General features: G+C 67.4%; 44 protein-coding genes (1 of these 44 running past the window's edge). 20 read left to right on the top strand and 24 right to left on the bottom strand.

The genetic code is table 11. The annotated features are described in order from the left end of the window. Positions 1-618: 618 nt before the first annotated feature. From rpsN to rpmB, 3 genes are read right to left on the bottom strand one after another with little or no spacing between them, the layout of a single operon-like run. Positions 619-924: a 30S ribosomal protein S14 gene (gene rpsN, locus ACFRAH_RS13940; protein WP_003798555.1), complete on the bottom strand. Its 306-nt coding sequence runs from the start codon at positions 922-924 to the stop codon at positions 619-621. A gap of 4 nt (positions 925-928) precedes the next feature. Then, the gene (rpmG, locus tag ACFRAH_RS13935; protein ID WP_003798558.1) at positions 929-1,096 is read right to left on the bottom strand and encodes a 50S ribosomal protein L33; all 168 of its coding nucleotides are present in this window, start codon (positions 1,094-1,096) and stop codon (positions 929-931) included. Beyond that, positions 1,096-1,332, bottom strand: coding sequence for a 50S ribosomal protein L28 (rpmB, locus tag ACFRAH_RS13930; protein ID WP_003798559.1), 237 nt, complete (start codon positions 1,330-1,332; stop codon positions 1,096-1,098). The genes rpmG and rpmB overlap by 1 nt, the downstream gene beginning before the upstream one ends. A 458-nt stretch (positions 1,333-1,790) precedes the next feature. Between rpmB and ACFRAH_RS13925 the strand changes: the two genes are divergently transcribed. Genes ACFRAH_RS13925 through ACFRAH_RS13915 form a run of 3 tightly spaced genes read left to right on the top strand, consistent with a single transcriptional unit; the run spans position 1,791 to position 4,631 of the window. Beyond that, positions 1,791-3,281, top strand: coding sequence for a ferric reductase-like transmembrane domain-containing protein (locus ACFRAH_RS13925; RefSeq protein ID WP_377991475.1), 1,491 nt, complete (start codon positions 1,791-1,793; stop codon positions 3,279-3,281). Then, positions 3,278-3,802 carry an FMN-binding protein gene (locus tag ACFRAH_RS13920; RefSeq protein WP_377991474.1) on the top strand — a complete coding sequence of 175 codons (525 nt, stop codon included), beginning with the start codon at positions 3,278-3,280 and terminating at the stop codon, positions 3,800-3,802. The genes ACFRAH_RS13925 and ACFRAH_RS13920 overlap by 4 nt, the downstream gene beginning before the upstream one ends. Then, positions 3,786-4,631, top strand: a complete 846-nt coding sequence (locus ACFRAH_RS13915) for an FAD:protein FMN transferase (RefSeq protein ID WP_377991473.1) — start codon at positions 3,786-3,788, stop codon at positions 4,629-4,631. The genes ACFRAH_RS13920 and ACFRAH_RS13915 overlap by 17 nt, the downstream gene beginning before the upstream one ends. 37 nt (positions 4,632-4,668) lie before the next feature. On the opposite strand, the gene ACFRAH_RS13910 is transcribed toward ACFRAH_RS13915, so the two are convergent. Next, on the bottom strand, positions 4,669-5,430 hold the full coding sequence (locus tag ACFRAH_RS13910) for an SGNH/GDSL hydrolase family protein (RefSeq protein ID WP_377991472.1): 762 nt from the start codon (positions 5,428-5,430) through the stop codon (positions 4,669-4,671). Between the two features lie 79 nt (positions 5,431-5,509). Beyond that, positions 5,510-5,995, bottom strand: coding sequence for a MarR family winged helix-turn-helix transcriptional regulator (locus ACFRAH_RS13905; protein WP_377991471.1), 486 nt, complete (start codon positions 5,993-5,995; stop codon positions 5,510-5,512). A gap of 97 nt (positions 5,996-6,092) precedes the next feature. On the opposite strand from ACFRAH_RS13905, the gene ACFRAH_RS13900 reads away from it, so the two are divergent. Then, complete coding sequence (locus ACFRAH_RS13900) at positions 6,093-6,377, top strand: YciI family protein (RefSeq protein ID WP_377991470.1); 285 nt, start codon at positions 6,093-6,095, stop codon at positions 6,375-6,377. A gap of 23 nt (positions 6,378-6,400) precedes the next feature. On the opposite strand, the gene ACFRAH_RS13895 is transcribed toward ACFRAH_RS13900, so the two are convergent. From ACFRAH_RS13895 to ACFRAH_RS13870, 6 genes are all read right to left on the bottom strand, one after another. Further along, complete coding sequence (locus ACFRAH_RS13895; RefSeq protein ID WP_377991469.1) at positions 6,401-7,234, bottom strand: SGNH/GDSL hydrolase family protein; 834 nt, start codon at positions 7,232-7,234, stop codon at positions 6,401-6,403. A gap of 161 nt (positions 7,235-7,395) precedes the next feature. Continuing rightward, positions 7,396-8,400 carry a siderophore-interacting protein gene (locus ACFRAH_RS13890; protein WP_377991482.1) on the bottom strand — a complete coding sequence of 335 codons (1,005 nt, stop codon included), beginning with the start codon at positions 8,398-8,400 and terminating at the stop codon, positions 7,396-7,398. An 83-nt stretch (positions 8,401-8,483) separates the two neighbouring features. After that, a complete protein-coding gene (locus ACFRAH_RS13885; protein WP_377991468.1) occupies positions 8,484-9,311 on the bottom strand; it encodes an ABC transporter ATP-binding protein in 828 nt (275 codons plus the stop codon). Continuing rightward, positions 9,311-10,429: a FecCD family ABC transporter permease gene (locus ACFRAH_RS13880; RefSeq protein ID WP_377991481.1), complete on the bottom strand. Its 1,119-nt coding sequence runs from the start codon at positions 10,427-10,429 to the stop codon at positions 9,311-9,313. Before ACFRAH_RS13880 ends, ACFRAH_RS13885 begins: the two co-directional genes overlap by 1 nt. Positions 10,430-10,449: 20 nt before the next feature. Continuing rightward, entirely contained in the window at positions 10,450-11,556 is a 1,107-nt protein-coding gene (locus ACFRAH_RS13875; protein ID WP_377991467.1) for a FecCD family ABC transporter permease, read from the bottom strand. Between the two features lie 9 nt (positions 11,557-11,565). After that, entirely contained in the window at positions 11,566-12,690 is a 1,125-nt protein-coding gene (locus ACFRAH_RS13870; protein ID WP_377991466.1) for an iron-siderophore ABC transporter substrate-binding protein, read from the bottom strand. Between the two features lie 208 nt (positions 12,691-12,898). Between ACFRAH_RS13870 and ACFRAH_RS13865 the strand changes: the two genes are divergently transcribed. Next, the gene (locus ACFRAH_RS13865; protein WP_377991465.1) at positions 12,899-14,890 is read left to right on the top strand and encodes an MFS transporter; all 1,992 of its coding nucleotides are present in this window, start codon (positions 12,899-12,901) and stop codon (positions 14,888-14,890) included. After that, positions 14,887-15,435 carry a TetR family transcriptional regulator gene (locus tag ACFRAH_RS13860; protein ID WP_377991464.1) on the top strand — a complete coding sequence of 183 codons (549 nt, stop codon included), beginning with the start codon at positions 14,887-14,889 and terminating at the stop codon, positions 15,433-15,435. The genes ACFRAH_RS13865 and ACFRAH_RS13860 overlap by 4 nt, the downstream gene beginning before the upstream one ends. Positions 15,436-15,534: 99 nt before the next feature. Here the strand turns inward: ACFRAH_RS13860 and ACFRAH_RS13855 are convergent, their stop codons facing one another. The 4 genes from ACFRAH_RS13855 to ACFRAH_RS13840 all read right to left on the bottom strand — a co-directional run bounded on the left by ACFRAH_RS13855 (position 15,535) and on the right by ACFRAH_RS13840 (position 22,254). Beyond that, entirely contained in the window at positions 15,535-16,284 is a 750-nt protein-coding gene (locus tag ACFRAH_RS13855; protein WP_377991463.1) for a hypothetical protein, read from the bottom strand. A 195-nt stretch (positions 16,285-16,479) separates the two neighbouring features. Then, on the bottom strand, positions 16,480-19,935 hold the full coding sequence (locus ACFRAH_RS13850) for an ATP-binding protein (protein WP_377991462.1): 3,456 nt from the start codon (positions 19,933-19,935) through the stop codon (positions 16,480-16,482). Next, positions 19,932-20,804, bottom strand: coding sequence for a DUF4194 domain-containing protein (locus ACFRAH_RS13845; RefSeq protein WP_377991461.1), 873 nt, complete (start codon positions 20,802-20,804; stop codon positions 19,932-19,934). The genes ACFRAH_RS13850 and ACFRAH_RS13845 overlap by 4 nt, the downstream gene beginning before the upstream one ends. Beyond that, on the bottom strand, positions 20,797-22,254 hold the full coding sequence (locus tag ACFRAH_RS13840) for a DUF3375 family protein (RefSeq protein WP_377991460.1): 1,458 nt from the start codon (positions 22,252-22,254) through the stop codon (positions 20,797-20,799). Before ACFRAH_RS13840 ends, ACFRAH_RS13845 begins: the two co-directional genes overlap by 8 nt. A 314-nt stretch (positions 22,255-22,568) precedes the next feature. Between ACFRAH_RS13840 and ACFRAH_RS13835 the strand changes: the two genes are divergently transcribed. The 3 genes from ACFRAH_RS13835 to ACFRAH_RS13825 all read left to right on the top strand — a co-directional run bounded on the left by ACFRAH_RS13835 (position 22,569) and on the right by ACFRAH_RS13825 (position 26,096). After that, entirely contained in the window at positions 22,569-22,871 is a 303-nt protein-coding gene (locus tag ACFRAH_RS13835) for a hypothetical protein (protein ID WP_377991459.1), read from the top strand. A gap of 64 nt (positions 22,872-22,935) precedes the next feature. After that, entirely contained in the window at positions 22,936-24,963 is a 2,028-nt protein-coding gene (locus tag ACFRAH_RS13830) for an acyl-CoA dehydrogenase family protein (protein WP_377991458.1), read from the top strand. A gap of 191 nt (positions 24,964-25,154) precedes the next feature. Continuing rightward, positions 25,155-26,096 (top strand): YrzE family protein, encoded by a 942-nt coding sequence (locus ACFRAH_RS13825; protein WP_377991457.1) that lies wholly within the window; start codon positions 25,155-25,157, stop codon positions 26,094-26,096. 60 nt (positions 26,097-26,156) lie between these two features. Here the strand turns inward: ACFRAH_RS13825 and ACFRAH_RS13820 are convergent, their stop codons facing one another. Beyond that, positions 26,157-26,561: a YchJ family protein gene (locus tag ACFRAH_RS13820; RefSeq protein ID WP_377991456.1), complete on the bottom strand. Its 405-nt coding sequence runs from the start codon at positions 26,559-26,561 to the stop codon at positions 26,157-26,159. Between the two features lie 201 nt (positions 26,562-26,762). On the opposite strand from ACFRAH_RS13820, the gene ACFRAH_RS13815 reads away from it, so the two are divergent. From ACFRAH_RS13815 to ACFRAH_RS13800, 4 genes are all read left to right on the top strand, one after another. Continuing rightward, positions 26,763-27,542, top strand: a complete 780-nt coding sequence (locus ACFRAH_RS13815) for a hypothetical protein (protein WP_377991455.1) — start codon at positions 26,763-26,765, stop codon at positions 27,540-27,542. A 39-nt stretch (positions 27,543-27,581) separates the two neighbouring features. Then, entirely contained in the window at positions 27,582-28,586 is a 1,005-nt protein-coding gene (locus tag ACFRAH_RS13810; RefSeq protein ID WP_377991454.1) for an aldo/keto reductase family protein, read from the top strand. A gap of 8 nt (positions 28,587-28,594) precedes the next feature. Continuing rightward, positions 28,595-29,446, top strand: a complete 852-nt coding sequence (locus ACFRAH_RS13805) for an SDR family oxidoreductase (RefSeq protein WP_377991453.1) — start codon at positions 28,595-28,597, stop codon at positions 29,444-29,446. Between the two features lie 113 nt (positions 29,447-29,559). Continuing rightward, positions 29,560-30,687, top strand: a complete 1,128-nt coding sequence (locus ACFRAH_RS13800; RefSeq protein ID WP_377991452.1) for a sulfite oxidase — start codon at positions 29,560-29,562, stop codon at positions 30,685-30,687. Positions 30,688-30,693: 6 nt separating this feature from the next. Here the strand turns inward: ACFRAH_RS13800 and ACFRAH_RS13795 are convergent, their stop codons facing one another. The 4 genes from ACFRAH_RS13795 to ACFRAH_RS13780 form a co-directional block, all read right to left on the bottom strand. Next, positions 30,694-31,185 carry a ribose-5-phosphate isomerase gene (locus ACFRAH_RS13795; RefSeq protein WP_377991451.1) on the bottom strand — a complete coding sequence of 164 codons (492 nt, stop codon included), beginning with the start codon at positions 31,183-31,185 and terminating at the stop codon, positions 30,694-30,696. Further along, positions 31,182-32,933, bottom strand: coding sequence for a dihydroxyacetone kinase family protein (locus ACFRAH_RS13790; protein WP_377991450.1), 1,752 nt, complete (start codon positions 32,931-32,933; stop codon positions 31,182-31,184). The genes ACFRAH_RS13795 and ACFRAH_RS13790 overlap by 4 nt, the downstream gene beginning before the upstream one ends. A gap of 69 nt (positions 32,934-33,002) precedes the next feature. Continuing rightward, the gene (locus tag ACFRAH_RS13785; protein ID WP_377991449.1) at positions 33,003-33,776 is read right to left on the bottom strand and encodes an SDR family NAD(P)-dependent oxidoreductase; all 774 of its coding nucleotides are present in this window, start codon (positions 33,774-33,776) and stop codon (positions 33,003-33,005) included. Between the two features lie 34 nt (positions 33,777-33,810). Next, positions 33,811-34,635: a sugar phosphate isomerase/epimerase family protein gene (locus ACFRAH_RS13780; RefSeq protein ID WP_377991448.1), complete on the bottom strand. Its 825-nt coding sequence runs from the start codon at positions 34,633-34,635 to the stop codon at positions 33,811-33,813. 189 nt (positions 34,636-34,824) lie between these two features. Between ACFRAH_RS13780 and ACFRAH_RS13775 the strand changes: the two genes are divergently transcribed. The 5 genes from ACFRAH_RS13775 to ACFRAH_RS13755 all read left to right on the top strand — a co-directional run bounded on the left by ACFRAH_RS13775 (position 34,825) and on the right by ACFRAH_RS13755 (position 39,292). Next, the gene (locus tag ACFRAH_RS13775) at positions 34,825-36,162 is read left to right on the top strand and encodes an MFS transporter (protein WP_377991447.1); all 1,338 of its coding nucleotides are present in this window, start codon (positions 34,825-34,827) and stop codon (positions 36,160-36,162) included. Between the two features lie 65 nt (positions 36,163-36,227). Then, entirely contained in the window at positions 36,228-37,094 is an 867-nt protein-coding gene (locus ACFRAH_RS13770; protein ID WP_377991480.1) for a transketolase, read from the top strand. Next, positions 37,091-38,104, top strand: coding sequence for a transketolase family protein (locus ACFRAH_RS13765; protein ID WP_377991446.1), 1,014 nt, complete (start codon positions 37,091-37,093; stop codon positions 38,102-38,104). Before ACFRAH_RS13770 ends, ACFRAH_RS13765 begins: the two co-directional genes overlap by 4 nt. A gap of 122 nt (positions 38,105-38,226) precedes the next feature. Next, positions 38,227-38,880, top strand: a complete 654-nt coding sequence (locus ACFRAH_RS13760) for a GntR family transcriptional regulator (protein WP_377991445.1) — start codon at positions 38,227-38,229, stop codon at positions 38,878-38,880. 25 nt (positions 38,881-38,905) lie between these two features. After that, positions 38,906-39,292, top strand: a complete 387-nt coding sequence (locus tag ACFRAH_RS13755; protein WP_377991444.1) for an RNA-binding S4 domain-containing protein — start codon at positions 38,906-38,908, stop codon at positions 39,290-39,292. Positions 39,293-39,308: 16 nt separating this feature from the next. Here the strand turns inward: ACFRAH_RS13755 and ACFRAH_RS13750 are convergent, their stop codons facing one another. The 4 genes from ACFRAH_RS13750 to ACFRAH_RS13735 all read right to left on the bottom strand — a co-directional run bounded on the left by ACFRAH_RS13750 (position 39,309) and on the right by ACFRAH_RS13735 (position 43,584). Next, a complete protein-coding gene (locus ACFRAH_RS13750; RefSeq protein ID WP_377991443.1) occupies positions 39,309-39,959 on the bottom strand; it encodes a dihydrofolate reductase family protein in 651 nt (216 codons plus the stop codon). Beyond that, complete coding sequence (locus ACFRAH_RS13745) at positions 39,956-41,728, bottom strand: DUF4389 domain-containing protein (RefSeq protein ID WP_377991442.1); 1,773 nt, start codon at positions 41,726-41,728, stop codon at positions 39,956-39,958. Before ACFRAH_RS13745 ends, ACFRAH_RS13750 begins: the two co-directional genes overlap by 4 nt. Further along, positions 41,725-42,141, bottom strand: a complete 417-nt coding sequence (locus ACFRAH_RS13740; RefSeq protein WP_377991441.1) for a hypothetical protein — start codon at positions 42,139-42,141, stop codon at positions 41,725-41,727. The genes ACFRAH_RS13745 and ACFRAH_RS13740 overlap by 4 nt, the downstream gene beginning before the upstream one ends. A gap of 213 nt (positions 42,142-42,354) precedes the next feature. Next, a complete protein-coding gene (locus tag ACFRAH_RS13735; protein ID WP_377991440.1) occupies positions 42,355-43,584 on the bottom strand; it encodes a styrene monooxygenase/indole monooxygenase family protein in 1,230 nt (409 codons plus the stop codon). A 165-nt stretch (positions 43,585-43,749) separates the two neighbouring features. On the opposite strand from ACFRAH_RS13735, the gene ACFRAH_RS13730 reads away from it, so the two are divergent. Together ACFRAH_RS13730 and ACFRAH_RS13725 are read left to right on the top strand one after the other, a co-directional pair. Then, positions 43,750-44,073 (top strand): hypothetical protein, encoded by a 324-nt coding sequence (locus tag ACFRAH_RS13730; protein ID WP_377991439.1) that lies wholly within the window; start codon positions 43,750-43,752, stop codon positions 44,071-44,073. A 150-nt stretch (positions 44,074-44,223) separates the two neighbouring features. Then, positions 44,224-44,754, top strand: the 5' portion of a protein-coding gene (locus ACFRAH_RS13725; RefSeq protein ID WP_377991438.1) for a uracil-DNA glycosylase. 87 nt of this gene lie beyond the right edge of the window; the window shows 531 of its 618 coding nt (coding positions 1-531); the start codon lies at positions 44,224-44,226; the stop codon falls past the right edge of the window.

Below are 44,754 nucleotides of genomic sequence, written 5' to 3'. Positions count from 1 at the left end.
ACAGACACAACCCAACACGACGGAAATAACGCCGCACCAGGCTGCACAAAATTCGAAACCAGCTAAAAACACCAGACCACACCACGGAGGCGGCACGGCCCGGCAATTCAACCAATTCAACAAAAAATCGGTATCAATAAACTTGGCACACTATTGAGTTCTCAAACAACAGACACACCCGGCACCACCCAAACCAAACATTCAGGATCGCTCCGGAGCAACTTTTCAAACTTACCCGACCCCGCAAAGCTTTGCAAATCAGCGTTTCCGCGATCACCGCTTTCAGGAAGGCCCCCGCCCCGTCCACAGCACACCGCTAAGCGCACCATTTTCCAGGCCATTTGAAAGGGGGTCGGTCGCTATCTTTCCGCATCAGCGGCGGCGACTCGAAAGACTCTACACGCCCCGGAACGCCCACGCAAATTGGCCGCGGAACGGGTTAAAACCGCGGCATTTCGCGGCCAATGGCGGGCGATGGGCCGAAAGCCGGCCGATCGCCGTCGTAAGTCCATTCTGTGTGGTGCATCACGTGGGCAGAAAGGCCGTTAAACGCAAAGGAGGGCCGGCAACCATGTGGTTGCCGGCCCTCCTCAAGCAGCTGGAATCAGCGGTGCTGGATTACCAGGAAGACTTGGTGATGCCCGGGAGCTCACCGCGGTGAGCCATGTCGCGGAAGCGAACACGGGAGATACCGAACTTCTGGAAGGTACCGCGCGGACGGCCGTCGATGATGTCGCGGTTACGCAGACGGATCGGGGAGGCGTTGCGGGGCAGCTTCTGCAGGCCGAGGCGTGCAGCTTCGCGTGCTTCGTCAGTCGCGTTCGGGTCAACCAGGGTCTTCTTCAGCTCGAGGCGCTTTGCAGCGTAACGCTCAACGATGACCTTGCGCTGCTCGTTGCGAGCAATCTTGGACTTCTTAGCCATGTGTTTAGCGCTCCTCTCGGAATTCGACGTGCTGGCGGATCTTGGGGTCGTACTTCTTCAGGACCAGGCGGTCCGGATCGTTACGACGGTTCTTACGGGTTACGTAGGTGTAACCCGTGCCCGCGGTCGACTTGAGCTTGATGATCGGACGTACGTCCTTGTCCTTTGCCACTAGAGCTTCACTCCTCGCGCCAGGATGTCGGCGACGACAACGTCGATGCCGCGTACGTCGATGGTCTTGATGCCCTTTGCAGAGACCTGCAGAGTGACATTACGGCGCAGGGACGGAACCCAGTAGCGCTTCTTCTGGATGTTCGGGTCGAACCGGCGCTTGTTGCGGCGGTGCGAGTGCGAAATGCTGTGTCCAAAGCCCGGCTCGGCTCCGGTCACCTGGCAGTGTGCTGCCATGACGACTCTCCTCTGAAAAATGAATGAAACGGCGGGCAGACTTCTGCCCGTGCGGCAGGCGGCGTCCGGATCCAGCCTCACCCATCCCGCAGGTGACAAACACCGGCGAACCGGGCTACTGCTGCGGAATTACGATGAGCCACGGACACCTGGCAATGGAAACCACTGCGAAGTGCCGGGATACTGGGCGAATACAGGAATGCACGCAACTTGAGCCCCTAACTGCCGGCCTCCGGAACTGTAAATACTGCCTACAGCCGCCGCAAACCGGAGCAATTGCACACGCTCCGCGCCACCTAGCGCCAACCAAGTCTACGAGACACGCGAATTAAAGACCAATCGGGCGGGAAAGGGTGTATAAAGCCCCCGCGCCCCCGGCTGCAGAAGTTTCTTCAAGTCATATCCGGAAAGAAGGCTCTTCACAGCAAAGCCATAGGCTCGGAGCGGAATCTTGAGCCATGAACACACAGCTCCTGCCCTCCCCTAGGACCGACACCGGGACCGGGACCGGGACCGGGACCACAGTGCCTCCGGTCCACGGGCCTGCTCCGGTCCGGGACACCGGACGCTTCGCCGGCCGGCACCGGCGCAGGCTCCTCCGCGCCGACGCCCTGACGGTAGCGGCATGGTCCTCACTGGCCGCTTCGGTTGCGCTCTGGCTTGCCGACGGCGGCCTGACGGCGGCTTCCTCGCCTGCCGGCCTGCTCACCGCACTAGGCATTGTCGCCGGCCTTGCCGGCATGGACCTGGTGCTGCTCATGCTTTTGCTGGCGGCCCGGATTCCTTTCATCGACGGCGCTGTGGGGCACGACCGGGCGCTCGAATTCCACCGGAAGCTGGGGAAACCCTCGCTGTACTTGCTGCTTGCCCACGGCCTGCTTATCGCGGTGGGCTACGGCATGGCAGAGGGGCTCGACCCTGTCAGCGAAGCCGTGGCGCTCTGGGTGCTGGTGCCCGACATGTGGCTCGCGTTCGTCTCCCTGGCCCTCTTTATTGCGGTGGTGGTCACGTCCCTGGTGGCGGTCCGACGGCGCTTCCCTTACGAATTCTGGTACGCCGTGCACCTGCTCACCTATGCCGCCGTGCTCACCTCGCTGCCGCACCAGTTCAGCGTGGGCGGTCTCTTCGCGGAAGGGACCTGGCAGCGTTGGTACTGGCTCGCCATCTGCATCGCCACCGGCGCCGCCTTGCTGTACTACCGCGTCATCCAGCCCGTACGGGCAACCTTCAGGCACCAGCTCACGGTTGAACGAGTCACGTCTGTAGCCCCCGGGGTGGTCAACATCGAAATGAGCGGCCTGCAGCTCGGATCGCTGGCCGGCAACGGTGGGCGGTTCTTCATCTGGCGCTTCCTCGCCCCTGGACTGTGGTGGCATCCGCATCCGTTCAGCCTGTCGGCCGAGCCGGTACGGACCGGGCCTGATGGGCACGGCAGGCTGAGGATCACGGTCCGCGACCTTGGTCGCGGCTCGGCCCAGCTTCTCAGGCTGCGGCGCGGAACGAAGGTGGCCGTCGAGGGGCCCTATGGACTCTTCAGCTCCGCAGCACGCAGCAAGGACCGCGTGGTCATGATCGGCGCCGGAATCGGCATCACGCCTTTGCGGGCCCTCCTGGAAACCACCCCCTTCGCTCCCGGCCAGGCGACGGTCCTGCTCCGCGGGCACAGCAACCAGGAGCTCTACCTGGGCGAGGAAATCCTCGAACTGTGCCGGCAGCGCGGCGCGACACTCTTCCATCTGACCGGCGGACGGGACCCGGGCTCACCTGACAGCTGGCTTCCGGCCGCCGAGCACCGGGCCGGCTACAGCCTGGCGGACTACGTCCCGGAAATCGGTTCCGCCGATGTTTACGTGTGCGGGCCCTCGAGGTGGGCAGGCAATGTCCTGAACGCCGCCCGTGCCGCGGGCGTCCATGAAGATCAGCTCCATCACGAAAGGTTCGACTGGTGAGAATCAGAGCAGCAGTTTCAGCCGCCTTGGCTTCGGCCGGCATCCTCCTGGTCGGCTGGCAATCAGGCGTCCACGTGGCCGATACTCGCAGCGCGCTGGCGGCCGCCGCGACGGGAAACCAGGCCGCGGGAACCACGGACGGCACAACGTCGTCGGGATCATCAGCGGCGTCCGGGGCGACGGGCAGCGCGGGAGCGACGGGCACATCCGGCGCGGCGGGAGCCGCCGGTGCGGCGGCCAAGGCCGGCGGCACGTACGACGGCGACGTGGTCCAGACCCGCTTCGGTACCGTGCAGGTGCAGATCACCGTCAAGTCCGGGCAGATCACCGACGTCGCGGCCCTGAAACTCACCGACGCCGAGGGCCGGTCCGTGCAGATCAGCAATTACGCCGCCCCGATTCTCCGCAGCGAGGTACTGCAGGCGCAGTCCGCCGACGTGCAGACCGTGGGCGGCGCCACCGTGACCAGCGACGCGTACCTCACCTCCCTCCAGGCAGCCCTCGATGCAGCAAACCTCTGAAACCACGCACCGGCTCCGGGCCCGGACGTTCACCTGCATGGGGACGGTCATCAGCCTGACAGTTCCGACGGAGGCCCATAAAGCACCCCAGGCAGCGGCGGATGAACTGGCAGCGGCGACCGCCGTCGTCGAACGCCTGTTCACTGAACTGGACAGCATCTTCAGCCTTTACCGCGCCGATTCGGAAGCGAGCCGGCTGATGCGCGGAGAACTCTCGCTGCCGGCGGCATCGGCGGAAATGCGGGCGCGGTACGAGGAGGCGGCCGGATGGAGGCTCCTCACCGAGGGTGCATTCACGCCGGAGCGCCCGGACGGGGCGCTGGACCTCTCCGGGATCGTCAAGGGGCACGCGATCAGGGAAGCCGGCATGTCGCTGCTGGCGCTCGGCATGGCCAACTGGTGCCTGAACGCCGGCGGGGACGTGCTGGTCAGCGGCTCCCCCCATCCCGGCAGCGATGCGCCCTGGCGGGCGGGAATCGTTGACCCGGCGGACCGCAGGACCCTGCTGGCGGGATTCCCGCTGGGCGGGCTCCCGCTTGGCGGGTATCCGTCGGGTGAAAAGACGGCCGACGGCGGGACCCCGGCCGCGCTGGCGACCTCCGGTTCCGCTGAGCGCGGGGACCATATCTGGAGCGCCACGGCCCGGGCAGCGGAATTCCTGCAGGTCTCCGTCGCGGCAGCGGATGTAGTGACGGCTGATGTGCTCGCGACCGCGATCGTGGCCGGCGGGATTCCCATGCTCAACCGGGCCACTGCCATGTGGGACATCGAGGCGCTGGCCGTCCGTGCAAATGGTGAGCTGCTGGCGACGGGCGGGTTCCGGCGATAACTCGGGACCAGCCGCCTCTGATCCGGCGGAGCGCGCGCTAGAGCCGGGTGAGCCGGGCGTACCTGGGCTGGAGGCTGTCGCCGGAAGACTTGCCCGTGACCCGCCGGACCACCCACGGCGCCGCGAATTCCCGGACCCATTGGGCGTTGGCACGTAACGCCTCAGCCTTGCTGAGCTCGGGCACGGGGGTCATCGGCGGCACCTCGATGGAATGCTCATGTTCGAGGACCGTCAGGACGCGCCTGGCCATGTTGGCGTGGCCGGCGGCGGACATGTGCATCCGGTCCCTGGCCCACATGCCCCAGTCGTAGTATTCGTTGAAGCGCCAGTAGTCCACCAGCAGGGCGCCGTGGTCCCCGGCAATGCCCCGCACCAGCTCGTTGTAGATGGCCGTACGCCCCCGCATGGTTCCGAAGACCTTGGAGCCCCGCGCGTCGAAGCCCGTGAACAGCACCACCGTGGCGCCGGTGGCGGTGAGCTTTCCGACGGCTTTCTCGTAGTCTGCGAGCAGGTCGTCGATGTCGATCCTGGGCCGGAGAATGTCGTTGGCGCCGGCGTAGAGGGACACCAAGGTGGGATTGAGGGCGATGGCGGCGTCCACCTGCTCGGCCAGGATCTGGCGCAGCTTGCGGCCGCGGATGGCCAGGTTGGCGTAGCCGAAGCCGGGGTCCGCGGCGGCCAGTTGCTCAGCGACCCGGTCAGCCCAGCCGCGGACCCCGTTGGGCCGTGTCGGGTCGTCGTCGCCCACGCCCTCTGTGAAGGAGTCTCCGAGGGCAACGTAGCGGGCCGTGAAATCCATGGGAGCAAGTCTGCCACCCGTTGCCGGGAGCAACCAAGACATGCAAGTGCGGTCCTGCTGCCGGGGGCTGCTTCTGCCGTTAGTGCTGCCGCTCGCGGAGGATCCAGTGATTGCTGTCCAGACGGGCCACAATCTTTTCGCCGATGCGTGCAAGGTCCCCAACATCCCGCTCGCTCAGGGCGTCGAGGAACAGCGAGCGCACGGATTCGACGTGGCCCGGCGCCAGTTCCACGATGGTGGCCATGCCCTCTTCGGTGAGGTGCGCCGTGGTGACGCGGGCGTCGCCGGGATGCGGCCGGCGTTCCACCCAGCCGCGGTTCTGGAGTTTGGTGACCACATGGGAGAGCCGCGAGAGTGAGGCGCTGGTCCGTGCGGCCAGCTCGCTCATCGGCAGGAAGCGCCCTTCCGCCTCGGAGAGCATCGCCAGCACGTTGTAGTCGAACAGCGACACCTTGCCTGCGGCATGCAGCTGGGTATCGAGCGACGCGGGCAGCATGGTGTTGATGCTCAGCAGGGCAAGCCATGCCCGGCGTTCATTGTCGTTGAGCCAGCGCGGTTCAGTCATTACTCCATCCTAGGAGAACTGACGCTTGACGGTTCAAGGCCGGTTCCGGCCACGGCGAGTCGCCGGGCGGCAACGCACTGGCGGTAGGCTGGCGGTCATGTACGTAGTTTCCCTGACCTACAAAGTTGCCCAGGAGATCGTGGACCAACACGTGGATGCCCACATGGACTGGCTGAACGATGCCTTTGACCAGGGCATCTTCATTGTCTCCGGCCGCAAGGTTCCGCGCACAGGCGGAGTGCTGCTCTCCAGGTCCGACCGGCCCACACTCGACGAGTCCTTGGCCAAGGATCCGTTCAACGTGCACGGCATTGCCGACTTCGACGTCGTGGAATTCGCTGCCGCCCGCACGGCGCCGGGGTTCGAGAACCTGCTGGACTAGATCCCTACTGACCAGGCGCGCGGTTAACGTGCCGGTGGCTCCATCAGCTTTTTCAGTCCGCCTTTCCGCGGCACCTTCACCGGCTGGGGCCAGCGGGGACTAAGGTTGTCGCCCAGTGTGACGCCCCGAAGCTTGCGTCCAAACAGCGGCAGCACCCAGTCATTTACCCAGCGCCGCTGTCGCCGTTCCCAGTCGCGGAGCGTCACCCTGGCCGGCGGCTCCCACTCCTTCAGGCTGATCTTGTGCGGCACCCCCAGGTGGTCCAGGACCTGGGCCGCGAGGTATTTGTGGCCGGTCTTGGACATGTGCAGCCGGTCGGTGTCCCACATCCGGCGGTCATGGAATGCCTCGAAGCACCAGTAGTCCACGAGGACGGCCCCGTACTTGGCGGCCAGCTCCCGGACTCGCCGGTTATACAGGGTGTTCCGCTTCTTCAGCGGTTCAAGCACCGCGGACACTTTGACGTCGAACCCGGTGAACAGGACCAGGGTGGCGCCGGTGGCCGCCAGCCGGGCCACTAATTCCTCGTACTGGGCCAGGAGCGCGTCCATGTCGGTGCCGAAGTCAAGGATGTCGTTGCCGCCGGCGTAGAGGGTGATCAGCGTGGGCTCCATAGCGAGTGCCTGCTCCAGCTGTTCATCCACGATGTGGCGCAGGCGCTTGCTCCTGATTGCGAGGTTGGCGTAGTGCCAGCCGGGTTCTGCCTTGGCGAGTTTCTCCGCCACCCGGTCAGCCCAGCCGCGTACACCGTTGGGCAGCTTGGAACTCCGGTCGCCGACGCCTTCCGTAAAAGAGTCCCCCAAGGCAACGAAGACGAGCCGCCTGCCCCGGTCCGGAAGCGATGGAGAGACACCCACCCGGACAAGGTACACAGGCAGGGCAACAGCCAGGGAAACCGAAGATGAACGACGGCGGGTCCTTCCCCCGGGTGGTCGGCCTGAGGAAGCGTCGGGGTACAGGCGACAGGACCTGAGGAAGCGTCGGGGTACAGGCGGCAGGACCTGAGGAAGCGTCGGGGTCAGAGCTCGGCTTTGCCCTGGCGCCAGTACCCCATGAACGCCACCTGCTTCCGGTCGATCCCGACGTCGCGCACCAGGTAGCGGCGCATCTCCTTGATGACCCCGGCCTCCCCGGCGATCCACGCGTAGAACGGCAGGGCGCCGGCGGGCTTGTCCGGGTTCTTCGTGGCGCTGACGGCGGCAGCATCGAGCCGGGCCGGGGTTTCCCAGAGAATCTCCTGGTCCACGTTCACGTCATCGGGCTCCGGGCCGGCGGCTTCGGCGGACTTGATGCCCACCCAGCCCGGCACGGGGACGGCCGACCGCACCGCTTCCCGGAGGAGTTCGCCGTGCGGCCGGGACCTGCCGATCGAGGCGCCGCGTGCCAGCCAGGTGATTTCGATGTCTGCCGCTGTCTCCAGGTCCAGGAAGTCCCCGGCCTCCGGCACTTCCAGGAAGGCATGCCCGGTCATGTAGCCGGGCAGGCTTTCGAGAATGGCGCTGATCGCGGGGACGGCCGTCTCGTCGCCGGCCAGGAGCACCCGCCCGGCCAGGCCGGGCCGCCATTCGATGCCCGAGTACGTCTCCGCCGTGACGCAGTGCGCGGCGCGGTTGTTGGGCCCGATCAGGGTGAGGGTGTCGCCCGGCCTGGCCGTCAGCGCCCAGTTCGCCGCCGGGCCGCCGTTGCCGTCGGCGTCGAAGTGCATCACGAAGTCGACGTCGATCTCCGGGTACACAGCGTCCAGCCGGGCCTGCCGGACAGTGTACGTGCGCATGGAGCCGCGGGTGGCCGGGTCCATGGCCAGCCACTCCTGGTACCACCCGCTCTCCTCCATGCGGAACTTCGGCAGCGGAAGCCGGCTGCCGTCCGGCGCCAGTGAGGGGATCATGAGCTTGATGCGGAGGTCCAGGCTGTCGCCGTGGACGCCGAAGTCGCGGAGTGAATACCCGCCGAACGTCACGCGCCGGAAGTTCGGGCTGAGCTCCTGCACGGCGGAGACGGTGACATCGAACGCGAGCGTCATCGGCTCGGTGGCCAGGCCGCGGCGGTCCGGCACAGAGGTGGTGCGGGCGGGACCGTTCTGTACTGCGCTGCTGTGTACTGCACTCATGAGGCCCTCTCCAGGGTCGTCGTCGGAACTTTTGGGTCTGCGTGGTGCCTGCCGAGCGGGATGATCAGCGGGGTGCCGGTGACCGGATCCGGCACCACCCGGGATTCCAGTCCGAAAACGTGCCGGACCAGTTCCTCGGTAATCACGCCGGACGACGAGCCCTCGGCCACGATGCGCCCGCCCTTCATGGCGATGACATGGTCCGCGTACCTCGCGGCGAGGTTGAGGTCGTGCAGCACGATCGCCACGGTGCTGCCACGCTGCCGGTTCAGGTCGGTGACCAGGTCCAGCACCTCGACCTGGTGGGCAAGGTCCAGGTAGGTGGTGGGCTCGTCGAGCAGCAGCACCTCCGTTTCCTGGGCGAGCGCCATGGCAATCCACACCCGCTGGCGCTGGCCGCCGGAGAGTTCGTCGACGTTCCGCCCGGCGAGCTCCAGCGTTTCGGTCGCTTCCAGCGCACGCTGCACCGCGGCGTCGTCCTTCTCCGACCAGCTGCGGAAGAAGCCCTGGTGCGGGTACCGCCCGCGGCCCACCAGGTCACGGACGGTGATGCCGTCCGGCGCCGTCGGGTGCTGCGGAAGCAGGCCGAGGGTGCGGGCCAGCTCACGCGCCGGGCGCAAGTGGATGTCCTTGCCGTCAAGCGTGACCGTGCCGCCGGCAGGCTTCAGGAGCCGGGACAGGCCGCGCAACAGCGTGGATTTACCGCAGGCGTTGGCACCCACGATCATGGTCACCCTGCCTTCGGGGATCTCCGCCGTCAGGTTTTCCACGACCCGCCGCTGGTCGTACTGCAGAGTGAGGTCCCGGGCGTGCAGAACAGCCATCAGGCATCCTTTCGGTTGGACGTGACCAGAAGCCACAGCAGGAACGGGGCACCGAGGGCGCCGGTGACGACGCCGACCGGCAGGACGGTGCCGCCCAGCAGCAGCGGGGCGATATTGGCGGCGAAGTAATCCGCCGCCAGGACAATCAGGGCGCCCACCAGGGCCGACGCCGGGAGGCTGGGGCGGCCGGTGAACCGGCGCGCGATGGGGCCGGCGAGGAAGGCGACGAACGCTACTGGCCCGGCAGCCGCCGTCGCCACTGCGGCGAGCGCGACGGCGGTGAGCACCAGACCCAGCCGGGTGGCACCGACCCGGACGCCAAGCCCGGCAGCGGCGTCGTCCCCCAGTTCGAGGATGCGCAGCGGTCCGGCCAGCACAGCGGCAGCCGGAACCAGGAGCAGCAGCGCCAGGGCCAGCACCCCCGCACGCTCCCAGCTGGCGGAGTTCAGCGACCCGTTCATCCAGATCAGCGCCTCGGCGGCAGTGCGGATGTCTGCCCGGGTCATGAGGAAGCTGACCATGGCATGCAGCGCGGCGGCGATGCCGACGCCGGAGAGAATAAGCCGGCTGCCGGCGGCGTTCCCGCGGCTGCCGCCTCCGGAGCCCAGGGAACCGCCGCGGGAGATGCCGTAAATCAGCGCTGCCACGGCCATGGCGCCGCCGAGGGCAGCGCCGGACACCACAGCTCCGGAGGCACCGAATACCACGATGGCCAGGACAGCCGCGGCGCTGGCTCCGTAGCTGATGCCGATCACGTCAGGACTGGCCAGCGGGTTGCGGAGCATGGTCTGGAACAGCGCGCCCGAAAGTCCGAACGCCAGGCCGACCAGCGTGCCGATGACGGCCCGCGGCAGCTTGGCTTCCATCACGATGAAGCTGGCGCCGGGGATCTTTTCGCCGCCGGTGAAGTGGGCGGCGAGGATTTTGAAGAAGTCGGGGATGGTCACGGTGTAGCTGCCCAGCAGGATGCTGGCGGCCAACAGAAGCACGACGCCGGCGGCCAGTACCGCTGTCCGGTTCAGTGGGCGCGGGCTCAGCAGGCGCCGGTTCGAAGCGCGAACGGACACTTGTGGCCCCGGATCGGGCTCATTGAGGGCCTTATCTGTACGTTCGCGCATCGTGGTGCTCACGTCGGAGGTCACAGGCCTGCCCCCTTGCCGCGGCGGACCAGCCAGACGAAGACCGGCGCCCCGATCAGGGCGGTCATGATGCCGGCCGGGACCTCGCCGGGAAGCAGGATGACCCGGCCAACGACGTCGGACACCAGCAGCAGCGCCGGTGCGAGCACGGCGGAGAACGGCAGGATCCAGCGGTAGTCGGGCCCGGTCAGGGAGCGGACGGCGTGCGGCACGACGAGGCCGACGAACCCGATGGGTCCGGCCAGCGCCGTCGCCGATCCGCACAGCAGGACGATGCCCAGCGCCGTGACGGCCCGGGCCAGGCCGACGTTCTGGCCCAGCCCGCGGGCCACGTCGTCGCCGAGCGCCAGGCTGTTGAGGACCCGACCGGCCAGGAGCACGATCAGCGCCCCCGCGGCGAGGAACGGCAGGCCGGGCAGCACCACGGACCAGTCGCGCCCCGCAATGCCGCCCACCTGCCAGAAGCGGAAGCGGTCCAGGGTGTCCTGGCTGGAGACCAGGATGACGTTCATCAGGGAAAACAGCCCGGCGCTGAGAGCGGCACCCGCGAGGGCGAGCTTGACCGGCGTCGCGCCGTCCCGGCCCATGGAGGCAATGAGGTAAACGACGACGGCGGCAGCAGCCGCGCCGATGAAGGCAAACCAGATGTAGCCGGTCAGCGAGGAGATGCCGAAGACGTAGATGCCGGTGACGACTGCCAGCGCGGCGCCGGCGTTGACGCCGATGATGCCCGGGTCGGCCAGCGGGTTGCGCGCCACGCCCTGCATCGCGGCGCCGGCCAGTCCCAGCGCCGCACCTGCGAGCAGGCCCAGCACGGTCCTCGGGATCCGGGCGTGCACCACGGCGTGGTCGCCGTCCGCAGGGTTGAACTGGGTCAGGGCCTGCCACACGGTTTCGAGGGACAGTCCGCGGGCCCCCACGGCCAGCGACGCACCGCAGACAACAGCAAGCACGACGACGGCGGCGAGCAGCCAGGCGGGCTGATTGCCTTTTCCTGTGCGGGTCCCGGCGCGAACGTACAGTTGTGGCCCTTTAGCCGCGGCCTCAGGGGCCGCAAGTGTACGTTCGCGCTCCCCGGAGGAGGCCGTCGTCGTGCTTGGTGTCATGGCTGGTAGTTACTTGGCGGCTGCGTCAGCGCCGGCTGCGAGCTGCGGCAGGAACGTGTTCAGGGCCCACGGCAGGCTCAGCGGGGACGACGCGGAAATCGCCAGTGTCAGGGTGTTGTCCGAGTCTGCAACCAGGGCGCCCTTCTTGACGGCCGGGATCTGGCTCAGCAGGGGATCCTTGATGATCTGGTCCTTGGTCTTGGCATCCGGAACCCAGGTCACGAAGACGTCGGAGTCCAGCTCGTTGGCCTTCTCGGCGGACCATGCGGTGAAGAACTCCTTGGAGCCCTTGGACTTCTCCTCCACAACGGCGGCCGGCTTCATGCCGATTTCGCTCAGGAAGCGCGGGCGGTTGTCGGCGGCGAGGTAGACGTTCACGCCGTCGCCCTTGGCCGGCTCCAGGTTGCCGTAGATGAAGGTCTTGCCCGTGATCTGCGGGTACTTGGCTGCCTCGGCCTTGATGGTGGCCTCGGTGTCGGCAACGAGCTTCTCCGCTTCGGCGGTCTTGCCGAGGGCCTTGCCGATCAGGGTAGTGGCTTCCTGCCACGGAGTGCCGTAGGCGAGCTCGGGCTGGGCCACGACAGGCGCGATTTCGCTGAGCTTCTTGTAGTCGGCGGCTTCGAGGCCGGAGTAGGCCGCCAGGATGACGTCCGGGTTGAGCTTGGCGATCTCGGTGAAGTTGACGCCGTCGGCCTCGGAAAACTGGACCGGGGCCTTGTCGCTGCCGAACGAGGCACCCAGCTTCTCGAGGGCGGCGTCCTTCCATGGTGTGGAGCCCTTGCCGTTGTTGCCCCACTCGTTCTTCGGGACGCCAACGGGAACCACGCCGAGCGCGAGGGCGATGTCGTCATTGACCCACGAGATGGTGACAACGCGCTTGGGCTGTTCCTTGATGGTGGTTTCGCCGAAGACGTTCTTGATGGCTACCGGGAACTGGGCGCTCGCGGAAGCCGAAGTGCCGGTGTCCGCGGACGACGAGGCCGGGCCGGTGGAGCAGGCGGCCAGGGAAAGCGCCGCGGCGGCGAGAACGGCGGTGGCCTTGGCGGCGGTCTTGAGCAGGGAGCGGCGCGTTGTGCCGGCGGCAGCAGGGCCGGCGATGACAGCCTGCCGGCCGGGGAAGAGGGGGGAAGTCACGGAACTCCTTAGGTGAATGAAGCAAACCTAAGTAAGGCTAGCCTATCCTTCTCCAGATTACGAAAGGTTTGCGTCACGTAATTGCCCGGAGTGGCCAGACTAACGCCGTTTCCCCTTGCCAGCCAAGGGTGAACAATGGTTCACTCGATGGAGTAAACGCCCGTTCACCCCCTGTCCGGGCAACCCTCCCTCCAAAGGCCTGCCGCACATGACAGCACCCCCCGCCCCGAAACCAGTCCGCAGTCCGTCAGCCATCATCGCGGTCCTGGCACTCAGCGGCACGCTCGTGGCCCTCATGCAGACGCTGGTGGTGCCGCTGCTGCCTGATTTCCCGCGGATCCTCGCGGTTACTCCCGACGATGCATCCTGGCTCGTGACCGCTACGCTCCTCGCGAGTGCCGTCGCCACCCCGATCGTCTCCCGCAGCGCCGACATGTATGGCAAGCGGAAGATGATGGTCATCTGCCTGGCCATCATGGTGGCGGGATCGGTCATGGCCGCGCTGGGCGGGACGTTCCTGTGGCTCATCATCGGGCGGGCACTTCAAGGGTTTTCCGCGTCACTGATCCCGGTGGGCATCAGCATCATGCGCGACGAACTGCCCAAGGAAAAGATGGGCTCCGCAGTCGCACTCATGAGCGCAACCCTGGGCATCGGCAGCGCCATGGGCCTTCCACTCGCCGGCCTGCTCTACGAAAGCCTCGGCTGGACATCGATCTTCTGGGTCTCCGCGGCCGCCGGCACGCTGCTGCTGCTCGCCGTCGTCCTGGTAGTTCCGGAATCCAAGGTGCGCACTCCCGGCCGTTTCGACTACGCGGGCGCGCTGGTGCTCTCCGCGGCGCTGGGATCGCTGCTGCTGGCCATTTCCAAGGGCGGCGCCTGGGGCTGGGGCTCGGAACCCGTGCTGCTGCTGTTCCTCGCGGCCGCACTGCTGCTGGCCGTCTGGATTCCGTATGAGCTCAGGGTGGGCCAGCCCATGGTGGATCTTCGCACCACGGCGCGGCGGCCTGTCCTGATGACCAACCTGGCATCGCTGCTCATCGGCTTCGCGATGTTCGCCAACATGCTCCTCACCACACAGCAGCTGCAGCTTCCCCACGCCACCGGCTACGGCTTTGAACTGAACGTCATCACGGCCGGCCTCTGCATGGTGCCGTCCGGCCTGGCCATGGTGGTGTTCGCCCCGGTGTCCGGCGGCATCATCCGGCGCTTCGGCGGCAGGTCAGCACTGATGGCGGGCGCGGGCGTAATGATCGTCGGGTACGTGGGCCGGGTGTTCTTCTACGACTCCATCACCTGGGTGATCATCGGCTCCACGGTAGTGAGCGTGGGCACTGCCATCGCTTATGCCGCCATGCCAACGCTGATCATGGGTGCCGTCCCGATCACGGAGACCGCCTCCGCCAACGGCCTGAACAGCCTGGTCCGCTCCATCGGCACGTCCACCTCCAGCGCAGCCGTCGCCGCTGTACTCACCTCGGTCACCATCCCGCTCGGCGCCGCCCGGCTGCCCTCCTTTGACGCCTTCAGGGACGTGTTCTGGATGGCCGCGCTGGCGTCAGTTGCCTCCGTTATCGCCACCATCTTCATTCCCCGCGTCACCACCCACCGCCCGGCCGCGCCGGCTGCAGCGGAACTCGTGGTGCAGGGGCGCGTCCTGGCACCCGACCACCGCCCCCTCACTCCCGCCGTCGTCACCGTCCTCCAGACGGAGGGCGAGCCGGTGGACTGGAGCCGCGTCGACACCGAAGGCAACTATTCGGTGGCCCTGCCGGGCGCAGGGAAGTACCTCGTGGTGGCCAACGCCGCGGGCTGGGCACCGATGGCTGAGGTCTTCGACTTCGACGGCCGAACGCTGAAGCAGAACTTCCTCCTCCACGAGCGGCTGGACATCACCGGCCGGGCGGCCGTCGGCGGCGAACCCGTGGCCGGCGCCGTGGTGACGCTGCTGCACGCCACCGGCGAGCACGTGGATACCGCCAGGACGGACGACGACGGCGTGTACACACTTCCGCTGCCCGCCGCCGGACGCTACATAGTGACTATGCTTCATCCCGTGACTCATCAAGCCGTGGCGCGCAAGCTCGCCGTCGACAACCGGTCCGTGACCGTGGATCTTTCAGCCGAACAGCCCGCGGAAGGGAGCAGGACGGGACGAAGAAGCGCAGCCCACACCGGCGGCGAACCGGTGCGGACATGAGCAGCCCCAGCCAGGAGTCCATCCTCACCGCGGCGGGCCGGCTGTTCGGCGAGCGGGGCTACCGGGCCGTGACGGTCCGGGACATCGCCGCCGAGGCCGGGGTGTCGGCGGCGCTGGTGATGAAACTGTTCATCACCAAGGCGAAGCTGTTCGCCGCGGTGCAGCCGGACGAGTCGCTGCTCACCGAGCTGAGCGTTCCGGCCTCGGAGCTCGGCGGCGCCCTCGTCTTCCGCGTCCTGATGCGCCGGGAACGCGGCATGCAGGAACCCTGGGCCATTATTCCGATCAACGTCCACGATGCCCCGGATCCCGAGGCGGCGCGGAACGAGCTGCGGGAACGCTATGTCAGCAGCATTGCAAAGCTCATCGGGGACGCGACGCCGGACCGCCGCTATGCATCGACGGTCACCGCGCTGATGACCGGCTTCGGCGAAACCGTGCGGACGCTGGGACTTTTCGACGGCTGGGACTTTGACGAGCTGGTGGCCTATTACGGGGGGATCGTGCAGGCCCAGATCGACGCCTGCACGGCCGCACACTCCTAACTCACGACGCTCCCCCACCTCCCGTCGCCCAGACATCAACGCTCCCGCACATGAATGTGCAGGAGCGTTGGTGAATTTGCTGCGGGAACTGAGAGAGGGTCAGTTGTAGGAGATGCTCAGCAGCAGCGCCTTGAGGGCCTGCCCCTCGGCGCCTGCCAGCCAGGACTTGGCCGCGGCGTCGCTGGCGAAGGGCTTCTCGATGAACTGCACGTCGGCCAGGATGACGCCGTTCCCGGTGCGGATGATGCCGTCGAGCGCGGATCCCGGCCCTGGCTTGGGGGCTCCGGCCGCCAGGTGCATGCGGTAGGTCGCGTTGCTGTCCATCCGGTCCACGTAGAACGCGTAGTGCGCGGCCGGCGCAGGCTGTCCCGCGAGGCCGGGAACCGGTGCGGATTCGAAGACGGTGCGGGTCACCGGGTGGGAGACGCCGTCGGCGATCTTTCCGGCGTACACCGTGGCCTGCCTGGTTCCGCTGGCGTCGATGACCGTCGCCGTGGCGGACTCCGACGGTGATCCGCCGCCGGTGAAGAGCTCAACCTTCCAGTCGGCCGGGTACTTGAAGGACACGTGCCCGTTCGGGAAGGTGTACGCCTTCAGCCCGGCAGGTGCCGGAGCGGACGACGGCGTGGTCCCCGGCGAGGCTGCACCGCCGGCGCCGCCCCCGGCAGAAGCTGAAGGGCCCGGCGAAGCCGATGACGGTGCAGTAGCGGATGCCGTCGCAGAGGATGACGGCGAGGCGGCCGGCGAGGACGTCGAGGGATTTGCCGACACCATGGCCCCGCAGCCGGCCAGCGAGAGGGCGGCGGCGGCAAGGGCAGTGACGACGGGGGCGCGGAACGCAGGGCGCATGATGGTGCCTTTCGAAAATGACGCCGTCAAGCTCGCAGGGGCTGCTCTGCCCGCCGCATGGGAGTGTCCGTGACCCTGCGGAGCGTTTGGCGAAGACTGGTGGAGTCACCACAGTGGCATGCCGAAACAGCCCGCCACTAGGGCCAGCGCAATAAATCCATCGATTTGTTATAAACCGGACCGAAGCGTTAGAGACTAACGCAACACGATATCTACCGGATTCGCCTCGGACCGCCACTGCCCCGCCGTCCCCGGTTTCGGGGTGATAACGGGGGCGGTGAGCACGCCGGACCGGTTGGTCCGCCTGTCCCGCAGGATCTCCGTGACAGAGCCCAGGTGCCGGGACAGGTCGATGACGTTCTCGGGTGCTGCCAGCAGCAGCTGGAAACCGAACTCGTGCAGCGCCTTGATCCCCGCGCCGGCGAATTCCTCGGAAGCCAGCACGAACGCCTCGTCCATCATGACCGTGCCGTAGGTGGTGAAGCCCTGCTCGGCGATGCCCAGCTGGTAGCTGAGCGCCGCAGCCATAATGAACGCGGTGAACCGCTGGCGCTCACCGCCCGACATCGAGCCGGTATCGGCATGCATGAACACTTCCGTCCGCTTGCCGCCCTTCTTCCCGGCCGGCGCGTCCACTTCCCGGTGCTCCTTGCACTGGATGAAAAGGTGTCCGCGGACGTCCAGCACCTCGGCCCGCCAGCGCCGGTCCTCGGGAGTCTGCGATCCCAGCCGCTTCACCAGCGTCTCCAGTGACTTGTAGCGGGCGGTCAGTTCGGCGTCGTCGTTCTGGCCCGCGTGCGGGGTTTCGGCCTTGGCGTGCCGGGTGTGCCGGGTCTTCAGCGCGGCCTGGATGGCGTCCTTGAACTGCTTGGCCGTGGCGGGCAGGGTCTGCTTGATGTCGAGTTCCAGGTAACTGCCCTCGTGGAAATTCACCTCGGACAGGATCCCGTTCAGCGGCAGGATCCTGCTGGTGATGGAGCGGCGCTCCTCGTCCAGCAGGTGGAGCAGGGTGCTGAACGACTCGTGCGTGCGCTGGTTGAAGAACTGCCGGAACTCGGCCTCCTGCGCGGGCAGCCCGTCATTGATGATCGCGTGGTAGCGGGCCTCGAACTCGCCGACGGCGCCGATGGAGGTGCCGTGGTCGGCCGAAATGGCGGTGCCCCAGTCGCGGACGAAGCCTTCGAAGATCCGCGTGAGCCGCTCCGACGTGGCCTGCGCACGGGACTCTGCACCGTGCAGGTCGCCGAGCAGCTGGGTCCGCACCCGGCCGGCGAGGTTGTCCAGCTCGTGCATTTCCGTGACGTCGCCGAATTCGGCGAAGTACGGCGCCAGCGCCGCGGCGGTGGAGTCCGACGGCGGAGCCTGGCTCAGGCGGGTGCGTGCGGCTTCCAGCAGTGTATCGGAGGCCGTCAGCTGCTGGTCCAGCGCCTTGTATTCGCTCTGCAGCACCGCGGCGGCCTCGGTGCTGGACTGGTGCCTCTGGCGTGCCGCCTCGATGTTGGCGCGGAGCGGTTCGAGGTCAGCCTGGGCGGCAAGGGCGTCCTTGAGCCGCTGTTCAATCCTGCCAAGCTCATCCGCCGCGACCGAAGCCGAGACCTGTTCCCAGGGGCGGTCGTCCTCGGCCACCCTGCGCAGTGCCTCCAGCTGCCGGGACATCCCCTGGTGTGATTCCTCGCGGCTTTGGGCCAGTTCCGCTGCCTTGGCCAGTTCCTGGCGCAGGTCCTCCGCCTGCCCTGCCACGAGCTCCAGCTTGGAGGCGTTGTCGAACCCGAGGACGTAGTCCTGCCGGCTGGTGAACCGGTCGTCCTTCTCCACGGTGTGCCGGTTGCGTTTGACCACGCCGCCGAGGCTCAGGCCCTTGTCCAGCGCGGCCAGCTCGTCGGGGTCCTCCACGCACGGGTACGCGAAGTCGAGCGCGATCCGCTCACGGATCCAGACCCCGTGATCGGCGTTTGTCCCGGTGGTGAGGATGTCCAGCTTGGTGAGCAGGTCGCCGTCGGCCACGTCCTCCACGGCGAGCGCCGCGCCGGCGAGCGGCTTGGACACGTCCACCGCGCGCAAAGCGCCGCGGATGGTGTTGCCGTTGAGGTAGCGGGTGACTGCTGCGAAGTGCTCGCCCGGCACCAGCAGCGTGGTGGCCAGGTTTCGCAGGGCGCGCTCAGCCGCGGGGCGCCACTGCTCCTGCCCCTCGGCCAGGTCGATCAGCTCGCCGCCGAACGGCATCTGTTCCTCGGGAATGCCCGTGGCCGCCGCAATTGCGGCACGGTTCTCGATGCTCGACGGCGGCAGCAGCGACTTGCGCGTTTTCAGCGACACAAGCTCCTGCTCGGCCGCGGCAAGCTCACGCTTCTTTGTGGCGTGGGCATCGAAGGCCTCAAAGCGCAGCTCCTGCAGGGCCGCCGAATCGTCCTTCAGCTCCGCCGAGCGGGCAGCGGCCTGTTCGTGGGCCTGCTCCCAGCCCTCGGCGGTCCAGTCCAGGTCAAGGCCGGCGTCCGCGAGCGCCTGCCGGGCCGCTTCCTCCACCTGCTGGCGGAGCTTCAGGCCCACCCGGGCGTTTTCCAGTGACTGCTCGATCGAGGAGATGGCGTTGCCGCCCTGGTTGTTGTAGTCCGCCTCCAGCTGCCGGAGCTCCTTGGCCAGGCCGTCGCGCACCCCGCGTTCCGCTGCGAGCTCCTTGGCTTTGGCCTGGGCGAGCGCCTTGAAGCGGGCGAGCGTCTTCTCGTGCACCGTGACAGCCAGCTGTTGCCGGTAGGCCTCGAACTCCTCGCCCGCGAGCTCACGGAGCCGGTTCGCATCCAGCAGTGACTGCGCGTACTCCCTGTTCAGGCCCGGTACCGGGGCCAGCTGGTCGCGCTGCTGCCGGACGTCCTCCAGGCGCTGCCGGATGGACATGAGGTTGCTGAACTCCTCGACCACATCGTCCGCCGCGGCCAGCGTCGCCGGGGAGTCCAGCACCTGGTCGCGGAAGAAGGTGTTCACGCTGCCGCCGAGGCCCTTGCCGGCCTGGATGACGCGGAGCAGGGGCAGCGCCTGGTCCGAGTTGATGCCCAGGAGCCGGCGGAAGCGCTCCGCGAACGCCTTGTGCACGTCAAAGACCTGGGCATCCGGGAAGATGTTTTCCAGCCCCGCCCTGGTGAAGCGCTTCTCGGCGATGTCCTCGATGGCGGACAGGTCCAGCGGGCTGTTGTCGATCACATAGTACCGGCCGACGCTCGACTCCGTGCCGTTCTTGGGCAGGTCAAACAGCGCCGACACCGTCACCCGGGCGCCCGCCGCGTTGTCGAACGTCAGGGCGACGGCGGACCAGGTGGCGCCGGGGCGCTGGAACGCACTGGCCGAGCCCTCGCCAACGGCCTTGTCCCCTACCTTGCCGCGCATGTACGTGAACGTGGTCCGCTTGTCCTCCACGGCCCCCGAGCGCTGTGCCGCGGCCTCGTTCGAGCGCGGCCGGGCGTCGAACACCCGGAGTATGGCGTCGAACAGCGTCGACTTGCCCACGCCCGAGTTGCCGGTCAGCAGCGTGCCGTTGCGGTCCACATGCATGGTGTGGGCGCCGTGGAACGTCCCCCAGTTGACCACCTGCACCAGGGCCAGGCGCATCTGCCCCGGGTTGACGACGTCGCCCAGCGGAAGCATGCTCGCAATACTCACTTGGCCATACCTTCTTCGTTAGCCGTGGTCACCTTCGACTCCGCAGCCGCTACGTCGGCAGGCACGTCACCTTCCGATTCATCCTCAGGCTCATCATCCGAACGAACCGGACCGTCGCCGTCGCCGTCGAGCTCCAGCATTGCTTCGGTGCCTGTGGGGTCTGCCGTGGCGGCTACTAGGGCTTCGATTTGGGCGGGGATGTCGCCTATGTTGTCGAAGGGGAGGGCCAGGGGCAGGGCGTTGGAGATGGTGTAGACGTCGTCCAGGCCGGTGGTGAGCAGGAGCTGGCGGGCGAGGAGCTTGGTGATTGCCCGGTTTACCACGTCCGAGTCGCGCAGGGCGTCCTGCTGGCCGGCCGGCTGGTAGTGGGCCACGAGTTCGGCGATTTCCTCGCGGGTGATGGTGGGGTCCGTCTGCGCCGTGACGTGGCGGTCAAGCAGGAGCCGCAGGCGCAGCAGCACGATCGTCTCCACCCGGCTCAGGGCACGCTGCTGGCGCAGGATGCTGGACCGGGCACTGCCGCCGATCGCGTCGGGGTCCACGGGGCGCAGCACCGCGATCTTACGCTCGTGGTCCAGCTGCAGCGTGAGGAACAGTTCGGACAGGCGGCTGCGCAGGATCAGCTGGTTGTCCAGCAGCGTTGTCCAGAGCTTTTCGTCCCGGCCGCCGTCGACATAAGGCCCCTTCAGCAGCTTTACGAGCGCCTGGCGCACCTTCATAGGAAGCACGCCGGTGTCACCGGGGAAGAGCGCGGCACCGTCCACAAAGGTGTCGCGGGGGCTGACGCCTGCTGTGAATGAGTTTGTGTGGGTTTCGGCAGGCTCAGCCGGCGGCGTCGTGGCGTCCGCCGTCGTAATCTCTTCAGTCATCGCTATCCTTCTTGAGCGTTACCACCGGCAGGTACGCCTTGCGGGTGGTGCCGTCTATCTGTTCGAAGTCGAGGGCCTCCCACGCCAGCTGGTCAAAGTCGGCGCCGGTGTGGAGTGCGTGTGAGAGGAGCGCCCGGATGGAGTTGATGTGCTGCTCCTCCGGCGGGAGCTGCTCCCACGCCTCGGCGAGGGTGGCGGCGCCGGCCGCCGCGGTGCGGATCGACTCCGGCCTGGCCTTGGCGGTCCGGGGCGAGCGGACCCGGTCCGAGTCGCTGAAGGCGATGGGGTCGGCGAGTTTGGGCGGGGCAGCGAACTCGTCCGGGTCGAACAGCTTGACCATGGAGAGCGATTCGAACCCGGCGTTGAACAGCACCGGACCGCGGACCAAACCCGGGCGTTCGCGCTCGTAGGGCATGGACCGGATCGCCTGCTCCGCCTCCCGCAACACCTTGCGGAGCCGCACCGACTGGCGGAAATCGTCGCTTTGGACGTAGGTGTTCAGGCTTTCGCTGAGCTTGCCGTAAATGCGCTGGATCTGGCTGTGCTGCTGCCGGAGCTCCGCCACCAGGTTTTTCAGTGTCTCCCGGTCTTCCGGCGAAAGGTCGTCCGCGAACTGGCGGCTGAGCACCTCGCCGATAGCGGAGCGGAAGCGCAGCTGCTGCTGCGGGTCCTCAAGGAAGGCGGTGAAGGAACGGAAGGTCCTGCCCTCCGGGCTCTGGCGCAGGCGCTTGTCCGCCTCGAGAACATGGGCCATGGTGGCACCCTTGGTCAGGGATTCCTCGATGATCTGGTTGCGGAGCCCACCCACCAGCTCCTCGATCCGGTCACGCATTTTCTTGTAGTCCGCGGGCAGGCTGGCCGCGAGGTCCAGGATGTTGCCGGCCGCCTCCACTGCCTGTTCGTCGTCGAGCAGGCCGTCGAAGTCGCCGGAGCTGATGTCCTGGATCAGCTGCTGCCGTTCCCCGATCTCCTCCTCCAGCGCCTCCAGCCGGGCGCTCTGATCCGGGTTGGTCTCGTTGGCAAGCTTCTCCACGTCGCCCAGGAGTGTGCCCAGCCGGGAACCGTTGAGCGTGGACCTGTCGCTGGAAAGGCTGTCCAGGAAGGCCAGCACGCGGGCCGCCGGCTCGGTGACCTCGTACACGATCTGCCCCGACTGGTTCCGGCGCGTCAGGAACTGCTTGCGGGTCCACTCATCGCCGAAGGACTTCCCGTTGGCGTGGCCGCCCAGCCCCGGGTCCTGGCGCCGCAGCTGCTCAAGGAAGGAGTCGACGTCGGCATGGAACTCTTCCAGCGGAAGCTGCGGCCGGGTGCGGGTAAAGGATGCCTGCAGGACGGCGATCACCCACGGGGCGGAACGGGTGAGAGCCCATGCCGGCCCCTTGGTGAGGAGCTCAAGGTCCCGGAGCCTGGCGTTGATCGCGTCCGCAGAGGACGTGGCGGACCGGGGCACACACTCTCCTTAGCGGCTGGGGGATGGTCTGGGCAGCGGAAACCCGAAAACTGCCAACTACAAGGTTAACGCAGAGCCGCGGGCGGGCCCGCGCCGGGGTTGCCTGCGGCCCGGCCAACGGCCCGGTTGCTTGCCAGGCAACGTTACGGGTGTGACAGATGAGGTTTTCGCAATCACTCCGTGACCTACGCCGGAGTATTGTCTCGATCCCGTATCAACGCGGCCACAGCACGGCTGGGAGGCTGGAGGAAGCTCCGCACCTGGCCCTAGTCTCGAGCTACTGATCCATCCGCAGCAACGGCGCAGGGGGAAGCATGCAGTTCGACTTGAGTGCAGTGGAGACAGCCACCTTGGTGTTCATTGGAACGCTGATGTTTGCCTTGGTGCTTGTCTTGTTCGTGGCGGCGGCGGCATTTGCCGCGCTCGTCCTGGTGGGCGTGGGAAGGCTGGCCTGGCTGGTCATTGCCGCCGCGCTGCTCAGGACCGTCCACGGGATCAACCGCGCCTGGGACAGCCTGGTGCACCACGCCTCTGCAGTCGAGTTTCCGGCGGATTTTCAGGGGCAGCCATCCCCTAGCACCGGAACCTACCCGCGGGTAGCATTGAGGGACAGCTGAAGGGTTCTCCACCCGCGGCGGACCCAGGGCTCTGAGCCGGTGATCCGGTTAGAGGAGATGCCCCGTGAGCTCCGCCACTGACAGCACGGTTGCGGACGGCACTGGCGCCGTTCCGCCCGTGGACAGTCCCGCGTCCGAAACTCCCGTCACCCCCGAGAAGATCGGCGCGGGTGCGTCCGCAGAGGACGCCCGCGCCATTACCGAGGCAGCACGCGAAAAAGAGTGGGCCAGGCCCAGCTTCGCCAAGGGCCTGTACCTCGGCAGCTTTGACCTGGGCCTCATCCATCCCTGGCCCGCCGCCAAACCCGATGACGTGGAACGCGGCGAGGCCTTCATGGCACGGCTGACAGAGTACTGCCACACCATGTCCGGGCGGACGATCGAACGCGACGCGAAGATTCCCGACGAATACCTGCGCGGCCTGGCCGGACTGGGCGTGTTCGGCATGAAAATTCCGCAGGAGTACGGCGGCCTGGGCCTGTCCCTGGTGTACTACGGCCGGGCGCTGGCATTGCTGGGATCCGTGCATCCCAGCCTCGGTGCCCTACTTTCGGCCCACCAGTCCATCGGCGTCCCGGAACCGGTCAAGGTGTTCGGCACTCCCGAGCAGAAGCGCAAGTACCTGCCGCGCTGCGCGGAGGGGGCGGTCACCGCCTTCCTGCTGACCGAGCCCGACGTCGGCAGCGACCCCGCGCGGATGGGCAGCACCGCAGTTCCCAGCGCCGACGGCGGGTCGTACGTTCTGGACGGCGTCAAACTCTGGACCACCAATGGCGTGATCGCCGAGCTCGTGGTGGTGATGGCCGTGGTGCCGCAGCACACCGACTCCGACGGCGCCGCCCACAAGGGCGGCATCACAGCCTTCGTGGTGGAAATGGACTCCCCCGGAATCACCGTGGAGAACCGCAACACCTTCATGGGCCTGCGGGGCATCGAGAACGGGGTGACCCGCTTCCACCAGGTCCGGGTGCCGGCCGCCAACAGGCTGGGACGTGAAGGCCAGGGCCTGAAGATTGCGCTCACCACCCTGAACACCGGCAGGCTCTCGCTGCCCGCGCTGTGCGTGGCGACAGGCCGCTGGAGCCTCAAGATCGCCCGCGAATGGTCCAACGCCCGCACCCAGTGGGGCCGCCCGGTGGGCAAGCACGAAGCGGTAGGCAAGAAGATCGCCTTCATCGCCGCCACGGCGTTCGCCCTCGACGCCGTGTTCGAGCTGTCCGCGGAGATGGCCGACGCCGGGCAGAAGGACGTCCGCATCGAGGCCGCCCTGGCCAAGCTGTGGTCCACCGAGATCAGCTACCGGATCGCCGACGAACTTGTGCAGATCCGGGGCGGCCGCGGCTTCGAGACGGCCGAATCCCTCGAGGCGCGCGGTGAGCGGGCCGTCCCCGCCGAACAGCAGCTGCGCGACCTGAGGATCAACCGCATCTTCGAGGGCTCGTCGGAAATCATGCGGTTGCTGATAGCCCGCGAGGCCGTGGACGCTCACCTCGCCGCGGCCGGGGACCTCGCCTCAGCCGAGGCGAGCCTTTCGGACAAGGCGCGGGCCGCCGTCGGGGCGTCGGGCTTCTACGCCAAATGGCTGCCCAAACTGGTGGCCGGCGCCGGCATGGATCCGAGGTCGTACGGTGAGTTCGGGCGGCTGGCCAGGCACCTGCGCTTCGTGGAACGTGCTTCGCGCCGGCTCGCCCGGCAGACCTTCTACGGGATGGGCCGCTGGCAGGCCCGCCTGGAGCACAAGCAGGCGTTCCTGGGCCGGATCGTCGATATCGGAGCCGAATTGTTCGCGATGGCGGCCTCCTGCTCGCGCGCGGAAATGCTGCTCCGGACCGCGCCAGAACGGGGGGCCACAGCCTTCGAACTGGCCGACGCCTTCTGCGAGCAGGCACGCGTCCGGGTGGACGAATACTTCGACCAACTGTGGCGGAACACCGACGACGGCGACCGCGACCTCGCGCGCAAGGTTCTGGCCGGCGACTACCGGTGGCTGGAGGCCGGCGTGCTGGACCAGTCCGAAGGGACCGGCCCGTGGATCGCCGACGCCTCCGCGCGGAAGTCGACCCGGGAGAACCTGCACCGGGCCTACCGCTGACCGGGCACGGTCCCCAACCGCCCACTCCGCCTCTGACAAGGGAAGACGCGCCACACCAGGATACTAAGCATCCTTGCTAATACCCATTGAACGGAGTTAGCTAGAAACTGAGGCCAGTGCCTTGGCCTCAGCATTGCGTTGCCCGGCTTAGGCCCCTGAGTCCGGGTCCGTTCAATGAAAGCGAGTCGCTGATGAGCAGCCCTACCGGCTCCGGGGACAGACGCCCCCGGCGCACTTCCCCTCAATCAGGCACCTCCGACCCCAGCGGGCCCGATCTCAACAGGTCCGATCTCAACAGGCCTGATGCCGACAGGCCCCAACACAGCACGGCAGACGCCCCCACGGAAGCCACTCCGGTCTACGATGCCACCCAGTCCCGGCGTTCGCCCGCCGGCCCCGGCGGCACCGGCACCGGCGCCACGACGGACACGCACACCCGCGCCCTCAACACCACGGACGCGGAAACCCCGTACGCCGAACGTGACTACACACCGGACAACGAACCGTACGCCAACGCGGACACCGCGCGCGCCGACGACCCCGCCTTTGCCACCCGGGAAATGGCTGCGGCCCGCGAAAGAGAAGCGTTTGGCGGCATCAAAATTGGTTCGGCGTTCTTTGGCTGGCTGGCCGCCACAGGCATGGCCGTGTTGCTGACCGCCCTGGTCGCCGCGGCCGGTACCGCCGTGGGACTTGCCACGAACACCGACGTGAACGCCGCCGTGGGCCGGGCCACCTCGAACCAGACAGTGGGGATCGTGGGCATCATCGTCCTGCTGGTCATCCTCTTTGCCTCCTATTACAGCGGCGGCTACGTCGCCGGCAGGATGGCCAGGTTCAATGGCGCGAAGCAGGGTTTCATGGTGTGGATCTGGGCCCTGATTGCCGCTGTGCTGGTGGCTGTGCTTGGCATGATCGCCGGCGAGCAGTTCAATATCCTGGCGCAGCTGAACAGCTTCCCGCGGATTCCGGTCAACGAAGGCCAGGTGACCACCACCGGCATCATCGCCGCCGTCGTGGTCGCCTTGGTGGCACTGGTGGGTGCCGTCCTGGGGGGCATGGCCGGGATGCACTTCCACCGCAAGGTGGACCGTGCCGGGTTCACGCCTACCGCCGATTACGAGGAGCACTGAGCCGCGAGAACAACCGAACCGCAAGCAGCACTGACCCGTTGCCGGCGGCCGCAGGTTCGGCTACCGGTGAAGTGCGACGGCGTCCACGTAGTACCAGCGCCGGTCCACTCTCAGGAAGCGGCTCGTTTCGTGGTGGACGCCGCGCTCGCCGTCGTGCCTGAAGTGCGCCTTGAACTCCACGACGCCCTCGCTGTCCAGCGGCCCGCCCCGATCGAGGGAAACGATATCCAGCCGCCGCCACTGCAGGCCCGGATCGAATTCCAGCTCCGCGGGCCGGGTGCTGGGGTGCCATGTTTTCAGGAGATAGCCGGCATCCAGCAGGACGAAGGCGCAGTAGCGGGAACGCATCAGCTGCTCGGCCGTGGCCGCCTCTGCCGAACCGCTGTGGAACCGGCCGCAGCAGTCCGCGTACCGGTCGCCGGACAGGCACGGGCAGTTTCCGGAAAAGGGTTCTGGCTCGGTCATGGCATCCCTCGGGAACGTGGCGGTGGCTTGCTGGATCAGCCTATCCGCGCCTGCGGAGGGCCGCGTCTATAACAGCTTCGAAACAACAGTTGCCGGCGCTTGTCATGCAGGCATGTCGGCAGTAAATAGTCCGTATGGTGGTTAGGGGCTGTTTTCCGGCGCAATCATTGTGGGTTGGGCGCCGATGGCAAGGAGGGTGAAGTGGAAGATCCGACAACGATTGCGCTGAACCTGACCTTTTTCGGCACGCTGGGCGTCGCCTTCCTCATGTTCATCGGCCTCTGCATCAGCGTCATGCTCACCCTGGTGATTGCCGGGCTGGGACGCCTTGCTGCACTGATCGTGATGGCGCTGTTTGGTCACCTTCCCAAGAACGAGACCGTCGAGATTGTGCGGCTCGCCGCAGACGGCAGCCCGCTGCCCGCCGACGCAGAAACGGTGCCGGCAAAGGCCAAAAAGGCCGCCAAGGCCCCACGCCCGGTCCGCGAGCCCCGAACACCGATCGACTGGAAGAAACTGCGGACCCGCGCCGGCCTGCAGGAGGCGCTCCGCCGCGCCGTCGTCCACCATCCTCTGGTGACCGCCGCCCGGCCGGTGCCGCCCGTCCTCGCGAAAGACTGGGCCGACGCCGTCGCAGCCGCGGACGCCCGCGCGGTGGCGCGTGCGCGGGCCGCCGCGCCGGAAGTCAAGGTGACTGTGCGGGACCTGCCGCCGCCTGATGTCGCCGCCGCCAGCGTGACCGAGGTGGCACCGCTGGTGGAATCGGCCCTGCGCCACGACGCCGCGCCGGCCGAAACCGCCGACAGGAGTGCCGGCAAGGGCACCGCCAGCAAGGGGGAAACGGTGCGGTCCGCCCTGGCACTGTCCGCCCAGCCGCCACGGCCTGCCCGGAAACCGGCCGTTGCCGGACATGTCACCGTCCTGGATACCGGTTCCATGACGTCGCTCGCGCAGCACCCGGACGCCCGCACCCGCGCCTGACCCTTACCCTGAGCAACCATCTCGGCTAGCGTGAAGCCCATGGAATTCAGATACCTCGGAAACAGCGGCTTCAAGATTTCAGAAATCACGTTCGGCAACTGGCTGACGCACGGCTCCCAGGTGGAGAACGACGTCGCCACCCAGTGCGTGCGGGCGGCACTGGACGCCGGCATCAGCACCTTCGACACCGCAGACGTGTACGCCAACACCGCGGCAGAAACCGTTCTGGGCGAAGCGCTCAAGGGCGAACGCCGGCAGTCGGTGGAGATCTTCACCAAGGTGTTCGGTCCCACCGGCCCCAAGGGCAAGAACGACCTCGGCCTGTCGCGCAAGCACATCATGGAATCCATCGACGGGTCGCTCAGCCGGCTGCAGACGGACTACGTGGACCTGTACCAGGCCCACCGCTACGACTTTGAAACGCCGCTCGAGGAAACCATGCAGGCGTTCGCGGACATCGTCCGGCAGGGGAAGGCCCTGTACATCGGGGTCAGCGAGTGGACCGCCGGCCAGCTCCGCAACGGCCATGCCCTGGCCAGGGAACTGGGCTTCCAGCTGATCTCCAACCAGCCGCAGTACTCCATGCTGTGGCGGGTCATCGAGGAGGAGGTGGTTCCGGCGTCGGAGGAACTCGGCGTTTCCCAGATCGTCTGGTCCCCCATGGCGCAGGGTGTGCTGAGCGGCAAGTACCTGCCCGGCCAGCCCCTGCCGGAGGGCAGCCGGGCCACCGACGACAAGGGCGGCGCCAAGATGATCCAGCGCTGGATGCGCGACGACGTCCTTGCCGCCGTGCAGGAGCTCCGGCCGGTGGCCGAGGAAGCCGGCCTGACCATGCCGCAGCTGGCGGTGGCCTGGGTGCTGCAGAACCCGAACGTCGCTTCGGCGATCGTGGGTGCCTCCCGGCCGGAACAGGTGGCCGACAGCGCCGCGGCCGCCGGCGTCCGCCTTGAAGCGGACGTCCTGAAGAAGATCGATGCCGCCGTCGGTTCCCTCGCCGAGCGCGACCCGGCCCAGACCAAATCCCCCGCAACCCGCGAGGCCTAGGAGCGTTCATGACTGATCTTCCAGACCTTGCCATCACCGGCTCCACCGGGGTCCTGGGCGGGATGGTGGCCCGCCAGCTGGCCGACGCCGGGTTCGCCCAGCGCCTGCTGGTGCGCGATCCCCGGCGGGCACCGGTTCTGTTGGACGCCCCGGCGGCACCGGTCAGCTACGGGGACCCGGTGCTCTCGCGCCCCGCGCTGGAAGGGGTCAAGGTCCTGTTCATGGTGTCCGCGGCGGAGGCGGAGGACCGGCTGCAGCAGCATTACGCCTTCGTGGACGCCGCCGCGGCGGCCGGCGTGCAGCACATTGTGTACACGTCCTTCTTCGGCGCGGCGCCAAACTGCACCTTCACGCTGGGCCGCGACCACTATGCCACCGAGGAGCGCATCAGGGCGTCCGGCATGGGATTCACGTTCCTGCGGGACAACTTCTACCTCGACTTCCTGCCCATGCTGGCCGGGGAGGACGGCGTCATCCGCGGGCCGGCGGGCGACGGCATAATGGCCGCCGTCGCCCGGGAGGACATTGCCCGGTCCGCGGTGGCCGTGCTGCGTGACCCTGCCGTCCACGCGGGGGCAACGTACGACCTGACCGGTCCGGAGGACATCTCCCTCGCGCACGCCGCCGAGGTGCTCACCCGGTCCACGGGCAGGACCATCACGTACCATCACGAAACCGTGGAGGAGGCTTTCGCCTCCCGCGCCCCCTACGGCGCACCGGCCTGGCAGGTCGAGGCCTGGGTCAGCACCTACACGGCGATTGCCGCCGGCGAACTCGCCGGGGCGACGTCGGACGTGCACGGCCTCACGGGGCAGGACCCGATGACGCTCGAGGAGCTGGTGAAGCTGCCGCAGCTGTAGCGGGCTGTTGACGGCCAAATGGGCACGGCGTAAACATGTGAGGAGGAGCACGCCAACCAGCAGCTGCGCTGCAGCACCACACACCCCGCAGCACCGAGCAGAATCGCAAGGCCATGTCCAAGCTGATCTACCGACGCCGACCATCCGCCCGCCCGGCACCGCACTCCGGTGTAACAGCTCTCCATTCCGGTGCACCCACGCACGGCCCCCTGACCAGGGAGGAGCTGCAGCTCGCTGTCCGGAACCACTCGATGCCCCTCGAGGCCCTGCGTGAGGACGTGACTCCGCCCGGGCTGCATTATGTGCTGACCCACTTCGACATTCCGCAGGTCAGCGGCGCGTGGCACCTGCGGATCGGCGGGGCCGTGGAGCGGGCGATGGAACTGAGCCTCACGGCCCTGAAGCGGGATCCTGCCATCAGCGTCCAGGTGACCCTGGAATGCGCCGGCAACGGGCGTTCGCTGCTCAGGCCACGGCCGCTCAGCCAGCCCTGGACACTGGAGGGCGTGGGAACGGCCGTCTGGACCGGTGTCCCGCTGGCGTACCTGCTCGCCCAGGCGGGGGTGGAGCCCGAGGCCGTCGAGGTGGTGTTCACGGGCCTCGACGCCGGAATCCAGGGCGGCGTCCGGCAGCAGTACGCCCGGAGCCTGCCGATTTCGGAAGCGTCCCGGGCCGACGTCGTCCTTGCGTACAGGATGAACGGCAACGAACTGCCGCCGCAGCACGGCTATCCGCTGCGGCTGGTGGTCCCCGGCTGGTACGGCATGGCCAGCGTCAAGTGGCTGCAGTCAATCCAGGTGGTCACCACCCCGTTCACCGGCTTCCAGCAGTCGGTCGCCTACCGCTACCAGCACAACGCGGACGACGCCGGCACTCCGGTTTCGCGGATCAGGGTCCGGTCCCTGATGGTTCCGCCGGGCATTCCTGACTTCTTCACCCGCCGCAGGTACCTGCCGCGCGGCCCCGTCATGCTGCAGGGCCGGGCCTGGTCCGGTGAGGGCGCCGTGACGAAGGTTGAGGTCGGCATTGACGGCAAGTGGGTTCCGGCGCAGCTGGACAAGCCTGCCGGCGCCTTCGCGTGGCGCGGCTGGAGCCTGCCCTGGGTGGCAGACCCCGGCCACCACGAGCTGGCCTGCCGGGCCACCGACGCCACCGGCGCCGTGCAGCCGCTGGAGCAGCACTGGAATTACCAGGGCATGGGCAACAACACGGTGCAGCGGGTGCGGGTCATCGTCGAATAGGCGCGCTCAGCACCCTTCGTAATCGCTGAGCACGTTCAGCTTTCCGGCCGACGCCGACTCCGGGTCAAAGGTGTAGCCCACCCATTCCCGCGCGAGCCTGCGCGCCAGTTCCAGGCCCACAACCCGCTGGCCCATGGTGAGGACCTGGCAGTTGTTGGAGAGTACGGACCGCTCCACCGAGAATGAGTCGTGGGCGGTGGCCGCCCGCACGCCCGCCACCTTGTTGGCGGCGATGGCCACGCCGATCCCGGTCCCGCAGAACAGGATGGCCCGGTCCGCCTGCCCGTCCCGGATCATCTCGCCGGCAGTGATGCCGACGTGCGGGTATGGCTTGCTGAACTCGTCCGGCTCGTCGCTCCGGTTGACGCCGATGTCGATCACCTCGGATATCCGGGCATCGGCGCGCAGATCCTCCAGGACGCGATTCTTGTAGTCAACGCCGGCTTCGTCGGCACCCACGATGATCCGCAGTGCGGGTGTGCCTGCTGCGGCGCTCATACGGCGGCCTCCGCGGCAACAGAAGAAGCGGCTTCCCGGGCCAGGTGTCCGCCCAGGACGGTGAAGATCATGGCCAGCGACGTGGCACCCGGATCGGCGGTGCCCAGGCTCTTCTCCGCCAGCGGACGGGCGCGGCCCTTGAGCGGGCGCAGCGCGGCGGTGGCGGCAGCGGCGGAGGTCGCGGCCGCGGCCGCATCCTGCCAGGCCGCCTCGGCCCCGGCGCCTTCCTCCGTCAGGCGGGCCAGGGTTTCGGCGAACGGCAGGAGCGCGTCCACCATGGTCTTGTCCCCCAGCTCGGCCTTGCCCAGTCCGGTGATGCGGCCGGCGAACGCCGTGACGGCTGCCGAAAGCTCTGCGGCTCCAGGAACCTGGCTGTTGCCAAGGGACTCGCCCAGGGCCCGCAGGCCCGCACCCCAGAGGACTCCTGAGGTTCCGCCCGCGCGGTCCGCCCAGGCGTCGCCGGCGGCAGCCAGGACGTCCCCCGCGCCGGCGCCCTGGCCGAAAGCGTCAGAAGCGGCTGCGACAGCTGCATCCACGCCCCTGACCATGCCCCGGCCGTGGTCGCCGTCGCCGGCAACCGCATCCATGTCGCCCAGCCGCGGCTCTTCCGCATGCAGGAGATCGCGTGCCGCCACCAGCCCCGAGACGCAGGCAGCTGCGTACCCGCGGGAGGAAGCGGTGGCGGTGAAAGCAACAGCGGTGCTGCCGTCGTCGTCCGCCTCGGCGGCAGTCAGACTGCCGGACTGGGCCGCAGTGGTTCCGCGCCGGTACGCCGGGGTTTCCGCCGGCGCCGCCCAGAGCGGCTCCAGCTCATCGTCAAGCCACGTGACCGTGAGGGAGACTCCAGCCATGTCCAGGCTGGTGACCAGCTCGCCCACCTCCGGCAGCACCAGCGTGTAGCCGGCCTCGCGGAGCAGCGGCGCGACGGTTCCCCACAGCACGAACAGCTCCTCGTGCTTGGTGGAGCCCAATCCGTTGAGGGTCACGGCGATGCGCTGCCCAGCCCCGTCCGGGGTTTCGGCCAGCACGCGCGTCACCAGTTCCCGGCCCAGGTCCGCGGCCGGCGGAAGGTCCGTGTCGAAGAGGCCGGGTTCGCCGTGGATTCCCAGGCCAAGCCCCATCTGTCCGTCGGCCAGCGAGAAGAGCGGCGCGTCGGCGCCGGGGAAGGTGCAGCCGGCAAAGGCGCTGCCGATCGTGCGGGTCAGGTCGTTGGCCGTGCGGCCGATGCGGACCACGTCGGCCAGGTCTGCCCCGGCTTCGGCGGCCGCCCCCATGACCTTGAAGACCGTGAAGTCGCCGGCGATCCCGCGTCGCTTGGACGCTTCCGAGGGCGGGGCGCTGGCGACGTCGTCCGTCACCAGGACGTTCTCGACGGCGATGCCCTCGGCGGCCAGCCGTTCGCTGGCCATGCCGAAGTTCATCACGTCGCCGGCGTAGTTGCCGTAGGTGAACACCACGCCGGCGCCGCTGTCCGCGGCCTTGGCCACGGCGTAGGCCTGCTGCGCGGACGGCGAGGTGAAGATGTTGCCCACCACGGCGCCGTCGGCAAAACCTGGGCCGATGAGTCCGGCGAAGGCCGGGTAGTGGCCGGAACCGCCGCCGGCGAGGACCGCGACCTTGGGTGCCGCGGGGCGGTGCCGGCGCACGGCACCGCCGGGAACCTGGCGGACCAGGCCGGAGTGGAGATCGCAGAAGCCGGCGAGGGCTTCCTCAGCGAAGTCCGCTGGATTGTTGAAGATTCTGGTCATGGCTGGCTCTCTGTGGGGTGGCGGGGCGGGCGTGCTTCTCGACGGGGTCTGTGGCAGTTCCGGGGGTGCTTAGTGCATGTGGCTTCCGCCGTTGATGTCGATGGTGGTGCCGGTCAGGTAGGCGGATTCCTCGGAGGACAGGAAGGTGATGACGGCGGCTACTTCTTCGGTGGTGGCGTTGCGGCCCAGCGGGATGCCGGCGTTGATGGCTGCTTCCAGCTCTGGAGTGCTGCCCACACGGATGTTGGTGTCCACGGCGCCCGGAGTGATGGCGTTGATCGTGACGCCGGTGTCGCCGAGCTCCCGGGCGAGGGCCTTGGTGAAGCCGAGAATGGCGGCCTTGGCGGCGGAGTAGGGGACCTTGCCGAAGACGCCGCCGCCGCGCTGGGCGGAAACGGAGGACATGTTGACGATGCGGCCCCAACCGTTCCCGATCATGTCCGGCAGGAAGGCCTTGGTCACCAGGTAGGTGCCGGTGGCATTGACGTCCATGACTTTGTGCCACAGCTCAAGGGTGGTTTCCAGGAACGGGATGGGCGAGGTGATGCCGGCAATGTTGGCCAGGGCGCCGACGGCGGGCAGGGAGCCGCTCTGGACCTCGGCGGCGACCGCCTTGTAGGCAGCGTTGACGGAGGCCTCGTTGGCGACGTCGATCTGGTAACCGAAAGCGGGGACGTTGAATTCGTTGCCGATTTCGGCGGCGACCTTGGCGGACTTCTCGCCGTCGAGGTCCAGGATCACCACGGCCCAGCCCTGGCTGGCGTAGCGGCGGGCGGTGGTCATGCCGATGCCGCGGTCTGAGGTGGCTCCGGTGAGGACTGCGGTGCGCTGAATGGCGGACATGATGCTCCTAAGTGGGTTTTGTGTGGTGGGTGGATCAGATGAGGTCAGTAATGAAGCTGGCTGCCTTGGCGGTGGCCGCTGGGCGTTCGTCGTGGGTGACGTCACGGGTTTCGAGTTCCAGGCTGAAGTGCCCGCCGTAGCCCTGGGCCGCGAGGGCCCGCAGCCCGGCGGCGAAATCCGCCTGGCCGTTGCCGATGCTGAGGTTGATGTTCCCCGGCACCGCATCGCGCAGGTGCACATGGGCTATCCGGCCCTCGTGGCGTGCCAGGTACTCCAGCGGGTCCTCGCCGGCGGCGACAATGTGGCTGAAGTCCATGACAATTCCGACGCCGGTGCCCGCCAGCCGCTGTGCCAGCAGTTCCGCGCGTTCCAGGTTCCAGCAGAACCGTAGGAAGTGCAGCGACTCGGTCCAGAGTTCGACGCCGAACTCCGCAGCGCGCTCCCCCGCCCGGATCAGCTGCGCCGCGACGGTGTCCAGGTCCTCCTCGAGGCTGCGGACCGGCTCGTGGCTCAGCGCGCCGCAGGGAAGGACCAGCGCCTTGGCCCCCGTTTTCGCGGTGAGGGTGAGCAGGGCATCAAGGTGCCTGTCCCGCTCAGCCTGCCGGCCGCCGTCGAGCACTGCATTGAGGTCCCCGATGTCCCCGTTGACGGAGCGGACGCGCAGTCCCGATTCCGCCACGTCGCTGGCCACTGCTGACACGGCGTCCGCGTCAAGCTCATACGGAACGTGGTCGCAGACGCCGGGGAGGGCGCCGAGGTCGATCTCATTGAAACCCAGTCCGGCCATGGTTCGCAGGGCTGTCGGCAGATCCTGGTGGCGGAAGCTGATGGATGAGCACCCGAGTCGGGAATGGAACATCGTTGTTGGTCCTCTGGTCGTGCCCGGCGGGCTGTAGTGATGGCCACCACATTAGACGAGTCGACTGTTAACAGTCAACTCCTGACGGTGACTGTTGACAGTCGGCATGACGTCGGTCACACTGGGTCTATCTTGTTAACAGTCGACAGCGCTGGACCCGTTTCAGCCGCTCTTCGGAAGGGAACCACTATGAGCAACGAAGCTCTGACTATGCGGGGGCCGGTCCACGGCACCAAGGACGCCAGGCGGGTCGCCATCGGCTCGGGTGTCGGCGCCGTGATCGAGACATACGACTTCATTGGCTTCGGCACTGCGGCCGCCCTGTACTTCGGAAATGCGTTCTTCCCCACCGGCGACCCGGTGACCGGAACGCTGGCCGCCTTCGCCACACTCGGCGTTGGCTTCGCCGCCCGGCCGCTGGGCGGCATCATCGGCGGCCACCTGGGCGACAAGGTGGGACGCAAGCCCGTCCTGGTCACCTCCCTGATCCTCATGGGCATCGCCACCTTCTTCATCGGCCTGCTGCCCACCTACAGCCAGGTCGGCCTGCTCGCCCCGGCGCTGCTGGTGTTTGTCCGCATCGTCCAGGGCCTGGCCTTCGGCGCCGAATGGGGCGGAGCCATCCTGATGAGCTACGAACACGCTCCGTGGAAGTCCAAGGGCAAGTTCACCGGCATCGTCCAGGCCGGCTTCCCGGTGGGCCTGCTGCTGGCCAACCTGGTGTTCCTGGTCAGCGTCAACCTCGGCGGCGAGCTCGCCTGGCGCATCCCGTTCCTGGCCAGCATCGTGCTGGTGGTGGTCGGCCTGATCATCCGCTCCAAGGTTCCCGAGTCCCCGGTCTTCGATGAGGTCAAGGACCACGGCGACATCGTCAAGTCCCCCATCGTGGAGGTCATCAAGACCGACTGGCGCAACATCGTCAAGGGCATTGGCCTGCGCATCGCCGAGACCGCCGGTTACGCCGTATCCATCACGTACATGATTTCCTACATCAACAGCCAGCACCTGGCCGACAAGACCCAGACCCTGGTGGCCCTCTGCATCGCGTCCGCCATCGGCATCTTCGCCACCCAGGCCTGGGGCCGCCTGACCGACCGGATCGGCCGCCGCCCCCTGTACATCTGGTCCACCGCCTTCGCCGCGCTGTTCGCCATTCCGATGTTCCTGCTGGTCAACACGGGCCTGTTCGTCTTCATCATCGCCACGATCGTGATCTCCTACGCCGTCTGCCAGAACTCCCTCGCAGGCGCCCAGGGCGCATGGTTCCCCGAACTCTTCCAGGCCAAGACCCGCGCCTCCGGCGCCTCCCTGGCCTACCAGATCTCCGCCATGGTCTCCGGCTTCACCCCCTTCATCACCACCCTGCTGTTCGTCAGCTTCGGCTGGATGGGCCCGGCCCTGCTGTTCGGCTTCTACGCCCTGATCGGCCTCTGGGCCGCCTTCGCCACCCGGGAGACCTGGGGCAAGCGCGAGCGCGAACTGGCTGACGAAATCACCAAAAGCACCCCCCAGTCCGTGAGCGCCTAGTGACCACCGTCAACGAAACCGCCCCGCAGGACCTGCACACCCAAGCACTCCCCACGAAGGAAGCAATGACCCAGGAAACCCCCGCTGAACGACTCGAACGGGTCAGCGCCGCGGCCTACCGGATCCGGCACCACGCACTGAACATGGGCGAGGTCCAGGGCCAGGGCTACGTCGGCCAGGCCCTGGGCGCGGCGGACATGCTCGCCGTCGTCTACGCCGACCAGCTCCGCTACCGCGCCGAGGACCCGCACTGGGAGGCCCGCGACCGGTTCCTGCTCTCCACCGGCCACTACGCGATCGGGCACTATGCGGCCCTGGCCGAGGCCGGCATCGTGCCCGTATCCGAGTTGGAGACCTACGGCTCCGATGACTCACGGCTGCCGATGTCCGGGATGTCCACCTACACCCCAGGCATGGAAATCTCCGGCGGGTCCCTGGGCCACGGGCTGACCATCGCCGTCGGCATGGCCCTGGGCCTGCGTTACCAGAGCTCCGGCTGCCGGGTGTTCAACTTCCTCTCCGACGGGGAACTGGACGAAGGCTCCACCTGGGAAGCCGCGATGGGCGCCCACCACCACCAGCTCGGCAACCTCACCGCCATGGTGGACATCAATGCCCTGCAGGCCGACGGCAAGACCGACACTGTGCTCCGCACCGAACCCATCACCGAAAAGTGGGAAGCCGCCGGCTGGTACACCCAGCGGGTGGACGGCAACGACGTCGCCGCGCTGCTGGCCGCATTCGACAACGCCGCCGCGCAGGCCGGCACCAACGGTCGGCCCTCCGTGATCCTCTGCGACACCAAGGTGGGCCGCGGCGTGCCGCTGCTGGAGGAACGCGAAAAGGCTCACTTCATGCGCATCGAAGAACACGAATGGCAGACCTGCCGCGAGCAGCTGACCGCAGGATACGAAGGAAAGGCCGCCCGATGAGCACCGCCACCACGGCCCCAGCCACCACAACGGCCCCCAAGCTGAAGACCTCGGCGATGATCGCGTCCTTCGCCGATCCGGGCCAGAAGACCGCCTCCGCCCCGTTCGGGCACGCCCTGGTCAAGGCCGCGCAGGAAAACGACAAGATCGTCGGCCTCACCGCGGACCTGGGCAAGTACACCGACATGCACATCTTCGCCAAGGCCTTCCCGGAGCGCTTCTTCCAGATGGGTATGGCCGAACAGCTCCTCTTCGGCGCGGCAGCCGGCCTGGCCGAAACCGGCCTGGTGCCGTTCGCGTCGACGTACTCGGTGTTCGCCGCCCGCCGCGCCTACGACTTCCTGTGCCTGGACGCGGCCGAACCGAACCTGAACGTCAACATCGTGGGCGGCCTCCCCGGCCTCACCACCGGCTACGGCCCCAGCCACCAGGCCACCGAGGACATGGCGATCTTCCGCGGCATGCCGAACCTGACCATCGTGGACCCCTGCGACTCCCTCGACATCGAACAGGCCGTCCCGCAGCTCGCAGCCAGCGAAGGACCCACCTACCTGCGCCTGCTCCGCGGCAACGTGCCCACCGTCCTGGACGAGTACGACTACACCTTCGAGCTCGGCAAGGCCAAGGTCCTGCGCGGCGGCAACGACGTCGTCTTCGTCTCCAGCGGACTGATGACCATGCGTGCCCTGCAGGCAGCGAAGGCACTGGAGGCACACAACGTGGACGTCGCCGTCGTCCATGCCCCCACCATCAAGCCGTTCGACGCCGAAACCGTCCTGGCCGAGATCAACACCGACCGGCTGGCCGTGACCCTGGAAAACCACAGCGTCATCGGCGGACTGTTCGAAACCGTCGCCTCCGCCGTCGTCACCGCAGGCCTCGGCAAGCGCGTGGTGCCGGTGGCGCTGCCCGACGAATTCCTCGACGCCGGCGCCCTGCCCACCCTCCACGAACGCTACGGCCTCTCGGTCCAGCGCATCGTGGCGAAGGTCCTCGCCGAACTCGGCTGACCTTCCTCCGCAATAGCAGTGCCACGGCAGGAGCGCCGGTAGCCAGCCCTCCGTTCCTGCCGTGGCATCATTGTTAACACAGCAACTGTAAACAGTCGACTTCTGACCCTGGGGAGAACCCGATGGCCACAACAGCCCTTTTGGGACTGGAAAAGAAAAGCCTCCGCGAGCAGGCTCTTGCCGCGTTGCGCACCGCCATCACCAGCGGCGCCCTCGAGCCTGGCCGGCACTTGGTGGAAACCGAGCTTTCCGAGATGCTGCAGATCAGCCGCGGAACCCTCCGGGAGGCCCTCCGGCAGCTCCAGCAGGAAGGCCTGGTATCCGCCGGGGCACGCGGCCGGCTGTCCGTGCGCCACCTGGATGCCAAGGAAATCCGTGACATCTACTCTGTCCGGGCAGCCCTGGAATCCCTCGCGGCCCGCACCCTGTGCGAACTGCCGGACCGCCAGCACGTCATCGGGTCGCTCCGGACAGCCATCCAGGCCATGGAGGCGGCCACCCACAGCACCATGGAGGAGCGGGTCGAATCCGACCTCGAGTTCCACCGCACCATGTGCCGGCTGACCGGCAACGAGACGCTGCTGCACTCCTGGGAATCCCTGGAGGGGTCCATCCGGATGTCCATCATGTTCGCCGGACCCGAAAAGGGCGTGCGGAACATGAGCGTGGAGCGCCATAACGACATCGTGGCCGCCATCGAGACCGGCGACGCCTCCCTGGCCCGCAACACGATCATCGAGCACATGGACACCGCCGCCTCGGTTCTGGTCGCGTAGGACCCGGCTATACTCGGCTGCAATCATGAGCAGCCTTCCCTCCGCCCCCAGCACCGTACGCGTCGACGCCTGGCTCTGGGCCATCCGCGCCTATAAGACAAGGTCCGCCGCCACTGCCGCCTGCCGCGCGGGGCATGTGCGCATCAACGGGAATCCGGCCAAGGCCTCACAGTCGCTGGTGCCCGGTGACACGGTGCGCGTCCGGCAGCCCGGCCATGAACGGATCCTCGAGGTGCGCCGGCTCATCGCCAAGCGCGTGGGCGCGGAGGCGGCTTCGCACTGTTTCACGGACCATACGCCTCCGCGGCCGGTGGCGCCGGCGCTCGGGCTGCCGCAGCGGGACCGCGGGACCGGACGTCCCACCAAGAAGGACCGCCGCGAGATGGAGCGGCTGCGGGGCTCCGGCGGCTAAAAGCAACGCGGGCACGTCAGTCCTTAACCTGCTCTCGGCCTTCCACCACCTCGAACTCCCCCACCTCCAGGTCAGCGGCGCCGAACGCGGCCGGCAGCAGGGTGAGGTGCACAGCACCGGAGGACGTCGCCTTGCTCCCGGCCAGGGTAAAGGCCGACGGCGTGACGCCGGGTTCGAAGAGGCGCTTGCCCTGACCGAGGACCACCGGGAAGATGACCAGCCGGTACTCGTCCACCAGCCCGGCGTCGTGCAGCGCACGGACCAGCCGGTGGCTGCCGTGGACCTGCAGCTCCCGGCCCGGGCCGGACTTGAGGTCGTCGACGGCCTCGAGGAAGTTCGCGGGGAGGATGGTGGTGTTGTTCCACGTTGCCTCGGTAAGCGATGAGGACACCACATACTTGGGCAGGCTGTTGAGCGCCTTGGCCACGGCGTCGTCCGGGTCCGTGACCTGCTCCCAGTAGGGCTGGAACATCTGGTACGTGGTGCGGCCCAGGAGAATGGCATCGGCTTCGGCGAACCACCCGTTCACGATCCTGCCCAGGTCCTCGTCGAAGAGCGGCACCAGCCAGCCGCCGAATTCGAAGCCGCCGCTGGTGTCCTCGTCCCTGCCGCCCGGGCCCTGCATGACTCCGTCGAGGCTCACGAAGGTGTGAACGGTGAGTTTCATGACGGCACTCTTGGTGGTGCGGCTGGTGGACCGACAGCCGGGGCTTCGCCCGGATCGACAGGTCCCATGTCCAGCCGGAACGGGGGATATTCGTCCCGCATCAGCGCAACGTAGGCCGCGACCCGGTAGACCCAGCGGTTGAGCCCGATCAGCAGGTCGAACAGGCTCCGGAGGTACCTGCCGGTGAACAGCAGAATGACGCCGGCGATGAAGGCCAGCAGCGACAGCAGCGAGACGGTGCTGCCTGCCGAGTAGTAGCCGCTGCCCCCGGCCATGTCATCATCCGGCGAAGCCACCCAGGTGCGTGAGCTTCCCACGAGCACGCCCACAATCAGCAGGTGCGGGATGGCGAGCAGCCAGGACTTCACCACCACCAGTCCGCGCGAGAGGTGCTCCGGATAGTCCACCTCAAAGTCTGCCGGGTAGTCGGTGCGGGCCAGGGTGAAGGGCGGATAGCGGTCCGTGCCGATGGCCGTGAACGCGTAGAAGGACACCCGCCAGCTCCAGCGCAGCACCCCCACATTGAAGTTGAACAGCGAGTGCGGGTAGCGGGCAGTGAACAGGATCGCGAACCACGCCACGATCGTGGTGACGATCAGGGCGAACCAGAGGAAGAACAAAACGATCAGGTGAGGGATCGCCAGGAACCACTTGACGAGCCACATCCACCGGGACAGCGCCGGGTCCACGTGGCCGGTCAGGCGGGCCGGGTACCTCGGGTTCTCGAGGCGGTCGACGACGGCGGGCGGCGGCGGTGCGCCCGCCCCGCCACCGGCGGCGGCATAGCCAAGGGCCGGGTAGCCAGGCGCCGGGTAACCGGGAGCCGGGTAGCCAGGCGCCGGGTGCGAAGCCGGCTGCATCCCCGGTGGCACAGGCGCGGTCCCGGGCGGAACGCCTGCACCTTCGCCCGGTACGGCGGAACTGGCCAGCGGACCGGTGACGCCGGCAGCGGCCGGAGGTGCCGCCGTCGGGGTTCCTGCTGCCGGCGTTCCCGGCGGCGGGCCGTGCCCGGCAACCGGAGGGCCGGCAGGATATTGGCCCGGCGGGTAGTGCCCGGCAGGATACTGCCCCGGGGGAATATGCGGCGGCGGGCCGTGCCGTCCCAGCCCCATGGCGCCGGCAACGATCAGCGGGACACCGATGACCAGCAACACGATGCCGGATATAAGCAGCCACAGGAACAGCGGCCAGAGCAGGTCGGACCGGACGCCGGCCTGCAGGTCCACTGACACCGGGGCCGTGGCGTCGGCATTCATGACCACCACGGTCCAGCTGCCGGGAAGGATGTTCCACTTGAGTTCCTGCGTGCCGGTGCCTTCGGCGGAAGCGACCCAGAAGTTCTGGGATCCGGGGCGGGCGGGCGTGCGTGTCCCGGGCACTTCGTTGTAGTCCACCCTGAAGGGCCGCAGATTCAGTTCCCGGATTTCGGAGCGCTTGACTCCCTCGAGGTAGCGCGCGGCGTCCTGTTGCGGTGCCACGCCAATGAAGATCCCCTTGCCCGGAGTGGCCGCCGACCCCCGGAGCAGGATGCTGCCGGCCGTATCCGAGGGAATGACGTCCGGCAGCCTGCCGCTGACCATGATGTCCATCCCGGCAGAGGTGATGGCGGCGGATGGCGCGTCGAACCGGTGCGCCTGGGTGGTGAAGTAGCCTTCGTCGCGCTGCTGGAAATTGAGCCAGCCCACGCCTGCGGCGCCGGCCAGCAGCCCGAGGCCCAGGAGGGCGGCGAGTGTGCCCAGGACCAGCATCACCATGCGCCCGGGTTTCATGCCGGTTCCTTGTCCAGTGCCCTGCGGCTGGTTTGTTCGCCGTGCTTGTGCTCGGTGTGCTTGTGGTCCGCATGCCGGTGATCGGGATGTTTGTGGTCAAGCCCCCGGGCGCCGGGCCGGGGATCGAGGATGCTGAGCCGGCATGGCTTCCCGGACGTGCCTTCCCCGCTGAGCTCGGTGATTTGCACAGGATCATGGAGCGCGGTGATGGTCTCCATCGCGGCGCGGGCCATGGTCAGGTCGAGGACGATTTCCTTGCCCGGCAGCAAAGTCCTGGCGCGCCGGGCAATGACGTAGAGAGCCCGGATGTTGGCCGGCGTCAGGGTGCCGCGGACCTCAATGCAGGCACGCTCCATGTTGGGGTCGATGTGGACCACGATCTTGAGGCGGTGATGGGTGGATGTATGGTCCATGGGAATCACGTCCCCGCGGCGGACCGCTGCCGCCCAAGGCGGCACGGTCCCTGCACTCGTAGGGACCGGATCTTAACGTTCATGGTCAACGCCTCCCCGACTTCGTTGTCGGAACCGTGTCACGTCCAGAATGCACCCTCTTCCCAGCGCTGGGAAGAGGGGCGGTGGAGCCCTGGCCAATACCGGTTCAGCCTGCCGGTTGGTTACCCGCGGTCAGGAGGTGGCGGTTGCCAGGTAGGCAGCGGCTTTGTCCGGGGTCATGAACCATTCCTGGTAGTCCGCCGGATTGTTGAACCCGTTGACGAACCTGCCGGCGATTTCCTGGGACTCATTGGCCGCCGCCAGGATTTCCAGGACATGCGGCGGCGGCGGAGCCAGAAGGGCGTTGGTCCACTGGGTGACGTGCCGGGCGTAGCTCCAGTAGTTTTCGAATGTGGCCTGCATGAAGGCAGCGTCGAAGGGAGCTTCTCCATGTTCCGTGATGCTCTGCAGGTACGAGGCCGCGCACCTGCTGGCGTTGTTCGAACCCTGGCCGGTGATCGGATCGTTGAGAACAACGACGTCGGCGAGGCCCAGCACCTGCCGGCCGTTGGCCAGCGTGGCAATGGGGTGGCGGACCGTGGGCGTGAATCGCCCCTGGAGGACGCCGTTCGGGTCCGTAAGTTCGACGTCGGAGGCCCGGTCCGTCTCCCACGGGAGGTACGTGTCCAGGATGTTTTTGGATGTCTCCAGGTGTTCCTGCGGAGTCAGGCCCTTCCAGCAGTCCATCGGGCCGCCGGGAACACCCTCGAACACCATGATTTCGCAGGGGCCGGTGCTGGTGAGTGCGGGGAAGGCGAAATATTCTCCGACGCCGGGAATCACGTTGAAGGACACAGCCGGGTACTCCGGCCTGGGTTCCATTCCGTTGACGTAGGTCAGGGCCAGCGCGCGCTGGGGCTGCTCGTAGGCACTCCGAGCGGCATCACGGGTGAAGAGCGTGGCTATATCGCCTTTGCCTGCCGCGACAATGACCAGGTCAGACTTCGAGGCATACCGCTCGAGATCCCCGACGCCGGCGTCCTCAAAGAGGAGCTCTCCGCCCCGGGCCACAAACTCTTCCATGAATCGCGGGAATTTGAGCCGCTGGTCAATGGATTTCGCAGGGCCGTCCAGCCGGGAGGCCCAGTTGATCGCTTTCTCTCCCCGCACCTCCGGGTGGGGAATGGTGAACGAGATCCCGTCCACCGTCGGAGCATCTGGCCAGAAGTCCAGGCCGAGAGTTCTTTCGTGTTCCAGGGCATCGTGGAAAATGCACTGGCTGGAAGAGACCTTGCCCTCAAGGATCTCTTGGGGCCTCCTGTTGGAAACCATGGTCACGTCGAACCCCGCGTCCAGCAGGCCGACTCCCAGCTGCAGCCCCGACTGCCCGGCTCCAACGATGGTGATGTGGCGCTGTGTCATATGTCGGCCCCTTGTCTTTCTACCCGATGAGTGTGCTTTCCAAGCGGTTCAAGATGTTGGCCCTTGAAGTATAGGAAATGGTCCACGCCGGACGGGTCCCTTTGGCCGGCGCAGGCATAAGCTACAACCAGAACGGATGTCCTCTACACCGCCGGAGTGGTCACTATGGGCACTGAATTCGCCGATGTCATCGATCATGATGTCACCACCATCACCTGCGTGTGCGGCAACACCGTCGGCAATGACGGGCTCATTCAGGCCAACTCGCACGGCGTCCCCGTTCACATCGGGCGGGACACTCCTGTCCCCGCAGGGTTGGCCGCGTGGCCCGACGATGAGGACCTCTATACCCTCTGCCCGTCATGCGGCCGCGTTTACCATGACACCGTCATCGAAGAGACAGGAACGGCGCCCGTTGCGCTCCGGGTCGATGTGGCCACTGGCCCGATCGCAGAGGCAATCCGGGTGCACTGGAGCCTCGACACTTAACGTCCTGGCCGTGGTGGCGGCCCTGTCTCCGTGCGCTTCTGCCGGGCCTCGCCGCCCGCGCACGGAATTGCCCGCGCACCCAATCCGGCACAAGCGTAGAGTGGCCTAAGACGCCTGATTCTTGGACGCCATGCAGCTAAGGGAGAAATCGTGACGATTGACTGGGACGAAAAGAAAGCCCTGCTACAGGAACCGAACATCGCAGCTGTGACACAACTGTGCGATGAACTCATGGAGAAAAAGCCGGGATCGACCGTTCCATACATCGACCCCGTGCATGACGAGGACGAATGCCGGATTGTCAGCCTCCAGGTCAGCCCGGGCAAGGGAACCGAGTCCGGTTTCGTCTCCCATTTCAACGACGACGAGGCCGCCCGGCGCGCCACCCAGATCTACGAGCTCGCCGAACTGGACCCGCGCTACGTGATGCCGTGGAACGCCTACCCCTGGGTGCGCGACCCGGACATGCCCTCGGCCCTCAGTGTCCAGGAAAAGACTGATGGACTCCGCCCCTTCCGGCAGTTCATGAAGATCAACAGGCGCGTCTCGGCCATCATCGCCCACGGGACCGACGCCGCGACCTTCCTGACCCTCTTCGAGAAGACCTACCACTCCTCACTCAAGAACAACGGAATCAAAATCTACAAGGCCAGCGCGCTCGGCGGGCGGGCCTTTGCTGTG

Source organism: Arthrobacter sp. NPDC056727 (assembly GCF_042790555.1).
Taxonomy (GTDB): Bacteria; Actinomycetota; Actinomycetes; order Actinomycetales; family Micrococcaceae; genus Arthrobacter.
The sequence above is the reverse complement of the archived record's forward strand: the minus strand, read 5'-3'. Positions and strand labels throughout refer to the sequence as shown.

Bases quoted from the DNA above. Each gene is read 5' to 3' on its own strand.
- ACFRAH_RS13875 (WP_377991467.1), bottom strand. From the start codon at position 11,556: ATGACACCAAGCACGACGACGGCCTCCTCCGGGGAGCGCGAACGTACA.
- rpmB (WP_003798559.1), bottom strand. From the start codon at position 1,332: ATGGCAGCACACTGCCAGGTGACCGGAGCCGAGCCGGGCTTTGGACAC.
- ACFRAH_RS13795 (WP_377991451.1), bottom strand. From the start codon at position 31,185: ATGAGCGCCGCAGCAGGCACACCCGCACTGCGGATCATCGTGGGTGCC.
- ACFRAH_RS13730 (WP_377991439.1), top strand. From the start codon at position 43,750: ATGGGCACTGAATTCGCCGATGTCATCGATCATGATGTCACCACCATC.
- ACFRAH_RS13915 (WP_377991473.1), top strand. From the start codon at position 3,786: ATGCAGCAAACCTCTGAAACCACGCACCGGCTCCGGGCCCGGACGTTC.
- ACFRAH_RS13820 (WP_377991456.1), bottom strand. From the start codon at position 26,561: ATGACCGAGCCAGAACCCTTTTCCGGAAACTGCCCGTGCCTGTCCGGC.
- ACFRAH_RS13845 (WP_377991461.1), bottom strand. From the start codon at position 20,804: ATGACTGAAGAGATTACGACGGCGGACGCCACGACGCCGCCGGCTGAG.
- ACFRAH_RS13905 (WP_377991471.1), bottom strand. From the start codon at position 5,995: ATGACTGAACCGCGCTGGCTCAACGACAATGAACGCCGGGCATGGCTT.
- ACFRAH_RS13825 (WP_377991457.1), top strand. From the start codon at position 25,155: ATGAGCAGCCCTACCGGCTCCGGGGACAGACGCCCCCGGCGCACTTCC.
- ACFRAH_RS13860 (WP_377991464.1), top strand. From the start codon at position 14,887: ATGAGCAGCCCCAGCCAGGAGTCCATCCTCACCGCGGCGGGCCGGCTG.
- ACFRAH_RS13810 (WP_377991454.1), top strand. From the start codon at position 27,582: ATGGAATTCAGATACCTCGGAAACAGCGGCTTCAAGATTTCAGAAATC.
- ACFRAH_RS13740 (WP_377991441.1), bottom strand. From the start codon at position 42,141: ATGGACCATACATCCACCCATCACCGCCTCAAGATCGTGGTCCACATC.
- ACFRAH_RS13855 (WP_377991463.1), bottom strand. From the start codon at position 16,284: ATGCGCCCTGCGTTCCGCGCCCCCGTCGTCACTGCCCTTGCCGCCGCC.
- rpsN (WP_003798555.1), bottom strand. From the start codon at position 924: ATGGCTAAGAAGTCCAAGATTGCTCGCAACGAGCAGCGCAAGGTCATC.
- ACFRAH_RS13770 (WP_377991480.1), top strand. From the start codon at position 36,228: ATGACCCAGGAAACCCCCGCTGAACGACTCGAACGGGTCAGCGCCGCG.
- ACFRAH_RS13805 (WP_377991453.1), top strand. From the start codon at position 28,595: ATGACTGATCTTCCAGACCTTGCCATCACCGGCTCCACCGGGGTCCTG.
- ACFRAH_RS13800 (WP_377991452.1), top strand. From the start codon at position 29,560: ATGTCCAAGCTGATCTACCGACGCCGACCATCCGCCCGCCCGGCACCG.
- ACFRAH_RS13765 (WP_377991446.1), top strand. From the start codon at position 37,091: ATGAGCACCGCCACCACGGCCCCAGCCACCACAACGGCCCCCAAGCTG.
- ACFRAH_RS13880 (WP_377991481.1), bottom strand. From the start codon at position 10,429: ATGCGCGAACGTACAGATAAGGCCCTCAATGAGCCCGATCCGGGGCCA.
- ACFRAH_RS13750 (WP_377991443.1), bottom strand. From the start codon at position 39,959: ATGAAACTCACCGTTCACACCTTCGTGAGCCTCGACGGAGTCATGCAG.
- ACFRAH_RS13835 (WP_377991459.1), top strand. From the start codon at position 22,569: ATGCAGTTCGACTTGAGTGCAGTGGAGACAGCCACCTTGGTGTTCATT.
- ACFRAH_RS13910 (WP_377991472.1), bottom strand. From the start codon at position 5,430: ATGGATTTCACGGCCCGCTACGTTGCCCTCGGAGACTCCTTCACAGAG.
- ACFRAH_RS13890 (WP_377991482.1), bottom strand. From the start codon at position 8,400: ATGACGCTCGCGTTCGATGTCACCGTCTCCGCCGTGCAGGAGCTCAGC.
- ACFRAH_RS13925 (WP_377991475.1), top strand. From the start codon at position 1,791: ATGAACACACAGCTCCTGCCCTCCCCTAGGACCGACACCGGGACCGGG.
- ACFRAH_RS13780 (WP_377991448.1), bottom strand. From the start codon at position 34,635: ATGTTCCATTCCCGACTCGGGTGCTCATCCATCAGCTTCCGCCACCAG.
- ACFRAH_RS13745 (WP_377991442.1), bottom strand. From the start codon at position 41,728: ATGAAACCCGGGCGCATGGTGATGCTGGTCCTGGGCACACTCGCCGCC.
- ACFRAH_RS13790 (WP_377991450.1), bottom strand. From the start codon at position 32,933: ATGACCAGAATCTTCAACAATCCAGCGGACTTCGCTGAGGAAGCCCTC.
- ACFRAH_RS13785 (WP_377991449.1), bottom strand. From the start codon at position 33,776: ATGTCCGCCATTCAGCGCACCGCAGTCCTCACCGGAGCCACCTCAGAC.
- ACFRAH_RS13735 (WP_377991440.1), bottom strand. From the start codon at position 43,584: ATGACACAGCGCCACATCACCATCGTTGGAGCCGGGCAGTCGGGGCTG.
- ACFRAH_RS13775 (WP_377991447.1), top strand. From the start codon at position 34,825: ATGAGCAACGAAGCTCTGACTATGCGGGGGCCGGTCCACGGCACCAAG.
- ACFRAH_RS13900 (WP_377991470.1), top strand. From the start codon at position 6,093: ATGTACGTAGTTTCCCTGACCTACAAAGTTGCCCAGGAGATCGTGGAC.
- ACFRAH_RS13760 (WP_377991445.1), top strand. From the start codon at position 38,227: ATGGCCACAACAGCCCTTTTGGGACTGGAAAAGAAAAGCCTCCGCGAG.
- ACFRAH_RS13865 (WP_377991465.1), top strand. From the start codon at position 12,899: ATGACAGCACCCCCCGCCCCGAAACCAGTCCGCAGTCCGTCAGCCATC.
- ACFRAH_RS13755 (WP_377991444.1), top strand. From the start codon at position 38,906: ATGAGCAGCCTTCCCTCCGCCCCCAGCACCGTACGCGTCGACGCCTGG.
- ACFRAH_RS13885 (WP_377991468.1), bottom strand. From the start codon at position 9,311: ATGGCTGTTCTGCACGCCCGGGACCTCACTCTGCAGTACGACCAGCGG.